Origin of the sequence: Allobosea sp. (assembly GCF_030695125.1) — a bacterium.
In the GTDB taxonomy this organism is placed as follows: domain Bacteria; phylum Pseudomonadota; class Alphaproteobacteria; order Rhizobiales; family Beijerinckiaceae; genus Allobosea.
Map to the genome: position 1 here is coordinate 55,583 of NZ_JAUYTP010000036.1, position 57,184 is coordinate 112,766.

Annotated in this window: 51 protein-coding genes (2 of these 51 cut by a window edge); 34 read left to right on the top strand and 17 right to left on the bottom strand. The window is 67.8% G+C overall.

All coding sequences use genetic code 11. From position 1 onward, the window contains the following. Positions 1–1,038, bottom strand: the 5' portion of a protein-coding gene (gene lptF / locus Q8S38_RS14865; protein WP_305681206.1) for an LPS export ABC transporter permease LptF. 156 nt of this gene lie to the left of the window's left edge; only the first 1,038 of its 1,194 coding nucleotides appear in the window; the start codon lies at positions 1,036–1,038; the stop codon falls past the left edge of the window. A 159-nt stretch (positions 1,039–1,197) separates the two neighbouring features. Between lptF and Q8S38_RS14870 the strand changes: the two genes are divergently transcribed. The 4 genes from Q8S38_RS14870 (at position 1,198) to Q8S38_RS14885 (ending at position 3,866) form a co-directional block, all read left to right on the top strand. Further along, complete coding sequence (locus Q8S38_RS14870) at positions 1,198–2,688, top strand: leucyl aminopeptidase (RefSeq protein WP_305681207.1); 1,491 nt, start codon at positions 1,198–1,200, stop codon at positions 2,686–2,688. Between the two features lie 50 nt (positions 2,689–2,738). Beyond that, complete coding sequence (locus Q8S38_RS14875; RefSeq protein WP_305681208.1) at positions 2,739–3,191, top strand: DNA polymerase III subunit chi; 453 nt, start codon at positions 2,739–2,741, stop codon at positions 3,189–3,191. Next, on the top strand, positions 3,188–3,610 hold the full coding sequence (locus tag Q8S38_RS14880; protein ID WP_305681209.1) for a hypothetical protein: 423 nt from the start codon (positions 3,188–3,190) through the stop codon (positions 3,608–3,610). The genes Q8S38_RS14875 and Q8S38_RS14880 overlap by 4 nt, the downstream gene beginning before the upstream one ends. Before the next feature lie 76 nt (positions 3,611–3,686). Continuing rightward, positions 3,687–3,866, top strand: coding sequence for a hypothetical protein (locus tag Q8S38_RS14885; RefSeq protein ID WP_066724901.1), 180 nt, complete (start codon positions 3,687–3,689; stop codon positions 3,864–3,866). Positions 3,867–3,956: 90 nt separating this feature from the next. Here the strand turns inward: Q8S38_RS14885 and Q8S38_RS14890 are convergent, their stop codons facing one another. Further along, positions 3,957–4,301 carry a DUF6968 family protein gene (locus Q8S38_RS14890; RefSeq protein ID WP_305681210.1) on the bottom strand — a complete coding sequence of 115 codons (345 nt, stop codon included), beginning with the start codon at positions 4,299–4,301 and terminating at the stop codon, positions 3,957–3,959. A gap of 488 nt (positions 4,302–4,789) precedes the next feature. Continuing rightward, positions 4,790–6,679 carry an ABC-F family ATP-binding cassette domain-containing protein gene (locus tag Q8S38_RS14895; protein ID WP_305681211.1) on the bottom strand — a complete coding sequence of 630 codons (1,890 nt, stop codon included), beginning with the start codon at positions 6,677–6,679 and terminating at the stop codon, positions 4,790–4,792. A gap of 122 nt (positions 6,680–6,801) precedes the next feature. Here Q8S38_RS14895 and Q8S38_RS14900 point away from each other — a divergent pair, with 122 nt between their 5' ends. From Q8S38_RS14900 to Q8S38_RS14935, 8 genes are all read left to right on the top strand, one after another. Continuing rightward, a complete protein-coding gene (locus Q8S38_RS14900; RefSeq protein ID WP_305681212.1) occupies positions 6,802–6,951 on the top strand; it encodes a hypothetical protein in 150 nt (49 codons plus the stop codon). Positions 6,952–7,033: 82 nt separating this feature from the next. Then, positions 7,034–9,157, top strand: coding sequence for a methyl-accepting chemotaxis protein (locus Q8S38_RS14905; RefSeq protein ID WP_305681213.1), 2,124 nt, complete (start codon positions 7,034–7,036; stop codon positions 9,155–9,157). Between the two features lie 45 nt (positions 9,158–9,202). Further along, entirely contained in the window at positions 9,203–9,715 is a 513-nt protein-coding gene (gene coaD, locus Q8S38_RS14910; RefSeq protein ID WP_305681214.1) for a pantetheine-phosphate adenylyltransferase, read from the top strand. Between the two features lie 145 nt (positions 9,716–9,860). Continuing rightward, positions 9,861–11,192, top strand: a complete 1,332-nt coding sequence (proS, locus tag Q8S38_RS14915) for a proline--tRNA ligase (RefSeq protein WP_305681215.1) — start codon at positions 9,861–9,863, stop codon at positions 11,190–11,192. Continuing rightward, positions 11,189–12,487 (top strand): lipoprotein-releasing ABC transporter permease subunit, encoded by a 1,299-nt coding sequence (locus Q8S38_RS14920; RefSeq protein WP_305681216.1) that lies wholly within the window; start codon positions 11,189–11,191, stop codon positions 12,485–12,487. Before proS ends, Q8S38_RS14920 begins: the two co-directional genes overlap by 4 nt. Positions 12,488–12,492: 5 nt before the next feature. Beyond that, positions 12,493–13,191, top strand: coding sequence for an ABC transporter ATP-binding protein (locus Q8S38_RS14925; protein ID WP_305681217.1), 699 nt, complete (start codon positions 12,493–12,495; stop codon positions 13,189–13,191). Between the two features lie 363 nt (positions 13,192–13,554). Then, positions 13,555–17,028 carry a DNA polymerase III subunit alpha gene (dnaE, locus tag Q8S38_RS14930; RefSeq protein WP_305681218.1) on the top strand — a complete coding sequence of 1,158 codons (3,474 nt, stop codon included), beginning with the start codon at positions 13,555–13,557 and terminating at the stop codon, positions 17,026–17,028. Positions 17,029–17,134: 106 nt separating this feature from the next. Beyond that, a complete protein-coding gene (locus Q8S38_RS14935) occupies positions 17,135–17,857 on the top strand; it encodes an FkbM family methyltransferase (RefSeq protein WP_305681219.1) in 723 nt (240 codons plus the stop codon). A 19-nt stretch (positions 17,858–17,876) separates the two neighbouring features. Here Q8S38_RS14935 and Q8S38_RS14940 read toward each other — a convergent pair whose 3' ends face one another. Next, positions 17,877–19,043, bottom strand: coding sequence for a GGDEF domain-containing protein (locus tag Q8S38_RS14940; RefSeq protein WP_305681220.1), 1,167 nt, complete (start codon positions 19,041–19,043; stop codon positions 17,877–17,879). 265 nt (positions 19,044–19,308) lie between these two features. Between Q8S38_RS14940 and Q8S38_RS14945 the strand changes: the two genes are divergently transcribed. The 14 genes from Q8S38_RS14945 (at position 19,309) to lpxB (ending at position 34,536) form a co-directional block, all read left to right on the top strand. Then, positions 19,309–20,319 (top strand): 30S ribosomal protein S2, encoded by a 1,011-nt coding sequence (locus tag Q8S38_RS14945; protein ID WP_305681221.1) that lies wholly within the window; start codon positions 19,309–19,311, stop codon positions 20,317–20,319. A gap of 186 nt (positions 20,320–20,505) precedes the next feature. Beyond that, positions 20,506–21,429 (top strand): translation elongation factor Ts, encoded by a 924-nt coding sequence (gene tsf, locus Q8S38_RS14950; protein WP_305681222.1) that lies wholly within the window; start codon positions 20,506–20,508, stop codon positions 21,427–21,429. Positions 21,430–21,548: 119 nt separating this feature from the next. Continuing rightward, on the top strand, positions 21,549–22,256 hold the full coding sequence (pyrH, locus tag Q8S38_RS14955; protein WP_305681223.1) for a UMP kinase: 708 nt from the start codon (positions 21,549–21,551) through the stop codon (positions 22,254–22,256). Positions 22,257–22,417: 161 nt separating this feature from the next. After that, positions 22,418–22,981: a ribosome recycling factor gene (gene frr / locus Q8S38_RS14960; protein WP_192641591.1), complete on the top strand. Its 564-nt coding sequence runs from the start codon at positions 22,418–22,420 to the stop codon at positions 22,979–22,981. Between the two features lie 76 nt (positions 22,982–23,057). Next, positions 23,058–23,816, top strand: a complete 759-nt coding sequence (locus Q8S38_RS14965) for an isoprenyl transferase (protein WP_305681224.1) — start codon at positions 23,058–23,060, stop codon at positions 23,814–23,816. A gap of 56 nt (positions 23,817–23,872) precedes the next feature. Then, on the top strand, positions 23,873–24,637 hold the full coding sequence (locus Q8S38_RS14970) for a phosphatidate cytidylyltransferase (RefSeq protein ID WP_305681225.1): 765 nt from the start codon (positions 23,873–23,875) through the stop codon (positions 24,635–24,637). Between the two features lie 13 nt (positions 24,638–24,650). After that, entirely contained in the window at positions 24,651–25,829 is a 1,179-nt protein-coding gene (gene dxr, locus Q8S38_RS14975; protein ID WP_305681226.1) for a 1-deoxy-D-xylulose-5-phosphate reductoisomerase, read from the top strand. A 51-nt stretch (positions 25,830–25,880) separates the two neighbouring features. Then, positions 25,881–27,032, top strand: coding sequence for an RIP metalloprotease RseP (gene rseP / locus Q8S38_RS14980; RefSeq protein WP_305681331.1), 1,152 nt, complete (start codon positions 25,881–25,883; stop codon positions 27,030–27,032). 479 nt (positions 27,033–27,511) lie between these two features. Further along, positions 27,512–29,950 carry an outer membrane protein assembly factor BamA gene (bamA, locus tag Q8S38_RS14985; RefSeq protein WP_305681227.1) on the top strand — a complete coding sequence of 813 codons (2,439 nt, stop codon included), beginning with the start codon at positions 27,512–27,514 and terminating at the stop codon, positions 29,948–29,950. Positions 29,951–29,991: 41 nt separating this feature from the next. After that, complete coding sequence (gene lpxD / locus Q8S38_RS14990; RefSeq protein WP_305681228.1) at positions 29,992–31,047, top strand: UDP-3-O-(3-hydroxymyristoyl)glucosamine N-acyltransferase; 1,056 nt, start codon at positions 29,992–29,994, stop codon at positions 31,045–31,047. A gap of 140 nt (positions 31,048–31,187) precedes the next feature. Next, on the top strand, positions 31,188–31,646 hold the full coding sequence (fabZ, locus tag Q8S38_RS14995) for a 3-hydroxyacyl-ACP dehydratase FabZ (RefSeq protein WP_305681229.1): 459 nt from the start codon (positions 31,188–31,190) through the stop codon (positions 31,644–31,646). A 51-nt stretch (positions 31,647–31,697) separates the two neighbouring features. Next, positions 31,698–32,507 (top strand): acyl-ACP--UDP-N-acetylglucosamine O-acyltransferase, encoded by an 810-nt coding sequence (lpxA, locus tag Q8S38_RS15000; protein ID WP_305681230.1) that lies wholly within the window; start codon positions 31,698–31,700, stop codon positions 32,505–32,507. Further along, complete coding sequence (locus tag Q8S38_RS15005) at positions 32,504–33,367, top strand: LpxI family protein (protein ID WP_305681231.1); 864 nt, start codon at positions 32,504–32,506, stop codon at positions 33,365–33,367. Before lpxA ends, Q8S38_RS15005 begins: the two co-directional genes overlap by 4 nt. Further along, positions 33,364–34,536 carry a lipid-A-disaccharide synthase gene (gene lpxB / locus Q8S38_RS15010; protein ID WP_305681232.1) on the top strand — a complete coding sequence of 391 codons (1,173 nt, stop codon included), beginning with the start codon at positions 33,364–33,366 and terminating at the stop codon, positions 34,534–34,536. Before Q8S38_RS15005 ends, lpxB begins: the two co-directional genes overlap by 4 nt. A 27-nt stretch (positions 34,537–34,563) precedes the next feature. Here the strand turns inward: lpxB and Q8S38_RS15015 are convergent, their stop codons facing one another. The 3 genes from Q8S38_RS15015 to gltX form a co-directional block, all read right to left on the bottom strand. Further along, positions 34,564–35,499, bottom strand: coding sequence for a Bug family tripartite tricarboxylate transporter substrate binding protein (locus Q8S38_RS15015; protein WP_305681332.1), 936 nt, complete (start codon positions 35,497–35,499; stop codon positions 34,564–34,566). 197 nt (positions 35,500–35,696) lie between these two features. Then, positions 35,697–36,986 carry a citrate synthase gene (gene gltA, locus Q8S38_RS15020; protein ID WP_305681233.1) on the bottom strand — a complete coding sequence of 430 codons (1,290 nt, stop codon included), beginning with the start codon at positions 36,984–36,986 and terminating at the stop codon, positions 35,697–35,699. 275 nt (positions 36,987–37,261) lie between these two features. Next, positions 37,262–38,680: a glutamate--tRNA ligase gene (gene gltX / locus Q8S38_RS15025; protein WP_305681234.1), complete on the bottom strand. Its 1,419-nt coding sequence runs from the start codon at positions 38,678–38,680 to the stop codon at positions 37,262–37,264. 195 nt (positions 38,681–38,875) lie between these two features. Here gltX and Q8S38_RS15030 point away from each other — a divergent pair, with 195 nt between their 5' ends. After that, the gene (locus tag Q8S38_RS15030) at positions 38,876–41,143 is read left to right on the top strand and encodes a ComEC/Rec2 family competence protein (RefSeq protein WP_305681235.1); all 2,268 of its coding nucleotides are present in this window, start codon (positions 38,876–38,878) and stop codon (positions 41,141–41,143) included. On the opposite strand, the gene lexA is transcribed toward Q8S38_RS15030, so the two are convergent. From lexA to Q8S38_RS15070, 8 genes are all read right to left on the bottom strand, one after another. Continuing rightward, positions 41,137–41,859, bottom strand: coding sequence for a transcriptional repressor LexA (lexA, locus tag Q8S38_RS15035; RefSeq protein ID WP_305681236.1), 723 nt, complete (start codon positions 41,857–41,859; stop codon positions 41,137–41,139). The genes Q8S38_RS15030 and lexA overlap by 7 nt on opposite strands. A 127-nt stretch (positions 41,860–41,986) precedes the next feature. Further along, entirely contained in the window at positions 41,987–43,198 is a 1,212-nt protein-coding gene (locus Q8S38_RS15040; RefSeq protein ID WP_305681237.1) for a molybdopterin molybdotransferase MoeA, read from the bottom strand. After that, on the bottom strand, positions 43,198–43,695 hold the full coding sequence (gene moaC, locus Q8S38_RS15045; RefSeq protein ID WP_305681238.1) for a cyclic pyranopterin monophosphate synthase MoaC: 498 nt from the start codon (positions 43,693–43,695) through the stop codon (positions 43,198–43,200). Before moaC ends, Q8S38_RS15040 begins: the two co-directional genes overlap by 1 nt. Then, a complete protein-coding gene (trpC, locus tag Q8S38_RS15050) occupies positions 43,692–44,504 on the bottom strand; it encodes an indole-3-glycerol phosphate synthase TrpC (protein ID WP_305681239.1) in 813 nt (270 codons plus the stop codon). Before trpC ends, moaC begins: the two co-directional genes overlap by 4 nt. Before the next feature lie 7 nt (positions 44,505–44,511). Next, complete coding sequence (gene trpD / locus Q8S38_RS15055) at positions 44,512–45,525, bottom strand: anthranilate phosphoribosyltransferase (RefSeq protein ID WP_305681240.1); 1,014 nt, start codon at positions 45,523–45,525, stop codon at positions 44,512–44,514. A gap of 54 nt (positions 45,526–45,579) precedes the next feature. Continuing rightward, positions 45,580–46,197 carry an anthranilate synthase component II gene (locus Q8S38_RS15060; RefSeq protein WP_305681241.1) on the bottom strand — a complete coding sequence of 206 codons (618 nt, stop codon included), beginning with the start codon at positions 46,195–46,197 and terminating at the stop codon, positions 45,580–45,582. A 245-nt stretch (positions 46,198–46,442) separates the two neighbouring features. Continuing rightward, positions 46,443–47,954: a helicase HerA domain-containing protein gene (locus tag Q8S38_RS15065; protein WP_371125888.1), complete on the bottom strand. Its 1,512-nt coding sequence runs from the start codon at positions 47,952–47,954 to the stop codon at positions 46,443–46,445. A gap of 135 nt (positions 47,955–48,089) precedes the next feature. Further along, positions 48,090–48,374: a YARHG domain-containing protein gene (locus Q8S38_RS15070; protein WP_305681242.1), complete on the bottom strand. Its 285-nt coding sequence runs from the start codon at positions 48,372–48,374 to the stop codon at positions 48,090–48,092. 134 nt (positions 48,375–48,508) lie between these two features. On the opposite strand from Q8S38_RS15070, the gene Q8S38_RS15075 reads away from it, so the two are divergent. The 3 genes from Q8S38_RS15075 (at position 48,509) to Q8S38_RS15085 (ending at position 51,824) form a co-directional block, all read left to right on the top strand. Continuing rightward, positions 48,509–49,219, top strand: coding sequence for a hypothetical protein (locus Q8S38_RS15075; RefSeq protein ID WP_305681243.1), 711 nt, complete (start codon positions 48,509–48,511; stop codon positions 49,217–49,219). Between the two features lie 43 nt (positions 49,220–49,262). Further along, on the top strand, positions 49,263–49,922 hold the full coding sequence (locus Q8S38_RS15080) for an aspartate/glutamate racemase family protein (protein ID WP_305681244.1): 660 nt from the start codon (positions 49,263–49,265) through the stop codon (positions 49,920–49,922). 156 nt (positions 49,923–50,078) lie between these two features. Beyond that, the gene (locus Q8S38_RS15085) at positions 50,079–51,824 is read left to right on the top strand and encodes an ABC transporter ATP-binding protein (RefSeq protein WP_305681245.1); all 1,746 of its coding nucleotides are present in this window, start codon (positions 50,079–50,081) and stop codon (positions 51,822–51,824) included. Between the two features lie 526 nt (positions 51,825–52,350). Here Q8S38_RS15085 and Q8S38_RS15090 read toward each other — a convergent pair. Next, entirely contained in the window at positions 52,351–53,622 is a 1,272-nt protein-coding gene (locus Q8S38_RS15090) for an amidohydrolase family protein (RefSeq protein ID WP_305681334.1), read from the bottom strand. A 36-nt stretch (positions 53,623–53,658) separates the two neighbouring features. Next, positions 53,659–54,450, bottom strand: coding sequence for a GntR family transcriptional regulator (locus Q8S38_RS15095; protein WP_305681246.1), 792 nt, complete (start codon positions 54,448–54,450; stop codon positions 53,659–53,661). 327 nt (positions 54,451–54,777) lie between these two features. Here Q8S38_RS15095 and Q8S38_RS15100 point away from each other — a divergent pair, with 327 nt between their 5' ends. The 4 genes from Q8S38_RS15100 to Q8S38_RS15115 all read left to right on the top strand — a co-directional run. Further along, complete coding sequence (locus tag Q8S38_RS15100; protein WP_305681247.1) at positions 54,778–55,818, top strand: ABC transporter substrate-binding protein; 1,041 nt, start codon at positions 54,778–54,780, stop codon at positions 55,816–55,818. 98 nt (positions 55,819–55,916) lie between these two features. Beyond that, positions 55,917–56,171: a type II toxin-antitoxin system ParD family antitoxin gene (locus Q8S38_RS15105; protein ID WP_267518577.1), complete on the top strand. Its 255-nt coding sequence runs from the start codon at positions 55,917–55,919 to the stop codon at positions 56,169–56,171. Beyond that, the gene (locus Q8S38_RS15110; protein ID WP_305681248.1) at positions 56,172–56,465 is read left to right on the top strand and encodes a type II toxin-antitoxin system RelE/ParE family toxin; all 294 of its coding nucleotides are present in this window, start codon (positions 56,172–56,174) and stop codon (positions 56,463–56,465) included. A 104-nt stretch (positions 56,466–56,569) separates the two neighbouring features. After that, positions 56,570–57,184: the 5' portion of an ImuA family protein gene (locus tag Q8S38_RS15115; RefSeq protein ID WP_305681249.1), read on the top strand. The gene runs 273 nt beyond the window's last position; only the first 615 of its 888 coding nucleotides appear in the window; its start codon is at positions 56,570–56,572; the stop codon falls past the right edge of the window.

Sequence of the window (57,184 nt, forward strand, 5' to 3'; positions counted from 1 at the left end):
CAGCGGCGACCGGACGCTCGCCGTCCACGCCATATAGGCGCCGATACGGGTCGCCGCGACGATCGTGATCGCCGCCTGGATCGCGAAGGCGCGGCCCTGGCGCGTGGTGCGCGCCTCGCCGATGCAGGCGAAGGCGATCAGCATGAAGGCCATCGGGTAGAGCGGCGCCGAGAGGCGGTTATGCAGCTCGGCCCTGAAACGCCCCTGCTGGAATTTGTAATAGTTTTCGTTGGGGTCCTGGTTGAGCAATTGCCAGGTCGATCGCTCGCGCGGCTTGTAGACGGCCTTGTCGCCATCCCCTTCGCCGGCGCCGCCGGTCGCATCCCCCGAGAGCGCCGATAGATTCAGCGCGTAACGCTCGAACGAGATGATCGATGTGGTGTCGGTCTTCCTGGTTTCGCGCTGGATCGTGCCTTTTTCGAGCATCAAAAAGCTCGATCCGTCGACTTCGACGGTGCGACCGCGCTCGGCGATGTAGATCGAAGGCTGCTCCGGATCGCGCCTGTCCTGCATGAAGATGCCGACCAGCGCGTCGCCAGAGCGTTCGCGGTAATGGAAGGTGACGCCCGAATCGAGCGAGACGAACTGCCCCTCCTTCACGACATTGGCGACGAAATCGGCCCGGATGAGCGTGATCAGGTCGCGCAGCATCCGAAATCCCGTCGGCATCACCGACAGCGTCATCCATCCGACCAGGAGCGAGACCGCGATCGTCAGGACGATGAAGGGCCGCGTGATCCGGCGCGGGGCCACACCGGCGGCGTTCATCACGATCAGCTCGGAATCGCTGTTGAGCCGGTTGAGCGTGTAGAGCGTCGCCATGAACAGCGCGACCGGCGCGATGCCGGCGATCAGCGCCGGCAGCGACAGCAATGTCACGGTGAAGAAGATCAGGATCGTCTGGCCCTTGCCGGTGATCAGATCGACCTCGCGCAGCGCCTGCGTCACCCAGATCACGCTTGTCAGCCCGATCAGGAGGACGATCGACGCGATCGTCGCCATCTTCAGGATGTAGCGGTCGAGACGCTGGAGCAGCACGCTTGGCTTTCCGGTGGGGCAGCGCGGGCGGGCCCTGCGCTGGCGGTTCGTTGAAAACACCCTATGGTATAGGCGCAATCAAGGCGCAAACGGGAATCGTTTGCGGCCGTTTCGTTTCGCCCCGCCTCAACGCATCCCTCGCAACATCGTGAGCCGACCATGTCGCAGCGCCTGAAGCTCGAGATCAAACCCCTCAACGCGATCGGGGGGCAGGACCTCGTGATCTTGATGTCCGACACGCTCTCGCCGCCCAAGGCCGCCGATGACTGGCTGGGCGAGGGCGCCCATGCCCTGCTCGCCCGGGCCGCCGCCGCCGAACGCTTCAAGGGCAAGGCCCTGTCGGGGCTGACGCTGCTGGCGCCCGACGGCGCCGGCTATGAGCGCCTGATCGCGGTCGGCGTCGGGCCGGAGGATGAGCGCGGCACGCTCGACTTCGCCAAGCTCGGTGGCGCCATCGCCGGGCGGCTGGGCCATGGCCGCAGCGCCGACGTGATCATGGCCCTGCCGGAAGGGCCGCTCGGCGCCGAACACGCTGCCGCGATCGCACTGGGCATGCGGCTGCGCTCCTACGTGTTCGATGAGTACAAGACCAAGAGCAAGAAGCCGGAGGAGGCGGAGCCGATCGCGGTGACGCTGCGCCTGCCCGAGCCTCTCGGCAAGAAGGCCTTCAAGGCCGTCGAGGCGATCGCCGACGGCGTCGATCTGGCGCGCACGCTCGTCAACGAGCCACCCAACGTGCTTTATCCGGAGGAGTTCGCCGACCGGGCCGCCAAGCTCGCCAAGCTCGGCGTCGAGATCGAAATTCTCGATGAGAAGCAGTTGAAGAAAATCGGCATGCGCGCGCTTCTGGCGGTCGGCCAGGGCTCGCGTCGCGACAGCCGCGTCGCGATCATGCGCTGGGACGGCGCCAAGGCCGGTGTCCAGCCGATCGCCTTCGTCGGCAAGGGAGTCACCTTCGACACCGGCGGCATTTCGCTCAAGCCGGGCGCCGGCATGGAGGACATGAAGGGCGACATGGCGGGCGCGGCCTGCGTCGTCGGGCTGATGCATGCGCTTGCCGCCCGCAAGGCCAAGGTCAACGCCATCGGCATCATCGGCCTCGTCGAGAACATGCCCGACGGCAACGCCCAGCGCCCCGGCGACATCGTCACCTCGCTCTCGGGCCAGACCATCGAGATCATCAACACCGATGCCGAAGGCCGGCTCGTCCTGGCCGACGTGCTCTGGTACACGCAGGAGCGCTTCAAGCCGCAGTTCATGATCAACCTGGCGACGCTGACCGGCGCCATCCTGGTCGCGCTGGCGCAGGAGCATGCCGGCCTGTTCTCCAACAGCGACGAACTCAGCGAACGCCTGGCGGCGGCAGGCAAGGCCACCGGCGAGACGGTCTGGCGGATGCCGCTCGGCAAGGCCTACGACAAGATGATCGATTCGAAGTTCGCCGACATGAAGAACGCGGCTGGCCGGCATGGCGGTTCGATCACCGCCGCCCAGTTCCTGCAGCGCCATGTCAACGACACCCCTTGGGTCCATCTCGACATCGCCGGCACCGGTATGGGCTCGCCCAATTCGGAGACCAACCGCTCCTGGGGCTCGGGCTGGGGCGTGCGCCTGCTCGACCGGCTCGTGGCGGACCATTACGAGGGCTGAAACGGCGTGACAGCAGAAGCCCGCAAGCCGATGCAGCGAAAACGCTTTTGATGGCTGAAATTCTGTTCTTCCACCTCCAGTCGCGCCCGCTCGAGCAGGTGTTGCCGACGATCCTCGACCGCGCCCTCGCACGTGGCCAGAAGGTCGTCGTCGAGGTCTCGAGCCAGGAGCGGCTGAGCGCGCTCGACGACCATCTCTGGACCTATTCGGACGAGAGCTTCCTGCCCCATGTCACGGCGATGGAAGCCGACGCGCCGCAAAATCCGGTGGTGCTGACGACGCAGCCGCACAACCCCAATGCGGCGCAGGTCCGGATCTGCACTGAGGGTGTCCGTATTCCCGACGCATTGGCGGGCTATGAACGCATCGTGCTGATTTTCGACGGGGATGACCCCGATGCGCTGACCGCGGCGCGCGAAGACTGGAAGAAGGCCAAGGCATTGAACCTCGCCGCCAGCTACTGGCAGCAGGACGACACCGGCCGCTGGGAGAAAAAAGCGTGAGATTGCCTGTATTGCTGCTCTGCGCCGCCGCGCTCGGCGGATGCTCCGTCGACATGGGCGGCTTTGCCTTCACCTCCGACACCCGCGAGGGCCGGACCGCCCCGGTGACGACCACGACGACGAGCAGCATCAGCGCCCGCGCCTCGACGCAGGAGGCGAGCCTGACGCCGGACGGCGAATGCAGCGCCGACCTCTCGCTCGACCCCGCGACGCGCCCGCTGCCGCCCGCGATCGCGGAGGGCATCACCGAATGCGAGCTGGTCAAGCTCAAGGGCACGAAGCCCACCGACGTGCTGATCGGCGACAGCGGCAAGGGCCAGCGCGAGGTCCAGGTGCTCTATTCCGAGCCCGGCGGCCGCGAGATCTACATGTTCACCGACAACCGGCTGAGCCGGATCGTCAAGCCCGGGCAGGGCTGAGCGGCAGGTCGGCACCAGGAAGACCTCCTGAGCCCCGCATCCCATCCGCCTTCATCCGGCACAGCAGGAGCCCATCGTGGCCGAGCGTTTCGAACGTCACCGCCAGCCCTGGACGGGCGAGGAACTCGACAAGCTGAAGACGCTCGCCAAAAAGGGCATGGCGTTGAAGGCGATCTCGAAAGCGCTGACCCGAAGCGAGGAATCGATCAAGGATCGCGCCAAGCTCGACGGCATCGGGATCGCGAAGCTGCGCTAGGCCGGGTCAGGCGCTCTCGAGCTTCAGGACGAGCGACGCGAAGCGTGTAGGGCCGAAGCCGTCGGTGCAGCCGCAACGTCGCGGGTCCGATCAACGCCGCAAACCAGCATTCGCTGCGTCGCCTCCGATCAGGAGGTGGCTGATGGTAGCTGGCACGGGAAAGCCATAGCCATCGCCGGGGACCAACCACCTCAGTCGGCCTGATCGGTGGTAGTCGCTCGTGTAGATGTCGGTGCCGATCGCCTGCAACGCCAGCAGCAGAGCCTGCGTTGTGTCGAGTCCGTAACCTGACCCCGTATAGGGTCCGTCCGGCCAGTCTATCCGATAAAGGCAGGACCAATCGCGGTCACCTTGTACGGGGAGATCTATGGAGATCTCGATCTCGATCTCGCGTTGGGCGGCAGCGTAACGAAGTATCCGCTCAAGGATTTTCATTTGGCCACTCAATAGTTAAACGGCGGAATCGGCTGGCGAGCCAGACAAGACGCGTAGCGCTGGTAAGCCTGATCATAGCACGATCGGAGCCCCACCATTCGGCATTGGAAGATGTCTCGGTCGAGCTGCGCTTCACAAACGGCACGCAGGCCACGGTTTGTCGCTGCAACGAGCGATTGCAGCGGGTTGCCGTCTGATCCAGGGCCGACAGAAGCTTCTCCCGACGTCCATTGTCCCGCATCGGGACCTCCAGCTGGAACGCGCGGCTGGTCCGGGTTGAAGCCGTGTTTGGCGATGAGTCCGCAGAGACGATCGAATGCCGCCATCATGCGGTCGCCCGCAAGTCGTGAGGCCAGTCCGAGATCGCGCCCACAACCTATCGGCCGAAGGTTCGAGGCCGCTCTTGCTTTCCGCATCGTCTGACTCCGAAAGGAACCCGACCTCGGAATACATCAGCTTGCACTACACGGGGATAAGTCGGCGACGGGCTACGCGCTCTCCAGCTCCGCGCTCAGCTCCAGCCACTCCTCCTCGGCAGCCTCCAGCGTCTTCGCCAAGACAGCGCGCTGCTTCGACAGCTCGCGCGCCTTGTCGGGGTCGCGGGCGAAGGCCGAGCCGTTGCCGAGCACGCCGTCGACCTTTTCGATCAGCCCGGTCAGCTTGGCGATCTTGGCTTCGGCGAGGTTGAGCTTCTGCCGCAGGGGCCCCTGCGCGACGCGCTTCACCGCCGCGCCCTTGCGCTCCTCGGCCTTGCCGCCGCTCGCAGCCGCCTCTGACGCCTTGTCGCTCGCCGCCTTCTCGCGCCTGGCCGCCTTGGCGCCGCCGAGCACGAGGCTGCGGTAATCCTCCATGTCGCCGTCGAAATTCTTCACCGTGCCGTCGCCGACGATCCAGAGCCGGTCGGCGCAGGATTCGATCAGGAAGCGGTCATGGCTGACCAGGATCACGGCGCCGGGATAGTCGTTGATCGCGTTGACCAGCGCGGTGCGGCTGTCGATGTCGAGATGGTTCGTCGGCTCGTCGAGGATGAGCAGATGCGGGCCGCCAAAGGCAGCCAACCCCAGCATCAGCCGGGCCTTCTCGCCGCCCGAGAGGTTCTTCACGGGCGTTTCGGCCTTGGCGGCCGGAAAGCCGATCTGCGCGGCTTTCGAGCGCACCTTCGCCTCGGGCGCATCCGGCATCAGGTCGCGTAAGTGAGCGACCGGGGTGTCCTCCAGCCGCAACTCGTCGAGCTGATGCTGGGCGAAATAGGCCGTCTCCAGCTTTGACGAACTGCGCATCGTGCCGGTCAGCGGCGCCATGCGCCCGCCGATCAGCTTGCAGAAGGTCGACTTGCCGTTGCCGTTCGAGCCGAGCAGGGCGATGCGGTCGTCCGGCAGCAGCGTCAGGTTCAGCTTGGAAAGCACCGTGCGGTCGCCATAGCCCGCGCTGGCATTGTCGAGCACGATCATCGGCGGCGCCAGCGGCCGCTCCGGGCCGGGCAGGCTGAAGGGCTGGACGTCACGATCGACGATGGTGTCGATCGTGCCCATCTTCTCCAGCCGCTTGACCCGCGACTGCGCCTGGCGCGCCTTGGAGGCCTTGGCCTTGAAGCGGTCGACGAAGGCCTGGAGATGCTTGCGCTCGGCGTCCTGCTTCTCCTTGGCCTTGGAGAGCTGCATCTGCTTCTCAGCGCGCTGCTTGGCAAACGAGGTGTAGCCGCCGCGATAGATCGTCAGCTTGCCGCCATCCAGATGCAGGATGTGGTCGACGCAGGTGTCGAGCAGTTCGCGGTCATGGCTGACGACCAGAACGGTGTGCGGATAGCGCTCGAGATAGTCGTAGAGCCAGAGCGTGCCTTCGAGATCGAGATAGTTGGTCGGCTCGTCGAGCAGCAGCAGGTCTGGCTGCGAGAACAGCACGGCGGCGAGCGCCACGCGCATGCGCCATCCGCCGGAGAAGTCGGAGCAGGGGCGCTGCTGCGCCTCCTCATTGAAGCCCAGCCCGTGCAGCACGGTGGCGGCGCGGGCCGGCGCGGAATGAGCGTCGATATCGGCCAGCCTGGTGCCGATCTCGGCGATGCGCAGCGGGTCGGTGGCGGTCTCCGACTCGGCCAGCAGCGCGGCGCGCTCGGTATCGGCGGCGAGCACGACCTCGATCAGCGTCTCGGGCCCGCCCGGCGCCTCCTGCGCGACGCCGCCGATACGGCGACCCTTCGGCAGGCTGATGTTGCCGCCCTCGGGCGAGAGATCGCCGGTGATCATCCGGAACAGGGTGGTCTTGCCGGTGCCGTTGCGCCCGACGAGCCCGACGCGCGAGCCGTCCGGCAGCGAGGCGCTGGCATGGTCGAGCAGCAATCTCTCGCCGAGACGGTAGGTAATGTCGTTGATGGTCAGCATGGCCGGGGTTTTGGCGTGAAGCCCACGCGAAGGCAATCATAAACCGCAGATTTGGCGGGCCATGCTTCCGCCATGATCTCGCCCTGCGACCGCCTGCTCGGCGCGGCACGCAAGAAGGTGAGATGTTTCTCGATTCGCGCGAGGTTTCCATGCGGTTCGATCTGAAGGACTCAAGCCGGCGGCGCAGTTCGGCGGCTGCTTCGATGCTGGTTCTGCTGTCGGCCTTCGCTGGCAGCGTCGCAGCGCTTCTGGTGATCGTTCCGGCTTCCTGATCTGATCGCTTCAACCGACGTTAACCTCGATCGTTTCTAATCCCGCGGCGACGCTCCTTTACGGAAGCCAGGGATTGGAACTGTGTCGAGCCTGAGAGTCAGACTTCCCGCCGCCATGCTCCTGCTGGTGTGTCTTGCGGTGATCGCGATTGGCCTGTCGGGCTATCGGGCGGTGGCTATCTGGGCGGAAGAGGCGGTCCATGAGCGCCTGAATGTCCTCGCGGAAGGGCGCGCCCGCGCGCTGGAGCGCCGTTGGCAGAGGCTGGCGGCCGAGCTCGCCGTGCAGGCCCGCAGTGCCGACCGGGTGGCCTCGCTCGACGAAATTCGCGGCTGGATGGAAATTCCGTCCTCGCGAGCCACCATCATCGACTATTTTCAGGGCGGTGACATGCCGGATGCGGCGCAGCGCGTGCAACGCACCGGGGCAGGGCAGGATCAAGGCTATCTGCGGCGCCACGTCGATATCCACCGCGCCTTTCGTGATGCTCTGACGCGGTTGGAATATGCCGATATCTATCTCGTCGCGCCCAACGGACGGGTGGTTTACACCGTCACCAAGGGCGGCGAGTTCGGGCGGCTGTTGAGCGAGCCTCAGCTGGCCGGGACCGGCCTGGCCAAAGCGGTCGCGGCGGCTGAGGCCACCTCCGACGGTGACGATCCGGTATCGCTCGATTTTGCGCCCTACGATCCGGCTGGCGGCGAACCCCGTGCGTTTGTGGCGCAACGCTTCTTCAATCCCATCTCGAGACAGGCCGTCGGGACGATCGTGGTCTCCGTCGGCTCGACCTTCGTGGACGCCGCCCTGACATCGATCGCCGCGACCTCGAAGGAAGTCGCGACCTATGTCGTCGGCGCGGATGGCTTCATGCGTTCGGATCCGGCCGCCCGCCTGTCCCCGCAGAGCCCGCGCGAAACGCTAGACCGCAGCCATCTCGGCGGCTCGTCCCTGCTGCGGATGACCAGCCGGGACGGTGAGGCTCTGGTGGTCGTCGGCCGTGAGGTCAAGATCGGCAACAGCGCGTGGCTGCTCTGGTTGACCAAGCCGGAAAGCCGGGCGCTGGCCGTGATCGACAAGCTCGACAATGCTCTGGTGACAGGCAGCCTGCTTGTGCTCGGCCCGATCCTGGTCATCGCGCTGCTGCTGGGTTTGTCGGTGTCGCGCCCGATCGCCGGCCTGGCCGAAGCGCTGGCCGGCATCGCGGCGGGACGAACCGACCAGCGCATCCCGGGCGAGAACCGGCGCGACGAGATCGGCGCGATCGCTGCCGCCGTCGGCCGGATTCGTCAGAACATGCTGCGCGACGAGGCGGCGCGCCTGCACGAGCGCGAGGAGCGCGAACGGGAGGCCGCGACGCAACGCTCGACCCTGCTGGCCGATCTGGCGAGCGATCTCGAGCGATCGGTCCTGAGCGTCACGGCGTCCGTTTCGGCAGCGGCCGAGCAGCTCAGCGTCACGGCGCGCGAACTGTCCGGCGGCGCCCGCGAAACCCAGGCCAATGCCGACACGGTTCATGGCTCGACATGCCGGGCCGTCACCAGCATCCGCTCGATCGAGAGCGCAGCGCAGGAACTGCGCCTTGCGATCGACCTGCTCGATGCCGACGTGCAGTCCTCGGACCGCTCGGCCAGGTCGGCCAAGGACCAGGCCGACGAGATGGGCAGCGTCGTCGAGCAGCTCGCCGCGGGCGCGGCCCGCGTCTCCGACGTCATCGGGCTGATCTCGGACATCGCGGCCCAGACCAATCTGCTGGCGCTGAACGCGACCATCGAAGCCGCCCGCGCCGGTGAGGCCGGGCGCGGCTTCGCCGTCGTCGCCTCCGAGGTGAAAGGCCTGTCGGGCCAGACGGCGCGCGCCATCGACGACATTTCGCGCCAGATCGCGTCGATGAACCAGGCCACCAGCGCGACAGTCGAGGCGATCGTCGGCATTCGCGCCATGATCGGAGGCCTCAGCGAGGCGGTCCGGCGCTCGGCCGAGACGATGCGCCACCAGCATGGCGTGACGCATGCCATCGTCGCGGATGTCGGCCTGGCGACGGGCGAGTTCAGCCGGATCGGCGAGGCGACGAGCCTGGTCTCGGCAGCCTCGCAGCAGACGTCGGACGCCGCAGCCGCGGTCTCTCGCGCCTCGACGGAGCTCACCGAGCTCGCGCAGTCGCTGAAGTCGCGCCTGGCGGGCTTCATCGTCCAGGTCAGGGCCGCCTGAGCTGACGGCTTGTCGCGCTTGGCGCCAGCCGATAACGCTGGAGCCATGACAACATCCAGGACACGCATCGCCTTCTACACCGGCTCCTTCGATCCGGTGACGAACGGGCATGCCGATATCATCGCCGGTGCTGCGCGGCTCTGCGACCGGCTCGTGCTGGCGATCGGCGTTCATCCCGGCAAGACGCCGCTCTTGAGCGCCGAGCGCCGCGCCGCCCTCCTGCGCGAGGTCGCAACGCCCTTGCTCGCTGCGACGGGCACGACGCTCGATGTCGTGACCTTCGACGATCTCGCGGTCGATGCGGCGCGCCGCGCCGGCGCCGGCCTCATCGTGCGGGGGCTGCGCGACGGCACGGACCTGGATTACGAGATGCAGATGGCGGGCATGAACGCCGTGATGGCGCCCGATATCCAGACCGTTTTCCTGCCTGCGTCCGGATCCGTGCGCCATATCACCGCCACGCTGGTGCGGCAGATCGCGGCGATGGGCGGGGATGTGGCGCCCTTCGTCCCGGCCGCGGTGCTCACCGCCTTGCAGGAGCGTTTCGCGCGCCGCTGAGCCGGGCCGGCCCATCCGCCTGCGCTTGCGCGAGCGGGCGGCGGATTATGGTTTGCATTTTGTGTAGAGCGATGGTGTCTCTGGGCACTGTGAATCGTTGCGCGGCTCCCGGCCCGCATCGCCCCCCCCCGATCGAGTGTCTCTGATGCGTCTCTCCCGCTATTTCCTGCCGATCCTGCGCGACACGCCCAAGGAGGCCGAGATCGTCTCGCACCGGCTGATGCTGCGCGCCGGCATGATCCGCCAGCAATCGGCCGGCATCTACTCCTGGCTGCCGCTGGGCTTGCGCGTGCTGAACAAGATCTGCGCCGTGATCCGGGAGGAGCAGGACCGCTCGGGCGCCGTCGAGATCCTGATGCCGACGATCCAGTCCGCGGACCTCTGGCGCGAGAGCGGACGCTATGAGGCTTATGGCAAGGAGATGCTGCGCATCAAGGACCGGCATGAGCGGGACATGCTCTACGGCCCGACCAACGAGGAGGTCGTCACCGACATCCTGCGGTCCTATGTCAAGTCCTACAAGGACTTGCCGCTGAACCTCTATCATATCCAGTGGAAGTTCCGCGACGAGGTCCGGCCGCGCTTCGGCGTGATGCGCGGCCGCGAGTTCCTGATGAAGGATGCCTATTCCTTCGACGTCGACCAGGACGCCGCGCGCCACGCCTACAACCGCATGTTCACGGCCTACCTGCGCACCTTCGCGCGGCTCGGGCTGAAGGCGATCCCGATGCGCGCCGACACCGGCCCGATCGGCGGCGATCTCAGCCATGAATTCATCGTGCTGGCCGCCACCGGCGAGAGCGAGGTCTTCTGCCACAAGGACTATCTCGACTACGAGACGCCGGCCGTCGACACCGATTTCGACAGCGTCGAGGGGCTGCAGGATATCTTCGCCAAATGGACGAGCCTCTATGCCGCGACCGAGGAGATGCACGACAAGGCGGCCTATGACGCGATCCCCGCCGACAAGCAGCTCTCGGCGCGCGGCATCGAGGTCGGTCATATCTTCTATTTCGGCACGAAATACTCCGAGCCGATGGGCGCGACGGTTCAGGGCCCCGACGGCCAGAACCTGCTTGTCCATGGCGGCTCCTACGGCATCGGGCCGAGCCGCCTCGTCGCAGCGCTGATCGAGGCCGGCCATGACGAGGCCGGCATCGTCTGGCCCGACGAGATCGCCCCCTTCGATGTCGCGGTGCTCAACCTCAAGGCCGGCGACGCTGCAACCGACGCGGCCTGCGAGCAGCTCTACGCCTCGCTTCTGGCCAAGGGCTATGATGCGCTCTACGACGACACCGATGCGCGCCCGGGCGGCAAGTTCGCCACCGCCGACCTGATCGGCGTGCCCTGGCAGATCATCGTCGGCCCGAAGGGACTGGCCGAGGGCAAGGTCGAGATCAAGCGGCGCGCCGGTGGCGATCGTGAAACGGTTTCGCTCGAGGAGGCGCTCGCCCGCTTCAAGGGCAAGGCGGCGTGAGCGTCGCAAGCGACCAGGATCGCCAAAGCGAAACCCCGACCGGCACGAGGCCCTTCGCCGGCTTCGAGTGGCTGCTGGCCGGGCGCTATCTGCGCACGCGTCGGCGCGAAGGCTTCGTTTCCGTCATCGCAGGCTTCTCGTTTCTGGGCATCCTGCTCGGGGTCGCGACGCTGATCATCGTGATGTCGGTGATGAACGGCTTCCGCAAGGAACTGCTGGAGAAAATCGTCGGCGTGAACGGCCACATCTTCGCGACGCCGATCGACCGTCCGCTCGACGATTACGACATCGTCTCGATGCGGCTGCGGGCCATTCCCGGCGTCAAGTTCGCCATCCCGCTGGTCGAGGGCCAGGCGCTCGCCTCGTCGCAGACCGGCAATGGCGGCGTGCTCGTGCGCGGCATCCGCGAGGCCGACATCAAGGCGATCCCCTTCGTCGGCGGCAATGTCAGGCGCGGCACGCTCGACGGCTTCGACACCGCCGGGGGGGTGGCCGTCGGCAAGCGGCTGGCGGATTCCCTGGGCCTGCAGGTCGGCGATTCGATCAACATCATCTCGCCCAAGGGCGCCTCGACGCCGTTTGGCACCGCGCCGCGGATCAAGGCCTATCCGATCCAGGCGATCTTCGAGATCGGCATGACCGAGTTCGACGCCTCCTTCGTCTTCATGCCGCTGAACGAGGCGCAGGCCTATTTCAACCGCGAAAGCGACGTGAACGTCATCGAGATCTTCGTCGACAATCCCGACAAGACGCAGGCCGTGCGCGACGCCATTGAGGCCGACGCGCCGCGGCCGCTCGTTTTGTCCGACTGGCGCCAGCGCAACCGCAGCTTCTTCAATGCGCTGGAGGTCGAGCGCAACGTCATGTTCATCATCCTGACCCTGATCGTGCTGGTCGCGGCGCTCAACATCGTCTCGGGCCTGATCATGCTGGTGAAGGACAAGACCGCCGACATCGCGATCATGCGGACCATGGGCGCGACGCGCGGCACCGTGCTGCGCGTCTTCCTGATCACGGGCGCGGCGATCGGCGTCTTCGGCACGCTGGCGGGGCTCGCGCTCGGCATCGTCTTCGCCAAGAACATCAAGGCGATCATGGCCGCACTGAACTGGATCACCGGCGCCAATCTCTGGGACCCGACGGTGCGCTTCCTCAGCGACATCCCCTCCGTGATCGACTGGGGCGAGGTCACGAGCGTGGTCGTGATGGCGCTGGTCCTGTCGCTCCTGGCGACCCTCTATCCGGCGTGGAAGGCGGCGCGGCTCGACCCCGTCCAGGCCTTGAGGATGGGCTGAGGCGCATGTCCGACACCACGCCCCGCGAGACACCGGCGCTCTTCCTGTCCCAGGTCGAGCGCTACTATCCCCAGTCCGATGCGCCGCTCGAGATCCTCCGCAAGGCGGATTTCGCGCTCTGGCCCGGCGAACTCGTCGCGCTGGTTGCCCCCAGCGGCACCGGCAAGTCGACCCTGTTGCATGTCGCCGGCCTGCTCGAGCGGCCCGATGGCGGCGAGGTTTTTGTCGGCGGTCTGCCGACGACGAAGCTCGACGACAAGGGGCGCACCCGCCTGCGCCGGACCGAGATCGGCTTCGTCTACCAGGCGCATCACCTGCTGCCGGAGTTCACGGCGTTGGAAAACGTCGTCCTGCCGCAGCGCATCCGCGGGCTCGCCAAGGGGCTGGCCGAGGCGCGGGCGGCCGAGCTTCTGACCTTCCTGGGGCTGGGCGAGCGGCTCGACCATCTGCCGGGGGAGCTTTCCGGCGGCGAGCAGCAGCGGGTCGCCATCGGCCGCGCGGTCGCCAACACCCCGCGGCTGCTGCTGGCCGACGAGCCGACCGGCAATCTCGATCCGCACACCTCGCTCCACGTCTTCCAGACGCTGGTGGCGCTCGCGCGGGCCTCGGGCCTGGCGGCGCTGATCGCGACCCACAATCTCGATCTCGCCCGCCGGATGGACCGCCAGGTCACGATCCGAGACGGACATGTCGTCCCGCTCTGAAGACGGGCGGCCCAGCAGGTCCCCGTCGCGCCGTTAAGCTGCGGTTAACCGCCTCCGGCATGCGCACACGGCAACTGCCGCTGCGAGATTGACGAGAACAAAACATGAATTAAATTGAACATATCGGAAACACGGAAACGACGCCATGATCCTCGCGCGCAAACTGGCTGCCGGAATTGCGGAAATCGCATCGCTCGGACTCTTCCTTGGAATGGTCTGGGTCTGGGCCGCACTCCTCTCGGGCCCGAATATCTGACCATCCACAAAGGCGACGATCGGCGGCATGGACGCACGCGACCGAGCGGCTGCATAATCGGGGGACGGGGCGGCATCCGAGTCGCCGAGGGCAGCGCAGGACGGATGATGGCACGCGAACCGGGCGATACGCGCGTTCTCTCCGAGGTCGGCTTCGTCCATCTCCATGTCCATTCGAGCTATTCGCTGCTCGAAGGCGCCCTGATGGTCGGCACTCTCGCCAAGATGGCGGCGGCCGACGGCCAGCCCGCGCTGGCGCTGACCGACACCAACAATCTGTTCGGCGCGCTGGAGTTCTCCGAAAAGCTGGTCGGCGTCGGGGTGCAGCCGATCGTCGGTGTCCAGCTCTCGGTCGATTTCGCCGACGAGGCCGAGGGCAGCCGCAAAAACATCCAGCAGGTGCCGCCGCATCTGGTCCTGCTCGCGATGAACGAGACCGGCTACGGCAATCTGATGAAGCTCGTCACCGAGGCTGCGCTGGCGAGCGGCGGCTCGGGCCAGCCGCTGTCGAACCTCGATCGCCTCGCCGCGCATCACGAAGGGCTGATCGTGCTGACCGGCGGCCATGGCGGCCCGGTCGATATCGCCCTGCGCAACGGCCAGCTCCCGCAGGCGGGTGCCCGTCTGGCGGCGTTGTCGCGGATCTTCGGCGACCGGCTCTATGTCGAGATCCAGCGCCATGGCGGCGAGGGCGACGACGCCGTCGAAGCCCATCTCTTGCGCCTGGCCTATGACGCCGATCTGCCGATCGTCGCCACCAACGAACCCTTCTTCGCCAAGCCCGCCGATTACGACGCCCATGACGCGCTGCTGGCGGTCGCGGCGGGTCGTCTGGTCTCGGACGGCGAGCGCCGCCGGGTGACCCCGGAGCATTACTTCACCAGCCGCGCCGAGATGAAGCGCCGTTTCGCCGATCTGCCCGAGGCGCTCTCGGCCACCGTCGAGATCGCGATGCGCTGCACCTGGCGCGTGGGACTGCGCAAGCCGATCCTGCCGCGCTTCGGCGCGGAGGGCCGCGACGAGGCGGAAGAGCTCGAGACCCAGGCCAAGACCGGTCTGGCGGCGCGGCTGGCCAAGCACGGCCCGGCCGAGGGCTACACCGTCGAGACTTACGAGAAGCGGCTCGAATTCGAGCTCTCGATCATCACCCGGATGAAATTCCCCGGCTACTTCCTGATCGTCGCCGACTTCATCAAATGGGCCAAGGACCATGACATTCCCGTTGGGCCGGGCCGCGGCTCGGGCGCTGGCTCGCTGGTCGCCTATGCGCTGACGATCACCGACGTCGATCCGCTGCGCTTCGGGCTGCTGTTCGAGCGCTTCCTCAACCCCGACCGCGTCTCGATGCCCGACTTCGACATCGACTTCTGCCAGAACCGGCGCGAAGAGGTGATCGACTACGTCAAGCATCGCTATGGCGAGGAGCGGGTCGCGCAGATCATCACCTTCGGCACGCTGCTGGCGCGCGGCGTCCTGCGTGACGTCGGCCGGGTGCTGGAAATGCCCTACGGCCAGGTCGACCGTCTCACCAAGCTCGTCCCGCAGAACCCGGCCAAGCCGATCTCGCTGAAGGACGCCATCGAGGGTGAGCCCAAGCTGCAGCAGGCCTCGCAGGAGGAGCCGATCGTCGCGCGACTGCTCGAGATCGGGCAGAAGCTCGAGGGCCTGCATCGCCACGCCTCGACCCACGCGGCCGGCGTCGTCATCGGTGACCGCCCGCTCGAACAGCTCGTGGCGCTCTCGGTCGATCCGCGCACGGGCATGCGGGTGACCCAGTTCAACATGAAATGGGTCGAGCAGGCCGGGCTGGTGAAGTTCGACTTCCTCGGCCTCAAGACCCTGACGACGCTGTCGACCGCCGTGAAGCTGATCGCCCAGCGCGGCATCGCCGTCGATCTGGCGAGCCTGCCCTTCGACGACCCCAAGAGCTACGCCATGCTGGCGCGTGGCGAGGTCGTCGGCGTGTTCCAGGTGGAAAGCGCCGGCATGCGCAAGGCTCTGGTCGAGATGAAGGCCGACCGGATCGAGGACCTGATCGCGCTCGTCGCGCTCTACCGGCCGGGCCCGATGGACAACATCCCCAGCTATTGCCGCCGCAAGCTCGGCCAGGAGGCGCCGACCTATCTGCATCCGAAGATGGAGCCGATCCTGGCCGAGACGCATGGCATCATCGTCTACCAGGAGCAGGTGATGCAGGTGGCCCAGGCGCTCTCGGGCTATTCGCTCGGCGAGGCGGACCTGCTGCGCCGCGCGATGGGCAAGAAGATCAAGGCCGAGATGGACGCGCAGCGCGACCGCTTCGTCAAGGGCGCGGTCGAAGGCGGCATGACCAAGGACATCGCCTCGGAGATCTTCGATCTGCTGGCGAAATTCGCCGATTACGGCTTCAACAAGAGCCATGCGGCGGCTTATGCCGTGGTCGCGTTCCAGACCGCCTTCCTGAAGGCGAATTATCCGGTCGAGTTCCTGGCGGCGTCGATGACGCTCGACATGGGCAACACCGACAAGCTCTCGGAATTCCGGCGCGATGCCGAGCGGCTGGGCATCAAGGTGCTGCCGCCGGCGATCAACCGCTCGGGCGTCGAGTTCGACGTGCATGAGGGGGCAATCCATTATGCGCTGGGCGCGATCAAGGGCGTCGGCACCGCCGCCGTGGAATCGATCGTGGCCGCGCGGCGCGCCGGCGGCGATTTCAGGGATCTCGCCGATTTCGCCCGCCGGATCGACACCAAGCTGGTCAACCGCCGCACCATCGAAGCGCTGATCGCGGCCGGCGCGATGGATGCGCTGGAGCCCGAGCGCGCCCGCGCCATGGCGGCGATCGACGGCATGCTGGCGCTGTCGAACAGAACCCGCGACGCCGCGCTCGGCGGCCAATCCGAGCTCTTTGGTGGCGGCGGCGTGCAGGAGGCCTTCCGCATTCCGCCGGTGGAGCCCTGGGCGCCGGCCGAGCGGTTGCGGCGCGAACATGACGCCGTCGGCTTCTTCCTCTCGGGCCACCCGCTCGACGATTACGAGCATGTGCTGAAGCGGCTGCGGGTGCAGCGTTTCGCCGATTTCGCGCAGATGGTCCGCGCCAACGGCACCGGCGTCGCCAAGGTCGCGGTCTCCGTCATCGACAAGTCGGAGCGGCGGACCAAGTCGGGCTCCAAGATGGGCATCGTCAACCTGTCCGATCCAAGCGGGCAGTTCGAGGCGATCCTGTTTTCCGAAGCCCTGCAGCGCTATCGCGATCTGCTGGAGCCGGGCAGGGCGCTGGTCCTGCGGCTCTCGGCCGTGCTCGACGGCGAGGATGTTCGCCCGCGAATCGAGGATGTCGAGGTGCTCGACGATCTCGCCGCGCGCCAGAAGCAGGACCTGCTGGTCTATCTGCGCGACGACAAGGCGCTGGCCTCGATCGCCGAGCGCGTCCGCCCCCGCGGCGACGGCCTCAAGGCCGACGGCAAGATCGCGCTGGTGATGATCCTCAACGACGGCGCCCAGGAGGTCGAGATCGAGCTGCCCGGCCGCTATCCGGTCAACCAGCAGATCGCCAACGCCGTCCGTGCGGCGCCGGGCGTGGTCAGCGTCGAACTGCGCTGAATCGCATCGGCTGGTCTTGTGCGAGGCAGCCGGCAATGCATTCTGGCGATCAGACGTCAAAGCCTGCCAGAACGGTGGCGCGTGGCGTCGATGCCGGGGGGCAGCCGTGAAGCACTACGTTGCGCAGATTCCGATGAGCCTCTTCGTGCCCGAGGCGATGCACTGGGCCATCAAGGACGTTCTCGAGGGCGAATACGAGACCGGCTATGACGGCGTCGGGCTCGACATTCTCGACATCGGCGCCAATGTCGGGTCCTTCGCCTTATGGGCGACGGCACGCTGGCCGGGCAGCCTGGTGACCTCCTACGAGCCGCATCCGGGCACGTTCGAACTGCTCCAGCGCAACACGCAGTTGCGTCGCGACATCGTCGCGGTCAACGCCGCCCTGTTTCCCGGAGGCGCCCGGACGGCGAGCTTCGTCAGCCGTTTTGCCGGTGACGGGGAATCGGGGCTGGCCTCCTATGCCGGCGATACCTTTGTCGATGGCGCCATGGTCGAGCGCTACGAGGTTGCGGTGGTCGATCCCGCCAGCCTGCCCTCCGCGGATATCGTGAAGATCGACATCGAAGGCGGGGAGGGCGACGTGCTCGACAGCATCGACCTGTCCAGGACCTCGCTGGTCCTGCTGGAATATCAGAACCGCAAGAACCGCGATCAGCTCGCGGCGCGGCTGAGCCCCGATTTCGACCTGATCGATACGGTCGAGCACATCTGGGACCCGCTGCTGGAGCAGCGTTGCTACCGGCAGGATCTGGCCGGTGATGTCTATGGCCGGATGTTCGCCGCCCGCAAAGGCATCACGCGGCTGACGCGCGCCGCCGGGCGGTAAACGGCGCGGACGAGGCAGCTCAGACCGCCACCATGTCCAGGCGCGGCAGAACCTTGTCGCGTCCCGACCGCTTGGAGCGATAGAGGGCCTCGTCAGCCTCCTTCACGAGCATGTCGAGCGTCTGGGAGGCGGCGTCTCCTTCCGTGACGCCGATGCTCAGCGTCGGCAGCCGCTCCAGACCCGGGCGCTCCGCAACCGCGGTCACGAAAGCCTGCCGCAGGCGCTCGGCGACCCTGAGCGCCTCGGACAGGCCGACGCCCGGCAGCACGATGGCGAATTCGTCGCCGCCCTGTCGCGCCACGATGTCGTCGCCGCGCAGCTGGGCGCGGGCGACGTTGGCGAAGACCCGAAGGATTTCATCGCCGACCGCGTGGCCATGGGTGTCGTTCAGCGCCTTGAAGTGGTCGATGTCGACCAGCAGAACCGCCACGGGGCGGGGCTTTCGCTGCCGTCCGAGCAGTCCGGCGACGGCCTGCTCCAGCCCGCTGCGGTTCATCGCGCCCGTCAGGGCATCGTGCCGGGCCAGGGCGACGAGCTGGTTGTGGCTGCGCTCGGTCGCCAGCAGCATCAGGGCGTTGCCGCGGATGATGATCATGGCCGCCCCGAAGACGGACGCCCATTGCAGCGGAATGGTTTGGGGCGGGAAGAATTCCTTTCCGATCTGATCGGCCCAGCCGAGATAGGCTCTTGCGAGAAACAGCACGGATGAGGGCAGGAAAAGGCCGACGAGGATCCAGGCCGAACGCAACCCGTCCCGGCGGGCCAGCCCCACGCCCTCGCGCACCACGGCGACGTCGCAGCAGGCCAGCAGAAACGAGACGAGCACGACCCGCTTGGTGAAATCCGCCGGGTCGATCCAGGTGATCAGCATGACGGCCGTGGCCGTGACCGAGATCACGAACAGGGCGGGCGGGGTGCGCAGGCCGGCGAAGCTGCGCACGCTGACCAGGACCAGAAGGTATCCGGCCCATGTCAGCGTGTTGGCCAGGGCCACCGAGGCGGCGTCGGGGATCATGCCGCGGAAAGCGATGAGCAGCATGCCCGTTCCGATCAGCATGCTGCTGAGACCCCACCAGAGCGGCCACAGGCCGAACCGGCGCGTCGCAAAGGCGCCGATCTGCATGAATCCGAGAATGAGCGCAGTGGTGGCCGCCACCGCGTAGATCGTGCGCAGATCGAGAAGCAAGGCCGCTATGTCCGGTTGTGATTGGTTCAATGTTAGCGGTTTAGTGGTAAACGGCGTGGAAACGCCGACCGCGGATAGCTGCTTTTAAGCCGGCAGGACACTGTCCTGCGTGAGCATCGCCTTGCATTCCCGCCGCTTCCCCTGTATGGCGCAGCCCATCCCACATGGGGAGCACCGCTTCACTCGCGAAGCGTTCCGGTGACCTTGCAGCTCATGCTCGGTTCATTCGCTCCCCAGAGGCTCAACCGGTAAGGACTGAAAAACGATGGCACTGCCAGATTTCTCCATGCGCCAGCTGCTCGAAGCGGGCGCCCATTTCGGCCACCAGTCGCATCGCTGGAACCCGAAGATGTCGCCTTACATCTTCGGCACGCGCAACAACATCCACATCCTCGACCTGTCGCAGTCGGTGCCGATGCTGTCGCGCGCCCTTCAGGCCGTCAGCGACACCGTTGCCCGCGGCGGCCGCGTCCTCTTCGTCGGCACCAAGCGCCAGGCGCAGGACGCCATCGCCGATGCCGCCAAGCGCTCGGCCCAGTATTACGTCAATTCGCGTTGGCTCGGCGGCATGCTGACCAACTGGAAGACCATTTCCGCTTCGATCCAGCGCCTTCGCAAGGTCGATGAGCTGCTCGCCGGCGGCGGCAGCGGTCTGACCAAGAAGGAGCGCCTGATGCTCGCCCGCGAGCGCGACAAGCTCGAGAAGGCGCTTGGCGGCATCAAGGACATGGGCGGCACGCCCGACATGATCTTCGTGATCGACACCAACAAGGAAGCGCTCGCGATCAAGGAGGCCCAGCGCCTCGGAATCCCGGTCGCCGCCATCATCGACTCGAACTCGGATCCGGATGGGATCACCTACCCGGTTCCGGCCAATGACGACGCCGGCCGCGCCATCCAGCTCTATTGCGACCTCGTTGCCCGTTCGGCGATCGACGGCATCTCCCGCGCCTCGGGCGACCATGGCGTCGATATCGGCGCTGCCGAGGCCCCGATGATCATCGAGGAGGCTCTCGCCGAGCCGGCTGCCGCCGATGCGGGCGTGCCCTTCGAGCTGCTGACCGCCCCGCGCGGCGCGCCCGACGACCTGATGAAGCTCTCGGGCATGGGTCCCGAGCTGGTTCAGAAGCTCAACGACGGTGGCCTGTTCCACTTCTGGCAGTTCGCCGCCATGGCGCCTGCCGACGTCACCAAGGTCGACCAGGACCTGAAGCTGGCCGGCCGCATCGAGCGCGAGGGCTGGGTCGCCCAGTCGCGCGAGCTCGCCGACGCCTGAAGGCCGAACTAACGGTTGCGGCGCGTCATCGGCGCGTCGCAATCCGCTTGCTGCATTGAACTGCGACTGACGCCGACCAGCGCCGACGACCGGAAACGGAGCGTCGGCGTTTCCCCATCGGGGCTGGCGGCCTGATTCCGCGGCCGGCCGTGACCCGGCGCCGCACGACAGACAAGGACGATAAAGATGGCTGCGATCACCGCCGGCATGGTGAAGGAACTCCGCGACAAGACGGGCGCGGGCATGATGGACTGCAAGACCGCGCTCTCGGCCGTCGATGGCGACATCGAGGCCGCGATCGACTGGCTGCGCACCAAGGGCCTCGCCAAGGCTGCCAAGAAGGCCGGCCGCGTCGCTGCCGAGGGCCTGGTCGCCGTGGCGATCTCCGGCCACAGCGGTGTCGTCGTCGAGCTCAACTCCGAGACGGACTTCGTCGCCCGCAACCTCGAATTCCAGGCGCTCGCCCATGGCATCGCCAATGTCGCGCTGGAGCGCGGCGGCGATGCGGAAGCCGTGCTCGCCCATCACTACCCGGGCGGCGGCACCGTGCAGGAGGCGATCGCCAACGCCATCGCCACGATCGGCGAGAACATGACCCTGCGCCGCGTCGCGCAGCTCAAGGTCACCGCCGGCGTGATCGGCTCCTACGTCCATGGCTCGGTTGCCGACGGCCTCGGCAAGATCGGCGTCATCGTCGCGCTCGAATCGACCGGCAAGGCCGACGAGCTGGCCGTGCTCGGCCGCCAGCTCGCCATGCATGTCGCTGCGACCAACCCGATCGCGCTCGACCTCGCTTCGGTGGACCCCGAGGTGCTGGCCCGCGAGAAGGCGATCCTGGCCGAGAAGAACGCCGGCAAGCCCGCCAACGTGCTCGAGAAGATCACCGAGAGCGGCCTGAAGAGCTACGCCAAGGAATACTGCCTGCTCGAGCAGGCCTATATCCATGACGGCTCGAAGTCGGTCGGCCAGATCCTCAAGGAGATCGAAGGCAAGGTCGGCGCTCCCGTGGCGCTCACCGGCTTCGCTCGCTATGCGCTCGGCGAGGGCATCGAGAAGGAAGAGACCGACTTCGCCGCCGAGGTTGCGGCCGCGGGCGGCACGACCGGTTGAATTGCCGGTTGATAGGGTGACGAAAAGGCCGCGCTCCGCGCGGCCTTTTTTGTAAGAAGACGTGCATCAGGCGCCGAATCGGCGCCGCACGAACCGGCGTCGAGAGCAGGAGACAAGCGATGAGACCCAGTCGCGTTCTGGTGAAGCTCTCCGGCGAAGCCCTTGCCGGACAAGCCGGTTCTGGCCTTGACGGCGCCACCCTGACGGCGCTTGCCGCCGATATCGCCCATGCCTCGCGCGAGGGCGTCGAGATCGCCATCGTCGTTGGCGGCGGCAATTTCTTCCGGGGCGTCCAGGGGCTGACCAAGGGCCTCGACCGGACCAGCGCGGATTCGATCGGCATGCTCGGCACGGTGATGAACGCGCTCGCGCTCGAGCACGCGATCGAGAGCGCAGGCGCCCCCGCACGCGCCATGTCGGCGGTGCCGATGCCTTCGCTCTGCGAGAGCTATGCCCGCAAGCGCGCCCTCGACCATCTCACCAATGGCAAGGTCGTCGTGCTCGGCGGCGGCACCGGCAACCCGTATTTCACCACCGATACGGGGGCGGCGCTGCGCGCCGCCGAACTCGGTTGCAGCCATCTGCTCAAGGCGACGCAGGTCGACGGCGTCTATTCCGCCGACCCCAAGACCGATGCCAGCGCCACGCGCTACGACACGCTGACCCATGCCGAGGCCATCACCCGTGACCTGAAGGTGATGGATACCGCCGCCTTCGCCTTGGCGCGCGATGCTGGCCTGACGATCGTCGTGTTCTCGATCGCGGAGTCCGGCATGCTCGCCGCCGTCTTGCGCGGCGAGGGCAGGGCGACCTATGTGACGCCGTAACCACCGCGCGCCACGATGTTCTTGACCCTGGCCGGCCCCCCCGCCATGGTCGCGCGGAGTTTTCGAGAAACACTCGCTCACGCAATACGATCTCGCATCGCCCTGGCGGAAAGCCTGTCTTTCGTTTCGCGACGATGCATCAATTCAAGGTCTAGACGACGATGGCTCAGACGACTTTCGATCTCGCCGACGTGAAGCGCCGCATGCAGGGCGCGCTGCAGTCCTTCAAGGGCGATCTGGCTTCGCTGCGCTCGGGCCGCGCCTCGGCCAACATGCTCGATCCGATCCAGGTCGAGGCTTATGGCGCGCGCCAGCCCCTGTCCCAGCTCGCGACGGTGAGCGTGCCCGAGGCCCGTCTGCTGAGCGTGCAGGTCTGGGACCGCAGCATGGTCGGCCCCGTCGAGAAGGCGATTCGCGAATCCGATCTCGGCCTGAACCCTCAGACGGAAGGCCAGGTCCTGCGCATCCGCATCCCCGAGCTGAACGAGCAGCGCCGCAAGGAGATGGTCAAGGTCGCGCATAAATATGCCGAGGAATCCAAGATCGCCGTGCGCCATGTCCGCCGCGACGCCATCGACATCATCAAGAAGGTCGAGAAGGAGGGCGCGTTCACCAAGGACGACGTGACGCGCCAGTCCGACCAGGTGCAGAAGGCGACTGATCAGCACATCGCCGAGATCGACCAGGCGCTGGCCACCAAGGAGAAGGAAATCCTGAGCGTCTGAGGCTGTCGGCGCGACACTGCGTCAGGTCACCCGGCGCCAAGTCACCCGGCGCAAGGCCGAACGAGGCATATTGAGAATGTCACAAGGCCAGCGCCCCGGACGATCCGCTCCGCCCGCCCATGTCGCGATCATCATGGACGGCAACGGCCGCTGGGCGCAGATGCGCGGCCTGCCGCGTCAGGAGGGGCATCGGCGCGGGCTGGAGGCATTGCGCGGCGCCGTGCGCCATGCTGGCGATCTCGGCATCAGAATTCTGACGCTCTACAGTTTCTCGACCGAGAACTGGCGCCGCCCTGCGGCCGAAGTATCCTTTTTGCTGAGCCTTCTCAGGCGTTTCGTCGAGAAGGATCTCAGCGAACTTCATGCGGCGGGCGTGCGCGTGCGGATCATCGGCAGTCGAGACGACCTCGCCGCCGATCTGCGTCGGCTGGTCGAACATGCCGAGACCGTGACGCGCGACAACACCAGGATGACCTTGGTCGTCGCTTTCAATTACGGCGCGCGCGACGAGATCGTGCGGGCGGCTCGCCGCATAGCCATGGACGTTGCCGCCGGCCTGATCGAGGCCGCCGCGGTCGACGAGGCGATGCTGGCCTCGCATCTCGACACGGCCGATCTGCCCGATCCCGAACTGGTGATCCGGACCTCCGGCGAGACGCGCATTTCCAATTTCCTGCTCTGGCAGGCGGCTTATGCCGAATTCGTCTTCAGTCCTGTGCTCTGGCCGGATTTCGACCGGGCCGCGCTGGAAGACGCTATCGCTGAATATGGACGTCGGGAGCGCCGCTTCGGGGGGCTGTCCGAGACGGCTGATCGCTCAGTGGGCGCCGCGTGACCGGGCCAGTCCCCGTTTTGCCCCGGCCCGGGCAGGGTGAGCTGCGGCTGCGGGTCGTGTCTGCGCTGGTCCTGGCGGCGACCGTTCTGCTCGCCACCGTCTGGGGCGGGTGGCCGTTTCGGGTCGTCTGGGTGCTGGTGGCCGGGCTGGTGGCTTATGAGTGGCTGTCGATGGCCAGCCGCGATCATGCCGTTGCCGCCGCGCTCGGCGTCGTCCTGACCGGCTTGCTGCTCGGGTTTTCGCCCGCGAGCCAGCCCGCGCTGGCGGGCGTCGCCGCGGTCGCGGCGCTGGTCGGCGCGGTGATGACACCGCGCGTCCAGGGACGGCTTGCGCTCGAACTCTGCGGCATCGCCTATGCGCTGGCCTTTGCCGTCATTGCCCCGGCCCTGAGGTCCTTGCCCGATATCGGGCTGGCCCTGGTGTTCTGGAGTTTTGCCGTCGTCTGGTTCACCGACATCGCGGCCTATTTTACCGGCCGCAGGCTCGGCGGTCCCAAGCTGATGCCGAGCGTCAGCCCCGGCAAGACCTGGTCCGGCGCGCTGGGCGGGACGCTGGCCGGCACGCTGTGCGGTTACGCCGTCTGGGCGCTGACGCCGGCGGCCGAACAGATCGTCGCGCCGGCGATCGTCATTGCGGGCTCGCTGGCGGCCTCCGTCTTCAGCCAGATGGGCGATCTGTTCGAATCCGCCCTGAAGCGGCGCTTCGGAGCCAAGGATTCGAGCCGGCTGATCCCTGGCCATGGCGGCTTCCTCGATCGCCTCGACGGCTATTGGGCGGTGCTGGTCTTTGCCGGGCTGGCCCTGTTCGTCGCTCACCTCTAACGCGGGCCTGCGCATGCTTCGGACCGTCACGCTGTTGGGAGCGACCGGCTCGATCGGCCGGTCGACCCGCGACGTCGTCGCCGAGAATCCGCAGCGTCTGCGCATCGGCGCCGTGGTCGCGGGGCGCGATGCCGAGGCTTTGGCGCGGATCGCCGTCGAAACCGGCGCGAGCTTCGCCGCACTGGCCGATGCGCAGGCCGGGCCGGCGCTGGTGGAGGCTCTGGCGGGGTCGGGCATCGCCTGCGGGGCCGGGCGTTCGGCTGTGCTGGAGGCGGTCGCGCGGGAGGCCGACATCGTCGTCAGCGCGATCTCGGGGGCTGCCGGGCTGGAAGCGACCTTCGCCGCGCTCATGCCGGGACGGGTTATCGCGCTTGCCAACAAGGAAAGTCTCGTCTGCGCCGGCGCAGCCGTGATGGCGCGCGCGAAAGCCGTCGGCGCGCGCATCCTGCCGCTCGATTCCGAACACAACGCGCTGTTCCAGGTGCTGGGCGCCGAGCCGATCTCGGCCATCCGCAGCATGACGCTGACCGCATCGGGCGGCCCGTTCCGGACCTGGAGCGCCGCGCAGATCGGGGCCGCCCGCCCCGAGCAGGCGCTGAACCACCCCAATTACGCGATGGGCGCCAAGATCACGATCGACTCGGCCAGCATGATGAACAAGGGGCTGGAGCTCATCGAGGCCTGCTTCCTGTTCGATCTCCAGCCCGCGCAGCTCGAGGTGCTCGTGCATCCCCAGCAGCTCGTCCACGGCCTCGTGACCTTTCGCGACGGCTCGGTCAGCGCCGGCATGGCGCTGCCGGACATGCGCGTCGCGGCGGCCCATTGTCTGGGGATCGATGGCCGGCTCGATGCGCCCGCCGCGCGCTTTCTCGATCTGGCCATGACCGCGCCATTGACGTTCGAGCGCCCCGATCTCGCCCGCTTCCCGGCGCTGGGGCTGGCCATCGCGGCGCTGGCCGCAGGCGGCGCGATGCCCGCCATTCTCAATGCCGCCAACGAGATCGCCGTGGCGGCCTATCTCGAAGGCAGGATCGCCTTCCCCGGCATCGCGGCGCTGGTCGAGACCGTCTGCGCGGCGGCCGGTCCGGGCCAGGCCGCGCCTGCAGATGTCGCGGCTGCGCTCGCAATTGACGATGAGGCGAGAAACCGCGCCCGCGCGCTCTTGTCGAAGCCGCCCTTCGCTGTCACCTAAGGGCGGCAATAGCGGGTCCGGTGCGGCACGCCGGCGGACCGGGAGATGATGATGGATTTCGTGGCGACGCTCTGGAACTCGGGCTCGTTCCTGCTGGGGTATCTCGTCCCCTTCCTCTTCGTGCTGACGATCGTCGTGTTCGTCCATGAACTCGGGCATTTCCTGGTGGCGCGCTGGTGCGGCGTCGATGTGAAGGTGTTTTCGATCGGCTTCGGCCGCGAGCTGTTCGGCTTCGACGACAAGCACGGCACGCGCTGGCGCTTCGCGCTGATTCCGCTCGGAGGCTATGTCAAGTTTTCGGGCGATACCGATGCGGCCTCGGCCGGTCCGGGTTCTCCCGAGATGGACTCGATGACGCCCCAGCAACGCGAGCGCACGTTCCCGGCGCAATCGCTGGGCGAGCGCTCGGCCATCGTCGCCGCCGGCCCGATCGCGAATTTTCTCCTGGCCATCCTGATCTTCGGCGCGACGGCCTATGTCTTCGGCAAGCCCGTGCTGGCGCCGCGTGTCGATCAGGTCGTCGCCGGCAGTGCGGCCGAGCGTGGCGGCCTCAAGCCGGGCGACCTCGTGGTCTCGATCGACGGACGCCCGATCGGCAGCTTCGCCGACATGCAGCGCGTCATTTCGACCCGACCCAACGAGATCCTGTCGGTTGTCGTCGAGCGGGCGGGGGCTCTCGTGACGCTCCCGGTCACCCCGGCGCTCGTCGAACAGGCCTCGCCGGTGGGCAAGCAGCGGATCGGCGTTCTCGGCGTGCAGGCCTCGCGCCAGGCCAGCGATTGGACGACGCGCCAGTTCGGTCTGGCCGAATCGGCCAAGCTCGGCGTGACGGAGACGTGGTTCGTCGTCGAGCGGACCTATGACTATCTCGCCAAGCTGGTGACCGGCCGGGAATCGGTCGATCAGCTCTCCGGGCCGATTCGGATCGCGCAGGTCTCGGGCCTCGTCGCGCATAATTCGGGGCTGCTTGGCCTGATCAATCTAGCGGCGATCCTCTCGGTCTCGATCGGCTTGATGAATCTGTTCCCGGTGCCGATGCTGGATGGCGGCCATCTCATGTTCTACGCGATCGAGGCGCTGCGCGGCCGGCCGCTGAGCGACCGCGCGCAGGAAATCGGTTTTCGGCTCGGCCTGGGTCTCGTGCTGATGCTGATGCTCTTCGTCACCTTCAACGACGTGCTCCACGTCCGCTCGCTGCTGTAGCGGCGGCGCCCCGGCCCGGGTCGGACCGGCGATCGCCGCATGGTCGTCGCGGTCGGATGTCGGGTGCCCTCGCCATGGGCAGGCTGCGGCCAGGGCCGGCTCGCTGCGTTAACGAATTACGGTGGTTTTGAGCGTTCGGTGCGGCACACCGGTGCCGGCGGTGGCGGGCCGGCCCGGAACGAGACGTCTGTTTCGACGCGTTTCGGCGCCGCTTTGCGGCAAAATCGCGGCGCGCGGCGTGGCCTCCCGGCCACGAGGGCTTTAAAAATATTTTGTTAACGACAATGCCCGTTTGCACCCTGCGGGAAACTTTGTAGAAGCGATTGGACTGCAATGTCCCCCTGCGGCCTCCTCTCGGTGGCCGCCCCCATCTTTGGGGTGGTGACCTGAGAAATGGAATAGGCGACCCGATGACGTCGACCCAACAGAGCCGGTCCTTCAGAATGCGGCTCTCTCGATCAGTCGGACTTTCGGCCTTCATGCTCGCCGTCAGCGGCGGCGTGGTGTTTGCACAGGCCGTGATTGTCCAGGGCAACAGGCGTGTCGATGCGGAAACGATCCGCTCCTACGCCAGCGGGCAGGGTGGCCCGCAGGAGATTCGTCAGAGCCTCCTCGCCACCGGTCTGTTCACCAATGTCCAGGTCAGCCGTCGCGGCGCCCAGACGGTGATTTCCGTCCAGGAGAACGACACGGTCAACCGCGTCGCTTTCGAGGGCAATCGCCGTCTGAAGAGCGAGGTTCTCGTTCAGCAGGTTCAGTCCAAGGCCGGCGGGCCGATGAGCCAGGCCCTGATCGACTCCGACGTGGCGCGCCTGAAGGAAGTCTATCGCCGCGCCGGCTACGGCCTGTCCTCGGTCAGCGGTCGCATCGCGCCTCTGCCGAACGGCCGCTCGGACGTCGTCTTCACGATCAACGAGAGCGGCAAGACCGGCATCAAGTCGATCAATTTCGAAGGCAATCAGGTCTATTCGGATGGCCGCCTGCGCGGCCTGATGAGTTCGACCGAGTCGAACTTCCTCAGCTGGATCAAGACCTCCGACGTTTATGATCCCGACCGGATCACGTCCGATCTCGAGCTGGTCCGCCGCTTCTACCTGAAGAACGGCTATGCCGACTTCCAGATCGTCAACAACACCGCCCGCTTCGATGACGCCGCCGGCGGCTGGGTCATCGATGTCTCCGTCGTCGAGGGGCCGCAATACAAGGTCGGCAATGTCGGCGTCGATTCGAGCCTGCGCGACCTCGATTCCGCTACGCTCCGGGGCTATGTCGTCACCTCCGCCGGCGACACCTACAACGCCGAAGCCGTCGAGAAATCGCTGGTCAACCTGACCACCGAGGTGTCTCGCCGTGGTCATCCCTTCGCTCAGGTTCGTCCCCGCGGCGACCGCGATGCGAGCGGACAGCTGATCGGCATCACCTATGTCGTCGACGAGGGCCCGCGGGTCTATGTCGAGCGCATCAATGTGCGCGGCAACACCCGCACCCGTGATTACGTCGTTCGCCGCGAACTCGATCTCGGCGAGGGCGACGCCTACAACAAGGTGATGGTCGATCGCGCCGAGCGCCGGTTGAACAATCTCGGCTTCTTCAACAAGATCCGCATCACCAACGAGCCGGGCTCCGCGCCCGATCGCGTCATCGTCAACATCGACGTCGAGGACAAGGCCACCGGTTCGTTCTCGATCTCGGGCGGTTACTCGACCTCGGATGGCGTCATCGGCGAAGTCGCGCTGGCGGAGTCGAACTTCCTGGGCCGCGGCCAGTTCGTCCGCATCGCCGGCACGCTCGGCCAGCGCACGCAGGGCGTCGACTTCTCCTTCACCGAGCCCTATTTCCTCGGCCGCCGCATCGCGGCCGGTTTCGACCTGTTCTCGAAGTTCAGCGACAACTACAACACCGGCCGCTTCGAGAGCCGCGTCACCGGCGGCACCGTGCGGATGACCTTCCCGATCACGGAAGAGTTCTCGATCACGCCGCGCTACTCGATCTACAGCACGGAAATCGAGATTCCGAACACCACCGATCGCCCGTACAACGATTGTACGTTTCCGCTGACCGGCGTGACGCCGGGCACCGTCGGTGCGCTGGGCGCGAGCTCGACCATCAACTGCCTGACCAACGGCGAGGCGACGATCGCGGTCAAGGAAGCGGCTGGAACGACGCTGACCTCGCTGGTCGGTCTCGGCTTCAACTACAACTCGCTCGACAGCAACCAGAACCCGCGTAACGGCTTCATCGGCGAGATCAAGCCGGAATTCGCCGGCGTCGGCGGCGACTCGAAGTTCCTGCGCGTGTCGGCGGATGCGCGCTACTACAAGGAAATCTTCGACGACGTCGTTGGCTTCGCGCGTGTTCAGGGTGGCCACGTCCAGGCCACCAGCGGCGATCTGCGCATGATCGATCACTATTTCCTCGGACCGACCCTGGTGCGCGGTTTTGCGCCCTCGGGTATCGGCCCGCGCGACGTGCTGAACGATCCGACCGCGAACGCGCTCGGCGGCACCACCTATTTTGGCGGTTCGCTCGAGGTGCAGTTCCCGATCTGGGGCCTGCCGCGCGATCTCGGCCTGCGCGGCGCGATCTTTGCCGACGCCGGCACGCTGTTCAACTACGACGGCGGCAAGGCTGTCGTCAGCGCGTGCCCGGCGGGCTCTTCGGGTCGCCAGTTCAACGTCGTCACCACCTCGGCCTTCCAGAACAACGTGGCCTGCGTTCGCGACAAGAACGTGATCCGCTCCTCGGTCGGCGTCAGCCTGCTCTGGCAGTCGCCGCTCGGCCCGATCCGCTTCGACTATGCCTACGCCTTGTCCAAGGATGACGGGCAGTGGGGTACCAACGCGGCGACGGGCGTTTCCGGCAAGTACGGCGGCGATCGCCTGCAGGCCTTCCGCTTCTCCGGCGGCACGCGCTTCTGACGAGACGGGGCGCTCATGGCGCCCCGTTCCGGATCTCATCAATGTCAGAACCTCAATTCTTTCCGGTCGCGACCTCGCTGGACTTCGGCGAGGTCGCTGTCATTTCGGGCGTAGCGTTGCCCGAAGGCGTCGATCCGGCGCGCCAGGTCACGGGCGCAGCCGCGCTCGAGCATGCCGGCCCCGCCGACATCGCCTATATGGACAACCCCAAATATACGGACGCGCTGGCTGCCACCGGTGCGGGCTTGTGCCTGGTTTCGCCGCGCTTCGCCGACCGCGTGCCCGCGGGCACGACGGCGCTGGTGTCGCCGGCCCCCTATCACGCCTTCGCCAGGGTGCTGGCGCGCTTCTTTCCCTCGGCGCTGAAACCGGGCTCCGTCTTCGCCTCGCAGGGTGTTGCTCCCGGCGCCTTCGTCCACGCCACGGCGGTTCTTGAAGCCGGCGTCACGGTCGATCCGGGGGCGGTCGTCGGGCCGGGCGCCGAGATCGGCGCGGGGACCGTCATTGCATCCCACGCCGTGATCGGACCGCAGGTCCGCATCGGCCGGAACTGTTCGATCGGTGCCGGCTGCACCCTGCAGGCGGCCCTGATCGGCAACCGCGTCATCATTCATCCCGGGGTTCGCATCGGGCAGGACGGTTTCGGCTTCGCGATGAGCCCGCGCGGCCACATGAAGGTGCCGCAGATCGGCCGGGTCATCATCCAGGACGATGTCGAAATCGGCGCCAACACCTGCATCGACCGGGGCGCCAGCCGCGACACGGTGATCGGCGAAGGCACCAAGATCGATAACCTCGTCCAGATCGGCCACAACGTCGTGGTCGGGCGCCATTGCGTCATCGTTTCGCAGGTCGGCATCGCCGGCTCGACGACGCTGGAGGATTTCGTCGTGCTGGGCGGACAGGTCGGCCTTGCCGGTCACCTGACCGTCGGCATGGGCGCGCAGGTGGCCGCGCAGAGCGGCGTCGCCGGCGATATCCCGCGCGGCGCGCGCTATGGCGGCTATCCGGCCCAGCCGGCCCTCAGCTGGGCGCGCGAGAGCGCGCTGCTGAAGTCCCTGGTCGCCAACCGGGGCAAGACGCGGCCCCAGGGCTGAGAGATGGCGCCGCAATTGGGTTTCCGGCCAGCCGTGATGGGCTGCGGCGGGTAATGCGCCGGTTGGCCTGCCGGGATCGCGCAGGTAGAACGACTGAATCACGCGGACGCGAGGGCGGGCCGCCCGGGAGAGACGAAACGATGACCGAGGCGACGAGGACGCTGGGTGTGGCCGACATCCAGAAGATCATGGCCTGCATTCCGCACCGCTATCCGTTCCTGCTCGTCGACCGCGTCGTCGAGATGAATGGGGACGAGTCGGGAATCGGCATCAAGAACGTCACGATCAACGAGCCGCAGTTCACCGGGCACTTCCCCGACCGGCCGGTCTTCCCGGGTGTCCTGATGATCGAGGCCATGGCGCAGACGGCCGGGGTTCTCGTCGTCAGCTCGCGTGGCGAGGCCGATCCGGCCGTCAGCAGCGTGCTGTTCACGACCATCGACAAGGCCAAGTTCCGCAAGCCCGTCGGTCCTGGCGACACCTTGCGCTTCCACCTGACCAAGGTGGCCCGCAAGCGCAACATCTGGTTCTACCGGGGCGAGGCGCGCGTCGACGGCACGCTCGTCGCCGAGGCCGACCTTTCCGCCATGGTCATCTGACGCGATGACGTTTCGCCAGAGCAGGACGGCCTTCGCCGCGCGTGTCCGGTCATGAGCCCCAGCATTCATCCGATGTCGGTCGTCGATCCGGCCGCGCAGATCGGCGACAATGTCACGATCGGTCCGTTCTGCACGGTCGGGCCCGATGTGGTCTTGGCCGATGGCGTCGAGCTGATCAGCCATGTCGCGATCGCGGGCCGGACCACGGTGGGCGCGCGCACCAAGATCTACCCCTTCGCCTCGATCGGCCATCCGCCGCAGGATGTGAAGTACCAGGGCGAGCCCTCGACCCTGACGATCGGCGTCGACTGCCTGATCCGCGAGGGCGTGACGATGAACCCCGGCACCGCGGGCGGCGGCATGAAGACCACGGTCGGTGACCGCTGCTTCTTCCTCGCCAACTCCCATGTCGCGCATGACACCTCGATCGGCGACAACGTCATCTTCTCCAACAACGTGATGTGCGCCGGTCATGTGAAGGTCGGCAATTTCGTCATCGTTGGTGGCGGCACCGGGCTGCACCAGTTCATCCGCGTCGGCGACCACGCCTTCATCGGCGGCGGTGCCGGCGTGATGCACGACGTCATCCCCTTCGGCATGGTGCGCGACAATCCCGCCCATCTCGCCGGCCTCAATCTGGTGGGCTTGCGGCGGCGCGGCTTCACGCGCGAGCAGATTCACGAACTGCGCCGCGCCTACCGCCTGCTGTTTGCCGATGAGGGCACCTTGTCTGAGCGCGTCGAGGATGTTGCCAGCGAGTTCGCAGCCCATCCGCTGATCCACGAGATCCTGGACTTCATCCGGGTCGGCGGCGAGCGCGCGATCTGCGTGCCCCATGACGTCAACGCGCCTGATCGGTGAGCGCTGAACCGGCAGGAGCGCCACCGGCGCGCGGCCCCCTTGCGATCATCGCCGGCGCGGGGGAGTTTCCGCCCCGGCTGGCAGCTGTCGCGGCCCGGCGCGGCCGGTCGGTGTTCGTGGCCGCACTGGAAGGCGCCGCCGACCCGGCGGCTTTCGGCCCCGCTGATGTACAGAGCTACCGGTTGGGGCAGTTGGGCCGATTGCTGGCGGAGTTCAGGCGGCGGGAGGTGACCGAACTGGTCCTGATCGGCAGCTTGCCGCGGCCGAGCTTCTCCGCCTTGCGTCCCGAGGCCTCGACGCTGAAATACCTGCCGCACTTCGCCCGCGCCTTTCGCGGAGGCGACGACCATTTGCTGCGGGGCGTGGTCTCCTTCTTCGAGGGGCAGGGCTTCACGGTCCATGGCCCTGCCGAGATCGCCCCCGAAATGACCGCCCCGATCGGGCCGCTCGGCCGCAAGACCGCCTCGCCGGACCAGCAGGCGCTCATCGCACGGGGTTTCGAGCTGCTCGCCGCGCTGTCGCCCTTCGATGTCGGGCAGGCCGCGATCCTCGCCGACCACCGCATCATCGCGATCGAGGCGGCCGAGGGCACGGATGGCATGATCCGCCGCGTCGGAGAGATGATCGCCTCGGGCCGTCTGCGCATCGCCAAGGGTGACGGCCTGCTGGTCAAGGCGCCCAAGGACGGCCAGGATCTGCGGGTCGATATGCCGGCGATCGGGCCTGAAACCCTGCGCAACCTCGCCGCCGCGGGCCTGTCGGGGATCGCGCTCCGAGCGGGTCGGGTCCTTGTCGGCGACGCTGCGGCGCTGGGCCAACTCGCCGATCAGGCGGGTCTGTTCGTCGAAGGCGTCGCATGAGCGCGCCGTTCCGCCTCGCGCTCATCACCGGCGAGGCCTCGGGCGATGCGCTGGCGCTGCGCTTCCTGGAGAGCCTGCGCAGCCGCCTGGGGGAGCGCGCCCTTGAGATCTCGGGCGTTGGCGGGCCGGATCTGGTGGTGGCGGGGCTGGCGCCCTTGTTTCCGCAGGCCGATATCGCCGTCATGGGCTTCGGCCCGGTGGTCGCGCGCTTGCCGCTGCTGCTGCGCCGCATGGAGGATGCGGCGCGCGGCGTCACGGCTTTCGAGCCCGATCTGCTGCTGACCATCGATGCGCCCGATTTCTGTCTGCGGGTGGCCCGGAAAGTCCGCGCCCGCAAGCCCGCGATTCCGATCGTCCATTGGGTCTGCCCGAGCGTCTGGGCCTGGCGCTCCGGCCGCGCCCGCCGCATGGTGCCCCATATCGACCGTATCCTGGCCCTGCTGCCCTTCGAGCCTGCGGCGCTCGAACGGCTGAAGGGGCCGCAGACGATCTATGTCGGCCACCCGCTGATCGAGCGGCTGGCCGAACTCAGACCCGACACGGCCGAGGCGAAGGTCCGGGCGGACGAGGATGCGCCGCTGGTGCTGATCCTTCCCGGCAGCCGCCGCTCGGAGATCCGCCATCTGATGCCGGTCTTCGGCGAGGCCGTCGCACGGATCGCGGCGGCAAGGCCTAGCGCGCGCTTCGTGCTGCCAGCGGTCGCGCATCTGCGGGAGGAGATCGCGCAGGCCGTGTCCGTCTGGTCGATCCGGCCCGAGATCGTCGTCGGCGAAGAGGGAAAGCTCGCCGCGTTCCGCACCGCGCGGGCGGCGCTGGCGGCGTCCGGGACCGTCACGCTCGAACTCGCTTTGGCGCAGGTGCCGACGGTGGCGGCCTATCGCGGCGCCGGCTGGGAAGCCGCCCTGGCGCGACGGCTGATCAAGCTGCCGAGCGTCATCCTGCCCAATCTCATCCTCGGGCGTAGCGTCGTGCCGGAGTTCCTCCAGGACGACGTGACGGCGCAGGCCCTCGGCAGCCAAGTTCTGGCGGTGCTGAGCGAGGGGGGCGACCGGGACGCACAGCTCGAAGGCTTCGCCGAGCTCGAGACGATCATGAAATCGGCCGGGGCGAGCCCGGCGGCCAACGCGGTCGAGGCCGCATTGGCCATGGTCGGGCGACGGCCGGCCTAGCCGGCCGCGTTGACCGGGATCACCGGCTCACTCCAGCGCGGCGCCGGAGGCTTTTGCAATCGGGAACCACTTCGCCACCTCGACCTTGACGTGCTCGCCCAGCGCCTCCGGCGTCGACCCGACGATGACGGCGCTGACGTCTTCGAGGCGCTTCTTGACGTTGTCGTCCTTCAAGGCGTCGTTGGCGGCCTTGTTCAGCCTGGCGACGATCTCGGCGGGCATCTTGGCCGGGCCAAACAGCGCGTTCCAGGTGTAGGTCTCGTAGCCGGCGAGCCCGCCTTCCGCGATCGTCGGCAGGTCCGGGAAGGAGGATACCCGCTCCTTGGTGGTCACGCCGATCGCGCGCAGCTGGCCGCCGCGGATGAACTGCGCGGAGGAGGGCAGGTTGTCGAACATGATCGGTACGGCGCCGGAGACGACATCGTTGAGCGCCGGGCCCGCACCGCGATAGGGCACATGGTTCATCTCGACGCCGCCCAGTGACTTGAACAGCTCGCCCGAGAGATGCAGCGGCGTGCCGACGCCCGACGAGGCGTAGGAGTACTTGCCCGGTGCCGCCTTCAGCACGGCGATGACCTCCTGCACCGTCTTGGCCGGGAAACTCGGATGCACGACCATGACATTGGGCACCACCGCCAGCAGCGAGATCGGCGTGAAATCCTTGATCGGGTCGAAGGTCACGGTCTTGAGGATCGCGGGGTTCAGCGCGTGGGTCGAGATCGTGCCCATCAGGATGGTGTAGCCATCGGGCGTCGCGCGGGCGACGGCCGTCGAGCCGACATTGCCGCCGGCGCCGGCGCGGTTTTCGATCACGACCGACTGGCCGAGCAGCTCCGTCATCTTCTGGCCGACGAGGCGGGCGACGATGTCGGTCGAGCCACCGGCGGCAAAGGGCACGACCAGCGTGACCGGCCGGGCCGGGAAGGCCGCCTGGGCCAGGGCCTGGCCGCCCGTCAGGGTCAGCGCCGAAGCACCGACGAGGAAATGGCGGCGATTGAAATCATGGGTCTGCGACAAGCGTTGAGCCTCCTGGGGTTCGACAAAGTGTAGCGTCAACGGTCGCACCGTCATTGCGCTCGGGTGCATCAATCATCCGAAACAACAAGGGCGCGACGGCAAGCCGTCGCGCCCTTGTCGCAAGCGAGATCCGAAAAGCCGTATCAGCGGCGGCCGATCGGCGCGTATTCGCGCGGCGGCGAGCCGGTATAGAGCTGGCGCGGCCGGCCGATGCGCTGGGACGGATCCTCGATCATTTCCTTCCACTGCGCGATCCAGCCGACGGTGCGCGCCAGCGCAAACAGCGCCGTGAACATCGAGGTCGGGAAGCCCATCGCCTTCAGGGTGATGCCCGAATAGAAGTCGATGTTCGGATAGAGCTTCTTCTCGATGAAGTAGCTGTCCGACAGCGCGATCCGCTCGAGCTCGATGGCCACGTCGAGCAGCGGGTCGTCCTTGATGCCGAGCTCGTTGAGCACCTCATGCGTGGTCTTCTGCATGATCTTGGCGCGCGGATCGTAGTTCTTGTAGACGCGGTGGCCAAAGCCCATCAGGCGGAAGGGATCGTTCTTGTCCTTCGCCTTCGCGATGAATTTCGGGATGTTCTCGACCGAGCCGATCTCCTCGAGCATCTTCAGCGCTGCCTCGTTGGCGCCGCCATGGGCGGGGCCCCAGAGGCAGGCCGTGCCGGCCGCGATGCAGGCGAAGGGGTTGGCGCCCGACGAGCCGGCGAGACGAACGGTCGAGGTCGAGGCGTTCTGCTCGTGGTCGGCGTGCAGGATGAAGATCCGGTCAAGCGCGCGCGACAGCACCGGGTTGACCTTGTACTCCTCCGCCGGCACGGCAAAGCACATGCGCAGGAAGTTCGAGGAGTAGTCGAGCGAGTTCAGCGGATACACGAAGGGCTGGCCGACCGTGTACTTGTAGGCCATCGCCGCCAGCGTCGGCATCTTCGCGATCATGCGCATCGAGGCGACCATGCGCTGATGCGGGTCCGAGATGTCGGTCGAGTCGTGATAGAAGGCCGACATCGCGCCGATCGAGCCGACCATGACCGCCATCGGATGCGCGTCGCGGCGGAAGCCCTGGAAGAAGCGGGCCATCTGCTCGTGCACCATGGTGTGGCGCGTCACGCGATAGTCGAAATCGGCCTTCTGGGCGGCCGTCGGAAGTTCGCCTTCGAGCAGCAGAAAACACGTCTCGAGGAAGTCGCCATGCTCGGCGAGCTGCTCGATCGGGTAGCCGCGATAGAGCAGCACGCCCTCGTCGCCATCGATATAGGTGATCTGCGACTCGCAGCTCGCCGTCGAGGTGAAGCCGGGATCATAGGTGAACATGCCGGTCTGGGCATAGAGCTTGCCGATGTCGATGACGGACGGGCCGATCGAGCCCGTTTTGATCGCCATATCGACGGTCTTGCCGTCGACCTGAAGCTGGCTGGTGGTTGCGCTCATCGATACCGATCCTTTCAGGCTCGCTGCTGGTCAGTCGTCGTCACGCTCGGTCCGTCCACGGTTGTCCGTGAGGCTTACCCGTCGTCAGAGCGAACCCACATGACAAAGACGTGTCGGTTCCAGAGCGGCCAGGGTGGAAGAGCGGGTCATCCGACTGATTTTCAAGCAATATTCGTGCCCGACCCGGCAGACGCCGGGGTGGCACATGACGCGTCACTAGACCATTTGCACAGCCTGTTCAACCGAGCCAAAAGACGGTCGGTGCTGCGTTCTGTTCACCTCTGGTCGGAGAGCCGAGCAAGCGTCTCCTCGCGGCCGAGAACCGCCATCACGTCGAACAACCCCGGCGACATGGCCCGCCCGGTCAGGGCGGCGCGCAGGGGCTGCGCCGCTTGCCCGAGCTTCAGACCGTTCTCTTCGGCAAAGGCCCGAACCGCCGCCTCGAGAGCCTCGACGGACCAGTCGTTCACGGCCGAAAGCTTGTCCGCCAGACCCGGCAGGCGCTGCTTGCCGGCTTCGTCGAGCAGGGCAGCCGCCTTGGCGTCGAGCTGCAGCGGGCGCGCCGCGTAAAGGTAATAGGCGCTGTCGAGCAGCTCGACGAGCGTCTTGGCCCGCTCCTTCAGGCCGGGCATCGCCGCCAGGAACCGCGCCTCGAGCTCGGGCGACAGCGTGGCCGGCACGCCTCGCGCGGGACCGATCTCGGGTAGGATCACCTTCAGCGCCGCGAGCAGGTCGGAATCATCAGACTGGCGCATATAGAGCCCGTTGAGGCTCTCGAGCTTGGCATAGTCGAAGCGCGAGGGCGAACGGCCGATCGAGGCGAGGTCGAACAGCGCGATCATCTCGTCGGTCGAGAAGATCTCTTGGTCGCCATGGCTCCAGCCGAGCCGCAGCAGATAATTGCGCAGCGCCACCGGCAGATAGCCCATGGCCCGGTAGGCCTCGACGCCGAGTGCGCCATGGCGCTTCGACAGCTTGGCCCCGTCGGGTCCATGGATCAGCGGAATGTGCGACATGCTCGGCACGGTCCAGCCCATCGCCTGGTAGATCTGGGTCTGGCGCGCGGCATTGGTCAGATGGTCGTCGCCGCGGATGACATGGGTGACGCCCATGTCGTGGTCGTCGACCACCACGGCCAGCATATAGGTCGGGTTGCCGTCGGAGCGCAGCAGCACGAGATCGTCGAGATTCTCGTTTTGCCAGACGACGCGGCCCTGGACCTGGTCCTCGACGACGGTCTCGCCGGTCTGCTGGGCGCGCAGGCGGATGACCGGCTTGACGCCCTCGGGAGCCGTCGCCGGGTCGCGATCGCGCCAGCGGCCGTCATACTTCATCGGCTTGCCCGCGGCCTTGGCCTGCTCGCGCATCTCGTCGAGCTCGGCGGGCGTCGCATAGCAGCGATAGGCATGGCCGCTTTCGAGCATCTGATGGGCGACCTCGCGGTGCCGCTCGGCGCGGGCGAACTGGTAGACCGTCTCGCCGTCCCAATCGAGGCCGAGCCAGGCGAGCCCGTCCAGGATCGCGGCGATGGCGGGCTCGGTCGAGCGCTCGCGGTCGGTGTCTTCGATGCGCAGCAGCATCTTGCCACCGTGACGGCGGGCATAGAGCCAGTTGAACAGCGCCGTGCGGGCGCCGCCGATATGCAGGAAGCCGGTGGGCGAGGGCGCAAAGCGCGTGACGACGGCATCGCTCATGAAAGGCTGAGACTCCGGCTGGGCGATTGATGACGGCCCAGATTGAGGCGGGAAGGAAGGTGCTGCGTGCCCAGAATCCGGCTCGCACCGAAGCTGACATGACATCCGGCGCCGCCCCTGTAACATGGCCTTGCCGCCGGCGTTAAGCGCAAGATGCGCAGCGCAGGTCATGCCGACACGGGACGGGAGCGGCCGATGCAGCCGGCGCCGCCAGGGCAGGGGAGGTCGCCGGAGCCGCGCGGCGCGCCGGCTGCCGCCCTGCCATGGCGGTGGCCGGCCCGGCTGGGGGGAACGGCGGGCATCGGCCTGACGCTGTCCACCGGGCGCGAGCGCCTTCTCCAGGCCCTGGCGCGCGAGGCCGAGCGCCGCCGGCTGTTCCTCTGGCTGCCGGTGCTGATGGGGGCCGGCATCCTTCTGTATTTCGCGGCCGACCATGAACCCTCGCTCTGGGCGCCGGTGGCGGGGTTCGTGCTGGCGGTCGGGACTGCCTTCGCCCTGCGCCAGCGGCAGCGAGCGGCCCTGCTTGGCATCGGGCTCGCCGCGATCTTCGCCGGCTTCACGGCGGCTGCCTGGCGCACCGCCACGGTCGCAGCGCCGATGCTCGACCGCCCTCGCATCGGCCAGCTCACCGGCTTCGTCGAATCGGTCGAGGCGCGCGATGCCGGGGCGCGTCTCGTCATCCTGGTGACAGGCCTCGCCGGGCTGGAGCCCGAGCGCTGGCCGAAGCGCGTGCGCGTCAACATCCGCAGCGGCACCGTTTCGCCGGGCGATCACATCGCGGCGGTGGCGCGTCTGTTGCCGCCGCCGGGGCCGGCGCGGCCCGGCGGCTATGATTTCGGCCGCGACGCCTTCTTCCGCGGTCTCGGCGCGGTCGGCAGCATTCCCGGCAAGATCGCGCTGACGGCGCCGCCGCGGCCTGCGCCGGCGGAACTGGCGCTGGCGGCGACCATCGACAGCGCCCGCAACGCCCTGACCCGCCGGATCGCCGAGATCGGCGGCGGCCAGGCCGGCGCGATGGCGGCCGCGCTCGTCACCGGCAAGCGCGGCCTGATCACCGAGACGACCAATGCCGATCTGCGCGCCGCCGGCATCTACCACATCGTCTCGATCTCGGGTCTCCACATGGTGCTGGCGGCCGGCACGATCTTCTGGCTGGTGCGGGCGCTGCTGGCGCTGTCGCAGACGTTGGCCCTGCGTTTCCAGGTCAAGAAGATCGCCGCGCTCGCCGCCATGCTGGGAGCGATCGCCTATTGCGTCTTCTCGGGCGCCGAGGTCGCGACGGTCCGCTCCCTGATCATGACACTGGTCATGCTGGGCGCGATCCTGGTCGACCGTCCGGCGCTGAGCATGCGCAATCTCGCGCTCGCCGCGATCATCGTGCTCCTGCGCGAGCCTGAGGCGCTCCTCGGCCCGAGCTTCCAGATGTCCTTCGGCGCGGTGGCCGCGCTGATCGCCTTCGCCGAGCGCTGGGAGGAGCGCAGCCGGGCGAAGCCGCCCTCGGCGCTGCCCTGGCCGCTGCGCCCGCTCTGGATCGCGGCGAGCGGGATCATCGTCACCACGCTTCTCGCCACCGCCGCGACCGCGCCCTTCGGCGCCTATCATTTCCAGACCTTCAACCCCTTCGGCCTGCTCGGCAACGCGCTGGCGCTGCCCTTCGTCTCGCTCTTCGTCATGCCGGCAGCGGTGTTCGGGGTTCTGGCCTATCCGTTCGGGCTCGATGCCCCGGCCTGGTGGCTGATGGGGCTGGCCTCGGAGGTTGTGCTCAAACTCGCGCATTGGGTCGCAGGAATCGACCATTCGACGCTCGTCATCGCGGCCTTCGGATCCGCCGCGCTGGCCTGGTTTGCTGCCTGCCTGCTCTGGGCGACGCTGTGGACGACGCGGCTGCGCCTTCTCGCCGTCGTGCCGCTGGCGCTGGGCGTCGCGGTCGCGGCCAAGCCGGAACGTCCGGAGATCCTGATCGAGCGCGACGGCTCGGGCATCGCCGTGCGCGGCAAGGACGGGCTCCTGGTGGTGGCGGGCAAGCCGAGCCGCTTCGTCCTGCAGCAATGGCTGAACGCCGATGGCGACGCCCGAAAACCCGACGATGCCGCGCTGCGCCAGGGCGCGGCCTGCGATGCGCGTGGCTGCGTCCTCAGAACGACGGACGGCCGCAGCGTCTCCTATGCGCAGGACCGGCTCGCGATCATCGAGGATTGCCGGCGTGCCGATGTCGTCGTGACGCCGATCCCCTGGACCGCCGCCTGCCGGGCGACCCTGATCGACCGCACGGCGCTGGGGCGCGATGGCGCCACCGCGCTGGTGCGCAGGCTCGGGGGCTGGCGCAGCCTTGCCTCGGAGCAGGCCGGGAGCGACCGGCCCTGGACCCGCCGGAGCGAAGCGTTGTCAGCGGCCCCAACGCGGCCGGCGGCTGTCGCATCACCGCCGCCCGAGGATGGGACCGATCCCGAGCGGCTTCAGTAGCGCCGCATCAGATTGACCAGGCGACCCTGGATCTTGACCCGGTCGGGGCCGAGCACGCGCGTCTCATAGGCGGGGTTGGCCGCCTCCAGTGCGATCGAGGAGCCGCGCTTGCGCAGGCGCTTCAGCGTCGCCTCCTCGTCGTCGATCAGGGCGACGATGATGTCGCCGGTGTTGGCGCTGTCCTGGCGCCGGATCACCACCGTATCGCCGTCGAGAATGCCGGCATCGACCATCGAATCGCCGCGCACTTCGAGCGCGAAATGCTCGCCAGCGCCCAGCATGTCGGCCGGCAGCGCGACGCTGTGGCTACGGCTCTGGATCGCCGAGATCGGCGTTCCCGCCGCAATGCGGCCCATCACCGGGATCGAAATGCTGCCACGCGTGTCGTCAGGCGCGCTTTCCACCGCTCTCGGCCTGGCCGCGGCTGCGTCCTTGCCAAGTCCGCCCTGAACGATCGACGGGTTGAAGCGGCGCGCCGCAGACTGCCCGCCCGCGCCGACGCCGTCAGGCAGCTTGATCACCTCCAGGGCACGGGCGCGGTTGGGCAGGCGGCGGATGAAGCCGCGCTCCTCCAGCGCCATGATCAGCCGGTGGATGCCCGATTTTGACTTCAGATCGAGCGCATCCTTCATCTCGTCGAAGGAAGGGGGGACGCCGCTTTCGCGCAGGCGCTCCTGGATGAAACGAAGCAGTTCGAACTGTTTGCGTGTCAGCATGGTCCCCGCCGGCGCTGTGGAATCTGCCGTAGCCAGCAGATTCGAAACAAATCACGAACACCATACCTGTTCGTGTTGTGTTCTGCAAGCCGACGGCGATGTCGCCGCGGCCTGCATGCGGCGGATTCTAGCGCAACCTTATGAACCGGCACGGATCGCCCTTGCGGGCCGCGGGCGCGAAGACGGGGCGGATCGCGAGCGCCTGCGCGCGCGCCAGCAGGCCGAGCATCGAGGAATCCTGCCGCTCGAACGGCGTTGCCTGCCAGCCTTCTTCGGTCAGGACGAGGTCCGAGCGCAGATAGTCCTCGCGCTCGTCATTATCAGGCATGTCGCGCCCTAGAAATCCAGGTTCGCTGCGGTCGCGCTGCGGCGAGGGGATGCCGAGCAGGGCTTCGATCAGCGGCACGACGAAGAGATGGCCGCAGACGATCGAGGACACCGGGTTGCCCGGCAGCCCGACGGCGACCATCGCGCCCAGCCGCCCCGTCATCATCGGCTTGCCCGGCCGCATCGCGATCTTCCAGAAGCCGAGCGCCATCCCGGCCCGTGTCAGCGCCTCCTGGACGAGGTCGTGCGCGCCGACAGACGCCCCTCCGAGCGTCACCAGCACATCGGCGCCTGCGGCCTGCGCCCGCGCGATCCGCGCGGCGAGATCGGGATGGTTGTCGCGCGCGATGCCTAGATCGAGCGCGGTCGCGCCAGCCTGCTCCACGAGCGCCGCGAGCGAGAAGCTGTTGGAGGCGACGATCTGGTCGGGCCCGACAGTCTCGCCCGGCGAAACCAGTTCGTCGCCCGTGGCAAGGATCGCCACCAGCGGCTTGCGCCGCACCGGCAGCACCGGATGCCCCGCGGCCGCGGCAAGCCCGAGCGCGGCGCTGTCGAGCGTCCGCCCGGCGGGCAGCAGCACGTCGCCCATGCTGAAGTCGAGCCCGGCCTTGCGGATGAATTTGCCCTTCGCCACGCCTTCGCGCACGCGGATTTCAGCCTGGCCGACGCCGTCGGCATTCTCCTGGATCAGGATCGTGTCGGCACCATCGGGGATCGGCGCGCCGGTGAAGATCCGCACTGCCTCGCCGACAGACAGCGCGCCGCCGAAGGAACGCCCCGCCGCCGATTCGCCGATGACCCGCAGCGCCGTGCCGGGCGCCAGGTCGTCGGCCCGCACGGCGTAGCCGTCCATTGCCGAATTGGCGAAGGGCGGTTGCGTCCGCAGCGCCGCGACATCGCGAGCCAGCACGCGCCAGGCGCATTGCGCCAATGGCAGCATCTCGATGGGGGTGGGACCCGGCACGCTGTCGAGCAGCGCCTCGAGCGCGACCGGAACCGGGGTGAGCGCCATCAGACGGGCCCGTCTGTTAGTGTGTCAGCCTCGAACGTGCCGGATTTCCCGCCCGATTTATGGACGAGCCGGATGCCCTCGATCCGCATGCCGCGATCGGCCGCCTTGACCATGTCGTAGACGGTCAGGCAGGCGACGCTGACGGCGGTGAGCGCCTCCATCTCGACGCCGGTCTGGCCCTTAACCTTGACTTCGGCGCGCACCCGGATGCCCGGCAGCGCCTCGTCGATCTCCAGATCGACCGCGATCTTGGTGATCAGCAGCGGGTGGCAGAGCGGGATCAGCTCATGGCTGCGTTTGGCGGCCATGATGCCGGCAAGCCGCGCCGTGCCGAGCACATCGCCCTTCCTGGCATCGCCGGCGCGCACGATCGCCAGCGTCTGCGGCTGCATCACCACGCAGCCCTCGGCGATAGCCATGCGCGAGGTCTCGGCCTTGTCGCCGACATCGACCATATGCGCCTGCCCCTGCGCGTCGAGATGGCTGAGCGCGCTCATGCCGCGACGCCTTCGCCGGACCCGTCGAGCAGATCGCGCGTCGCCTGCGCCACATCGTCCTGGCGCATCAGGCTTTCCCCGACCAGGAAGGTCTCGACGCCGCAGCGCTTCAGCCGCAGCGTGTCGGCATGGCTGAAGATGCCGCTTTCGCCGACGATGATCCGGTCGGCGGGGATGCGCGGCGCCAGCCTCTCCGTCACGGCGAGATCGACATGAAAGCTGCGCAGGTCGCGGTTGTTGATGCCGAGCATCCGGCTCCCCAGCGCCAGCCCGCGCTCCAGTTCGGCCTCGTTGTGGACCTCGACCAGGACGTCCATGCCCAGCTCCTGCGCCGTGGCGTTCAGGCTCGCGGCCGTGGCGTCGTCGACGCCGGCCATGATGATCAGGATGCAGTCGGCGCCCCAGGCCCGGGCTTCGAAGACCTGATAGGGCTCGTAGAGGAAATCCTTGCGCAGCACGGGCAGGCCCGAGGCCTCGCGTGCCTGCATCAGATAGGCCGGCTCGCCCTGGAAGGAGGGGCCGTCGGTGAGGACCGAGAGGCAGGCGGCGCCGCCCTGCGCATAGGACCGGGCCAGGGCCGGCGGATCGAAATCGGCGCGGATCAACCCCTTGGAGGGACTGGCCTTCTTGATCTCCGCGATCAGCGCCGGCTGGCCCTGCGCATGCTTGGCCGCGAGCGCTGCCGCGAAGCCACGCACCGGAACGGCGGCGGCGGCGCGACGCTCGATCTCGGCTTGCGGAACGGCGGCCTTGGCGGCCGCGATCTCCTGGCGCTTATAGGCCTCGATCTTCGCGAGAATGTCGCTCATGGACGCCTCACGCATTCGAGCTGGCGACAAGGGCGGCCAGCGTCGCCCTGGCCTTGCCCGAATCGAGCGCGGCATTCGCTTGGGCGAAGCCATCGCGCAGATCGCCCGCGCGCCCGGCGACGACGAGGGCGGCGGCCGCGTTGAAGGCGGCGATGTCGCGGAAGGCGGTCTTCTCCCCGTCGAGCACCGCGCGCAGCGCCTCGGCATTCTGCGCCGGCTCGCCGCCGCGCAGATCCTCGGGCTTCGCCCGGGCAAGGCCGACATCCTCGGGCGAGATCGTGAAGCTCTCGATCGTGCCGTTGTCGAGCGAAACGACGCGCGTCGGCCCGGTGGTGGTGATCTCGTCAAGCCCGTCGGAGCCATGCACGGCCCAGACGCGCGTCGAGCCGAGGCTCGCCAGCACCTTCACCATCGGCTCCAGCCAGGTCTCGGAGAAGGCGCCGATGAGCTGCTTCTTGACGCCGGCCGGGTTGGAGAGCGGGCCGAGGAGGTTGAAGATGGTGCGCGTGCCGAGTTCGACGCGCACCGGCGCGACATGGCGCATCGAGGCATGGTGCGTCGGCGCGAACATGAAGCCGACGCCGGCCTGCGCGATGCAGCGCTCGGTCGCGGCCGGGTCGAGGCCGACCTTGACGCCGAGCGCCATCAGCACGTCGGCCGTGCCGGTCTTGGAGGAGGCGGCGCGGTTGCCATGCTTGGCGACCGGCACGCCGCAGGCCGCCGTGATGATCGAGGCCAGCGTCGAGACATTGTAGGAGCCCGAGGAATCCCCGCCGGTGCCGACGATGTCGATGGCGTCGGCCGGCGCCTTCACCGTCAGCATTTTGCCGCGCATCGCGCCGACCGCGCCGCTGATCTCCTCAGTGGTCTCGCCGCGCACGCGCAGCGCCATCAGGAAGGCGGCCGCCTGCGCATTGGTGACGCCGCCGGACAGGATGGTGTCGAAGGCGTCGCGGGCTTCGTCGCGCGAGAGCGAGGCACCGGTCGCGACCTTGGCAATGAAGGGCTTGAAATCGTCCATGGGAACTCTGCGGAAAAACGGGCGATCGGGAAGGCGGCTCTGACAGGCCGGCGCTCAGTCGGCCTCGGCCAGGGCGGCGGTGGCGGGCTCGCGCTGCCATCGCTCCGCCAGGTCGAGGAAGTTCCGCAGGATCGTCGCGCCATGCTCCGACGCGATGCTCTCGGGATGAAACTGCACGCCATGGACCGGCAGGCTGCGATGCGACAGCGCCATGATCAGCCCGTCGGCTGTCTCCGCCTCGATCGTCAGCTCGGCCGGGCAGGTCTCGCGGGCGACGACCAGCGAGTGGTAGCGCGTCGCCTGCAGCGGCCCATTGATGCCGCGGAACAGGCCCCGCGCCTTGTGCTCGATCGGGGAAACCTTGCCGTGCATCGGCACGGGCGCCCGCACCACATCGCCGCCGAAGACCTGGCCGATCGTCTGCAGGCCAAGACAGACGCCGAAGATCGGCTTCCTGTCCGCGCCCTCGCGCACGAGATCGAGGCAGATGCCGGCCTCGTTGGGGGTGCAGGGGCCGGGCGAGAGCACGATCGCGTCATGGTCGCCGCCCAGCGCATCCTCGACGCTGAGCGCATCGTTGCGGCGGACATCGACCTGCGCGCCCAGCCCGCCGATCAGATGGACCAGGTTCCAGGTGAAGCTGTCGTAATTGTCGATCAGCAGGATGCGCATCGGCGTGAGACCATGGATTTTGGGCCCCGGTCATGCACGGTCGAAGGCCGGGAGGTCAAGTTTGCGGGGCGCAGCGAATGCAGAACAGGTCTGCGGCATTCTTCTCCCTCCCCCCGCTTGCGGTGGGGAGGGCCGGGGTGGGGGGCAGTGCCGCTCGGCGAGGCGAGCAAGGACAGAGCTTTGGTTTTGCGGCCCCCCATCCCTAACCCTTCCCCACCGCAAGCGGGGGGAAGGGGATGAAGGCCTCAGCCTCTTGCGCCCCGCGGCACGCCAGCGGTGCGCACCGTGCCCTGGCCCGGCGCGGTCTCGATGCCCAGCGTCGGCAAAGCGAGCGTGCGCTGCCCGCGGAAGTCGACATGGCAGACGAGCAGCCCGCGCTCCTCGATATAGGCGATCAATCGTCGCGCCCGGCTCGGCGAATGGCTGCCATAGACCCGCGCGAGTTCGGCGTCGCTGGGGCATGGCGCGCCTTCGAGCGCGGCGCGCGCGATGAACAGGAAGAGCCCGTGCAGATCGTCGGGCAAGGTCAGCGAGGCCTCGACCGCCGCCTGCCAGGCGTCCGAGCCGACGATCTCGTCGCTCGCGCCGGCCTTGGCCACGGCGAGCCGGCGGCGGAATTCGTCCAGGCTCAATTGGGTGCGGCCGAGCCGTCGCATCCGGCAGCGCACGGTGAAATCCTGGTAGAGCACGGCGACCTGGCGCGAGCGCGCCTCGGGGTCGGCCATCAGCTCGCGCAGGATCTCGGCCATGATCGCCTCGCGCTCAGCGGGCTCCATCGGGATTTCGGGCTCGGGCTCCGGGGCCGGAGTCGGGCGGTAGGCTTCGATCTGCCGCATCGTCTCATGCACCGCGGGGCGGGGGCGCGGCGCCGGGCGCGGGATCCGGGCGAGCGGGATCACCTCGTCGGCACCGGCGGTGAAGATCAGCTTGCCGGCCTCCTCGGGCGCCTGCTCGGGCAGCGGCATCAGCCCCGGCGCGCCGCCGCGGTCGACCGAGGTGACGGAGCCGATCCGCAGCGGCAGCGGCCGCTTCGACAGGGCAGGGCCGAGCGCCACGAACTGCCCGCGTTCGAGATCGCGGAACATCTCGGCCTGCTTGCGGTCCATGCCGAGCAGATCGGCGGCGCGCGCCATGTCGATGTCGAGGAAGGTGCGCCCCATCAGGAAGTTGGAAGCCTCCGCCGCGACGTTCTTGGCGAGCTTGGCCAGGCGCTGCGTCGCGATGACGCCGGCCAGCCCGCGCTTGCGGCCGCGGCACATCAGATTGGTCATCGCGCCGAGTGAAAGCCGGCGCGCCTCGTCGGAGGCTTCGCCCGCCATCACCGGGGCGAAGAGCTGAGCCTCGTCGACGACGATCAGCATCGGGAACCAGAGCGAGCGGTCGACGTCGAACAGCCCGCCGAGGAAGGCTGCGACCGCGCGCAGCTGCTCGTCGGCTTCGAGATTTTCGAGATTGAGCACGACCGAGACGCGGTGCTGGCGCACCCGCAGCGCAACGCGCTGCAGCTCCGCCTCGCCGCATTGCGCATCGACGACGACATGACCGAACTGGTCGGCCAGCGAGACGAAGTCGCCCTCCGGGTCGATCACCGCCTGCTGCACCAGCGGCGCGCTCTGTTCGAGCAGGCGGCGCAGCAGATGCGACTTGCCCGAGCCGGAATTGCCTTGGACCAGAAGCCGCGTCGCCAGCAATTCGGCGAGGTCGAGAAGGGCGGGTTGGCCGCCCTGTGCCAGCCCCATGTCGATAGCCGTGGTCACGCGGTCCAACCTGCTCCATGCCTGAACGCTGCCGGCCCGAGACGGGCGCAGGGTTCGCAGCCGGCGCTTCTAGCACGCGTCGCGGCCGCCGCGCGCGCCGGCAGCCCGGCGTCCACAGCAAAGCAGGGCGGCGTTTCAGCGCGGGCAGCGCCGCGCCCGCTCCTCGCGCTGGATGTCGGCGATGGTGCGGCGCTGCGCGGCCGAGAGCGGCACCTCTTCGGCATTGTCATACTGGCAGCCGGCATTGCCGAAGGCGTCGATGCCCCGCCGCGTCCGGAAGCAGTACCCTTGAGCCTTGTAGATCTCGTTGCGCGCATACCAGAGATCGTCGCAGCTCTCGGCAAGGGCCGGGGCGGGTGTCGCGGCGATGCCGATGAACGTTCCCAGCGCCGCCAAGCCCCCCATCAGCGCGTACCGCATGATCCGTCCCTTGCCGTTTCCGATCCGATGCGGCGCAATCTGCGCGAGCCGGGGCTGCCCCGCAAGCCGCCGTCGCGCCGCCGCCGCGGGGCACACGGCGTCGCGCGACGGTCGTCGGGCGGCGATAGCGTCGCATGCGGGAGGACGAGGCGATGCGTGCCTATGGCTATTGCGAACGGATCGGCGACCATCTCTGGGACGAGCCCTGGAACGCCGTCACCAACGGGGCCTTCCTGCTCGCCGCCTTCGCTGCATACCGCCTCTGGCGGCGGGCCGGCGGACACGATCGTCCGGCGCTCATTCTGATCCTGCTCGTCGGCGCGATCGGGATCGGCTCCTTCCTGTTCCACACCAGGCCGCAGCCTTGGACGCTGGCCGCAGACGTGATCCCGATCCAGCTCTTCGCCTTCTCCTATTTCGCCCTGGCGCTGGTCCGCTTCGTCGGTCTCGGGCCGGCCGCGACCGCGCTCGGAACCGCGGCCTTCTTTGTTTTCGCCCTCTCCCTGGGCTGGGGCGCAGCCTCGTTCCTTCCGCCGGGGCTGCGCGGCTCCGCCGGCTATGCGGCCTTCCTGCTCGGGCTGTGGGGTATGGCCGGTGTGCTGTGGCGCCGCGAGGGCAGCCGGGAGACGGCCCGGATCGTCGCACTGGCGGGTCTGGTCTTCGCCCTCTCCCTGACCTTCCGGACGCTCGACGGCCCGCTTTGCGAAAGCTTCCCGCTCGGAACGCACTGGCTCTGGCACCTCCTGAACGCGACCGTACTCCATCTTCTGCTCAGGGCCGCGATTTTGCAGGGGCCGGTCCAGCCTGACGCTGGTAGTCGGCGCGGATCGCCGACGATACGGTGACGGACCCGCCAGCCGCCGCCCACCCCGAAACGGACCAGTCCCCATGACCCGCCGCGCCCGCATCCTCGTGATCAACCCCAACTCGAACGAGGCCGTGACGGAGGGGCTCCGCCAGGCGGTGCTGCCGCTCTCTTATGCCGAAGGGCCCGAGATCGTCTGCGAGACGCTGACCGAGGGGCCCTTCGGCGTCGAGACGCAGGAGCATGTCGATGGCGTCGCGATTCCCCTGCGCCGCAAGATCGAGGCGGCCAACGATGTCGATGCGTTCGTCATCGCCTGCTATTCCGATCCCGGCCTGCATGTCGCCCGCGAGGGCACGACGAGCCCGGTCTTCGGCATCGCCGAGAGCGGCGTCCTGACCGCGCTCGCCCGGGCCGACCGCTTCGGCGTGATCGCGATCAAGTCGCGCTCGATCCCGCGCCATATCCGCTATCTCCGCCAGATGGGGCTGATGGACCGCCTCGCCGGCGAGCGCCCGCTGGAGATGTCGGTCGCCGAGACCGCCTCGGGCGACCGCACGCTGGAGCGCATGATCGCGATTGGTCGCGAATTGAAGGAGATCGACGGCGCCGGCGCCATCGTCATGGGCTGCGCCGGAATGGCCCGCCACCGTCGCCCGCTGGAGCAGGAACTCGGCATCCCCGTCATCGACCCGACCCAGGCGGCGGTGACGATGGCGCTTGGGACGCTGGCGGTGCGGTAGAGCGCGCTCTGCCGCCCACCACCTCATCCCGGCTTGCCCCGGGATCCATCGTCAAGCTCCGGGGCCCTGCGAGATCCCGGGTCAGCGCCGCATGCTCGGATTGTCCGGGATGACGCGGTGGTTCCGTGCCGTCCATGCCTGCTCTAGAAAGTCGCCATGCTGAAGGAGTTCTTCGCCTATTACCGGCCGCACCGGGCGCTGTTCCTGGTCGATTTCGGCTGCGCGGTGCTGTCGGGACTGCTGGAACTCGGCTTCCCCATGGCGGTGAAGGCCTTCGTCGACCTGCTGCTGCCGCGCGGCGACTGGCCGCTGATCATGCTGGCGGGCTTAGCCCTGCTGGTCGTCTACGCCGTCAATTCCGGGCTGATGGCGATCGTCACCTATTGGGGCCACAAGCTCGGCATCAACATCGAGACGGAGATGCGCCGGCGCGCCTTCGACCATCTCCAGAAGCTCTCCTTCCGCTTCTATGACGAGCAGAAGACCGGCCATCTCGTCGCCCGCGTCACCAAGGATCTCGAGGAGATCGGCGAGGTCGCCCATCACGGGCCGGAAGACCTGTTCATCGCGATCATGACCTTCATCGGCGCCTTCCTGCTGATGCTCTATGTGCATCCGCAACTCGCCCTGATCACGGCCCTGATTGTCCCGCTCGCCGGCTTCATCGTGGCGCGCTACGGCGCGCTGATGGCCCAGAACTGGCGCATCCAGTTCGGCCGGGTCGGCGCCTTTAATGCGCGGCTGGAGGAGAACATTGGCGGCATGCGCGTCGTCCAGGCCTTCGCCAACGAGGCCCATGAGCGCGCGCTCTTCGCCGGCGACAACCAGCGCTACCGCACCACCAAGCTCGAAGCCTACCGGATCATGGCCGCCAGCCAGGCCGTCAATTATCTGGGCATGCGCATGGTCCAGCTCGCGGTGATGCTGGCCGGGACCTATTACGTCGTGCAGGGCAGTCTCAGCGTAGGCGGCTTCGTCGGCTTCCTGCTGCTGGTCGGCGTGTTCTATCGCCCCCTCGACAAGATCGCGAGCGTGATTGAGACCTATCCGAAGGGCATCGCCGGCTTCCAGCGCTATCAGGAGCTGCTCGCGACCGAGCCCGACATCGCCGATGCGCCCGACGCGATCGAGGCGCCGTCGCTCAAGGGCGACATCCGCTTCGAGGACGTCGGCTTCGGCTATGCGAAGGAGCGGCCGGTTCTCTCGGGAATCGAACTCTTGGTCGCGGCCGGCGAGACGGTCGCCTTCGTCGGCCCCTCCGGCGCCGGCAAGACGACGCTGCTCTCGCTGCTGCCGCGCTTCTACGAGGTCGATTCCGGTCGCATCACCGTCGACGGCCACGACATCCGCAAGCTGACGCTCGCCTCGCTGCGCCGCCAGATCGGCATCGTCCAGCAGGACGTCTTCCTCTTCGCCGGCACCATCCGCGAGAACATCGCCTATGGCCGCCTCGATGCCAGTGAGGCGGAGATCACCGAGGCCGCCCGCCGCGCGCGGCTCGAGACGATGATCGCCGACCTGCCGGCGGGGCTCGATACGGTGATCGGCGAGCGCGGCGTCAAGCTCTCCGGTGGACAGAAGCAGCGCCTCGCCATCGCCCGCATCTTCCTGAAGAACCCGCCGATCCTGATCCTCGACGAGGCGACCTCGGCGCTCGACACCGAGACGGAAGCCGCGATCCAGCAGTCCCTGACCGAGCTCTCCGAGGGGCGCACCACGCTGGTCATCGCCCATCGCCTCGCCACCATCCGCCATGCCGACCGCATCGTCGTCGTGACGCAGGCTGGCATCGCCGAGCAGGGCCGCCATGACGAGCTGCTGCGGGCCAATGGGCCCTACCGGGCGCTGCACGAGGCGCAGGTCGCGCCGCTGCGGCAGGCGATGGGAACGGCGGCCGAGTGAGGCAGCGGCCATCGTCACGATGGCCGTCATCGAAGCTGACGCACGGAACCTGTCTGGCAAGGTGGGGTTGAGCCAGGACGGAGCGGCCGAGATGGCCAGCCAGGCTCGGGAGACCATCGACATGCTGCGTGCCGGAACTGCCGCCCTGGCGATGTTTGCCCTTCTGATCGGTCCGACCCTCGGTCTGGCGCAGGGCGTCGGAACGCCCGGCACCGGGCCGCTCGTGCCGGGCGGTCCGCGCCAGGGGCTGGGGCCACCCTCGCTCTCGGATTCGGTGCCGGATCTCCGCCTCCGGTCGAGTGGCGGCGGAATCCCGGGCGCCGGCCCGCCGATCGATTATGGAAGGCCTCCATCCTCAGGCGCGAGTGGCTATGGTCTTGAGAGCCGCCCGCGCGTTCAAGCCGTCGGGCGGTTCTGCGAAACCCCGCGCACCACCTGCCGGCTCGGTCGTACGGCCCTGCTCGGCCAGCCCTGCTCCTGCCGCGGCCGCGGACGGGGCGTCGTCGTTCGCTAGCCGAGCGCCGCCTCAGCCTGCGACGGCTCGCAACGCGGCGCGCGGCTGGCTTGGGGCGTGCAGCTGCGCCGCCGGCCGCGAAAAGCTCTGCCGCCCGTTCTTGAAGCCCATGATCGGCTCGGCCAGGCCCGCCAGCGCCTCGGCCTGCGTCGGGGCGTCGAGCACGATCAGGTCGGCCGGGTTGCCGATGGCGATGCCGTAATCCCTGAGGTTCATCAACCGCGCCGGCAGCGCCGTCACGAGGTCGATGCAGGCATCGAAGCCCTCCGGGCCGACCTGCGCGACATTGGCGTAGAAATTCGCCATTCGCAGCAGCGAGGCATCGCCGAAGGGGGTGAACGGGTTGAGGACATTGTTGGTCGCCACCGAGCAGGTCACGCCTTGCGCCAACAGCCGGTGCGCCGGCGTCAGCCCGCGCGGCACGTCATGGGTCGCCTCCCGGCCGAGCAGATAGACGTCGGTCGCGGGCAGGACCGTCACCGCGACGCCCGCTTTCGCCAGCCGCTCGGCGGCTCGCATAAAAGCTTCGGGCGGCAGCGAGGACAGCTTGGTGACATGCCCGATCGCGACGCGCCCGCCATAGCCATGGACGGTCGTCTGGCGGCAGACCTCGTCGAGATGCATCCAGCTCGCATCGAGATCGAAATCCAAATGGAAGTCGAGATCGACATCGAAGCGCGTCGCCAGCGCAAACAGCCGGGCGATCTGCGCGTGCGGGTCGGTGTCGGTATAGGGGCAGCCGCCGAGCGCGTCCGCCCCGTCCTGCAGGGCCCGGACCAGCAGTTCCTCGGTGCCGGGGTCGTTGGTCAGCCCCTCCTGTGGAAAGACGCACAGCGACAGGTCGATCGCCCAGGCATAATCGCGCTTCAGCGCCTTCAGCGCCTCGAAGCTGCGCAGGCCCACGCGCGGATCGACCTCGACATGGCTGCGCATGCGTGTCGTGCCCTTGGCGATCGCCCGCTCCAGAACCTGCGCGCCGCGCTCATAGACATCAGCCGTCGTGAAATCGCGCTTCATCGCCGAGACGGCGGCGATTGCAGCCTTCAGCCCGCCCTGCAGATGCCCGCAGCGCCCGAGCAGGCAGGCCTTGTCGAGATGGACATGGCTGTCGACGAAGCCCGGCAGCACGGCGCGGCCGCCCACCACAACCTCGGGTGCATCCGCCGCGATGACCGGCGCGATGGCGGCGAAGCGCCCCCGCCGGACGCCGATGTCGACGGGCCTCGTCCCGCCGGGAAGAGTCGCCTGCCGGAAGATGAGGTCGAAGGCGCTGTCGTCGGGCATCGGCACGGAGCTGTTGGGTCGGAGATTCAACGGAGACTAAACTGTATGCACTTTACATGCCGGTTGCCGCCTGTGAAGGCGGCGATCGCGCGCAGTAGCCCGGGCGGGGAGGCTGTCAGCCGGCGGCTCGGCATAGGGCGCCAGGATGTCCATGATGTCGCGCCCGCGCGGCCGTGTCTGGGCGACCAATGCGCGGCTCGCCACCGAATCGAGATGGTGGTGCATCAGCGACATCACGGCGTCGGCATCGCCCTTGGCGAGCGCGTCGATCAGCAGCCGGTGCTCGTTGATGGCGCATTCGGAGGAATGCGGGCGGCTGAACAGCGACAGCGTCAGACAGCAGCGATAGGCGATCTCGCTGACATAGCGGATCAGGATCGGGCTCTCCGTCATGCTGGCGAGCAGGATGTGGAACTCGGTCGCGAGGCGGATCGAGATCGCGTCGGGGCCGTTGCGCGCCTCGTCCTCGGCATCGACATGGGCATGGAGCTCGGCGATCTGCGTCTTGGTCAGTCGTCCCGCCAGTTGCCGCACGACCAGCCGCTCGAGCTCGATGCGGATGTCAAAGGCGTCCCGCGCCTCCTGCCAGCTCGGCGTTGCCACCACGGCGATGCGGTTGCGGCGCAGCTCGACCAGCCCCTCGGCGGCGAGCTGACCCAGCGCATGACGCGCGATCGTGCGGCTGACGCCGAAGCGCTCGCCGAGCGCGTCCTCCGGCAGCTTGGCCCCGGGCTCCAGCGCCTGCTCGATGATGGCGCGGCGCAATGCGCGGCAGATCGTCCCGACCCGGTCCGTCGCAGGGCGGCTGCGGTTGTCCTCGCGCGTCATCACCGAAATCCGAATGCGTGAGACCCCGTCTTAGCCCCGAGGCCGGGGTGGCCGCAATCCGCGGCTGCAATCGCCGGGAGGCGAGGGAGGGGCCGTGCCGGGGCGAGGTGGTATGGCATCACTATTGCATGCACTTTGATGATGATGGGCATGCAGTCGAAGGGCCGCTCCCTTGGTTGCGACGCTTATGGCCGCCCGGGCTCCGCCAGTGCCCGCGATCGAGCGGTCGCAGGTCGCAGGTCGCAGGTCGCCGCTATCGTCGGCGAGGGAGCCCATGCGAGACGGTGCCGGAATGCTTGAATCAACGTCTCAGAAAAGGGGAACAAGATGCTGAAAAGACTCTGCCTCGGTGCCGCTGCCGGCCTCGCGTTGGCCGGGCTGGCCTTCACCGGCGCCGTCCAGGCGCAGGAGACCGCGATCCGCTTCACCCTCGGCTGGAAGACGCAAGGCTCGGACGCCGCCTTCTTCGTCGCCCGCGACAAGGGCTACTACAAGGCCGAGGGGCTGAACGTCATCATCGACCAGGGCGAGGGCTCGGGCGCGACCGTCACCCGCATCATGGGCGGCGCCTATGATGCCGGCTTCGGCGACGTCAATGCCATCATCCAGAACGCCGCGACCAAGCCGGGCGAGAACCCGGTCATGGTCTACATGATCTGGAACCGCCCGCCCTTCGCGATCTCCAGCAAGAAGGCGACCGGCATCACCAAACCGAAGGATCTCGAAGGCAGGACGCTGGGCGGCGCCCCCGGCACTCCGACGACCCGCCTGCTCGAGGTCTTCGCCCGCAAGAACGGGCTCGACATGGGCAAGATCAAGCTCACCAGCATGGCGCCCAACCTGCAGGAGCCGCTGCTGATCAAGGGCGACATCGACGGCGCGCTGGTCTTCAACATCACCAGCTATTTCAACCTGCTGCTGAACCGCCAGGACCCGGAGAAGGACTTCAACTGGCTCACCTTCGGCGATTTCGGGCTCGATCTCTATTCCAACGGGCTGATGGTCTCGCAGAAGCTGATCAAGGAGAACCCCAAGGCCGTCGCCGGCCTCGTGCGCGCCACCAACAAGGCGATGCTGGAGATCGCCAAGGACCAGGCCGTCGGCATGAAGGCGGTGATGGCCTATGACGCCCTCGTCAACGAGGCGATCGAGAAGAAGCGCCTGCAATACTCCTTCAGCGAGCTCATCGTCTCGCCGGAGATGAAGGAGATCGGCGTCGGCGACACCAAGGACGCCCGCATGGCCAGCGCCATCGGCATCATCGCCGAAGGCTACCAGCTCGCCCGCACGCCCAAGCCCGAGGAGATCTTCTCCCGCGCCTTCCTGCCGCCCAAGGCCGAGCGCGAGCTGGTCTATACGGCGAATTGATCGCACGGACAGGACACCGGATGGCCCTGCCGATCCGGTGTCCTCTTTGATGATGGCAGTTGATGCCATTTGATGCCATTCTCTTCCGCGGAGGACAGATGATGGCATCGATGAATATCTCTCTGCCCGACCCGATGCGGGACTGGGTCCAGCGTCGCATCGACGACGGTCACTACGCCAGCGCGAGCGATTACGTGCGCGACCTCATCCGCCATGACCAGGAGCAGGCGCGCCAGCTTTCAGTCGAGGATATTCGTCGGTCCATTGCCGAAAGCCGGGAGAGCGCAGCGACCAGTTCCGCCGATGCGGTGTTCGACCGGCTCGAAGCCCGGCTGAAGGCGATGGTCGAGTAGGTGTCCCGGACCTGCCGCTTCGCGCTGTCCGCGGAGAAGGATCTCGAAGAGATCGCGCTGTTCATCGCCTCGGACAGCCCCCGGCGCGCCCTGTCCTTCGTCGCGGAACTGCGGGCCCATTGCACCAGGATCGCCGATCAGCCGGAAGCCTATCCGCTGCGCGAGGAGTACGGCGTGGGCGTCCGGATCACCGTCCATGGCCGCTATCTGATTTTCCATGCGATCCGTGACGACGCTCTCGTCATCGAGCGCATCCTGCATGGCGCACGACATCTGGACTGGGTGCGACTTTAGGCACGGGGTACAGCCGGCTGCCTGGCTTCCCTTTGAGTCAACTCCGACTCGCCTTTCCGCCAGGGCTCGTTCTATAAAAGAACAAATATAGAACATGAGCCCGCATGCAGCCTCGCCCGGACCCCGCTTCCCTGACCGATCTGCGCCGCCATCTCGCCGAGATGGCGCTGCGCGGCGCGCCTGCGGCGGTGGGGCAGGTGAGTTTCGGCGCGCCCGCCCTCGATGCGGCGCTGGGCGGCGGCATCGCCCGCGCGGCCCTGCACGAGGTCTATGCGCCCGCCACGGCCGATCTCGCGGCGGCAACGGGATTCGCCGTCGGCCTCGCCATCCGGGCCGCGGCCGGGCGCCCGATCCTCTGGGTGCGGCAGGATGTCGTCGATGCCGAGACCGGCCGGCTGCATCCGCCGGGGCTGACCGAACTCGGGCTCGATCCCGCCCGCGTCCTGCTGGTGCGGGCGCGCGATGCCGAGGGCGTGCTCCGCGCCGGCGCCGAGGCCGCCCGCTGCCCGGCGCTGGGGGCGGTGCTGATCGAGCCCTGGGGCGCGCCGCGGCGCCTCGATCTGACCGCGAGCCGGCGCCTGGCCCTGGCGGCGGAAGGCTCGGGCGCGACCACGCTTTTGCTGCGCGCCGCCGTGGCGCCGCAGCCGAGCGCGGCCTCGACCCGCTGGCAGGTCGCGTCCCTGCCGTCGCGGGCGCTGGAGGCGAATGCACCGGGAGCG

Bases quoted from the DNA above. Each gene is read 5' to 3' on its own strand.
- Q8S38_RS14925 (WP_305681217.1), top strand. From the start codon at position 12,493: ATGTCCGACACCACGCCCCGCGAGACACCGGCGCTCTTCCTGTCCCAG.
- Q8S38_RS15070 (WP_305681242.1), bottom strand. From the start codon at position 48,374: ATGCGGTACGCGCTGATGGGGGGCTTGGCGGCGCTGGGAACGTTCATC.
- dxr (WP_305681226.1), top strand. From the start codon at position 24,651: ATGCTTCGGACCGTCACGCTGTTGGGAGCGACCGGCTCGATCGGCCGG.
- pyrH (WP_305681223.1), top strand. From the start codon at position 21,549: ATGAGACCCAGTCGCGTTCTGGTGAAGCTCTCCGGCGAAGCCCTTGCC.
- gltX (WP_305681234.1), bottom strand. From the start codon at position 38,680: ATGAGCGATGCCGTCGTCACGCGCTTTGCGCCCTCGCCCACCGGCTTC.
- Q8S38_RS14890 (WP_305681210.1), bottom strand. From the start codon at position 4,301: ATGAAAATCCTTGAGCGGATACTTCGTTACGCTGCCGCCCAACGCGAG.
- Q8S38_RS15095 (WP_305681246.1), bottom strand. From the start codon at position 54,450: ATGACGCGCGAGGACAACCGCAGCCGCCCTGCGACGGACCGGGTCGGG.
- gltA (WP_305681233.1), bottom strand. From the start codon at position 36,986: ATGAGCGCAACCACCAGCCAGCTTCAGGTCGACGGCAAGACCGTCGAT.
- Q8S38_RS15080 (WP_305681244.1), top strand. From the start codon at position 49,263: ATGACCCGCCGCGCCCGCATCCTCGTGATCAACCCCAACTCGAACGAG.
- Q8S38_RS15105 (WP_267518577.1), top strand. From the start codon at position 55,917: ATGATGGCATCGATGAATATCTCTCTGCCCGACCCGATGCGGGACTGG.
- Q8S38_RS14945 (WP_305681221.1), top strand. From the start codon at position 19,309: ATGGCACTGCCAGATTTCTCCATGCGCCAGCTGCTCGAAGCGGGCGCC.
- trpC (WP_305681239.1), bottom strand. From the start codon at position 44,504: ATGAGCGACATTCTCGCGAAGATCGAGGCCTATAAGCGCCAGGAGATC.
- coaD (WP_305681214.1), top strand. From the start codon at position 9,203: ATGACAACATCCAGGACACGCATCGCCTTCTACACCGGCTCCTTCGAT.
- Q8S38_RS15040 (WP_305681237.1), bottom strand. From the start codon at position 43,198: ATGGCGCTCACCCCGGTTCCGGTCGCGCTCGAGGCGCTGCTCGACAGC.
- Q8S38_RS15100 (WP_305681247.1), top strand. From the start codon at position 54,778: ATGCTGAAAAGACTCTGCCTCGGTGCCGCTGCCGGCCTCGCGTTGGCC.
- Q8S38_RS14870 (WP_305681207.1), top strand. From the start codon at position 1,198: ATGTCGCAGCGCCTGAAGCTCGAGATCAAACCCCTCAACGCGATCGGG.
- lpxB (WP_305681232.1), top strand. From the start codon at position 33,364: ATGAGCGCGCCGTTCCGCCTCGCGCTCATCACCGGCGAGGCCTCGGGC.
- frr (WP_192641591.1), top strand. From the start codon at position 22,418: ATGGCTCAGACGACTTTCGATCTCGCCGACGTGAAGCGCCGCATGCAG.
- Q8S38_RS15030 (WP_305681235.1), top strand. From the start codon at position 38,876: ATGCAGCCGGCGCCGCCAGGGCAGGGGAGGTCGCCGGAGCCGCGCGGC.
- dnaE (WP_305681218.1), top strand. From the start codon at position 13,555: ATGGCACGCGAACCGGGCGATACGCGCGTTCTCTCCGAGGTCGGCTTC.
- proS (WP_305681215.1), top strand. From the start codon at position 9,861: ATGCGTCTCTCCCGCTATTTCCTGCCGATCCTGCGCGACACGCCCAAG.
- tsf (WP_305681222.1), top strand. From the start codon at position 20,506: ATGGCTGCGATCACCGCCGGCATGGTGAAGGAACTCCGCGACAAGACG.
- trpD (WP_305681240.1), bottom strand. From the start codon at position 45,525: ATGGACGATTTCAAGCCCTTCATTGCCAAGGTCGCGACCGGTGCCTCG.
- Q8S38_RS15085 (WP_305681245.1), top strand. From the start codon at position 50,079: ATGCTGAAGGAGTTCTTCGCCTATTACCGGCCGCACCGGGCGCTGTTC.
- lpxD (WP_305681228.1), top strand. From the start codon at position 29,992: ATGTCAGAACCTCAATTCTTTCCGGTCGCGACCTCGCTGGACTTCGGC.
- Q8S38_RS14965 (WP_305681224.1), top strand. From the start codon at position 23,058: ATGTCACAAGGCCAGCGCCCCGGACGATCCGCTCCGCCCGCCCATGTC.
- Q8S38_RS15090 (WP_305681334.1), bottom strand. From the start codon at position 53,622: ATGCCCGACGACAGCGCCTTCGACCTCATCTTCCGGCAGGCGACTCTT.
- Q8S38_RS14875 (WP_305681208.1), top strand. From the start codon at position 2,739: ATGGCTGAAATTCTGTTCTTCCACCTCCAGTCGCGCCCGCTCGAGCAG.
- lexA (WP_305681236.1), bottom strand. From the start codon at position 41,859: ATGCTGACACGCAAACAGTTCGAACTGCTTCGTTTCATCCAGGAGCGC.
- Q8S38_RS15075 (WP_305681243.1), top strand. From the start codon at position 48,509: ATGCGGGAGGACGAGGCGATGCGTGCCTATGGCTATTGCGAACGGATC.
- Q8S38_RS14895 (WP_305681211.1), bottom strand. From the start codon at position 6,679: ATGCTGACCATCAACGACATTACCTACCGTCTCGGCGAGAGATTGCTG.
- rseP (WP_305681331.1), top strand. From the start codon at position 25,881: ATGGATTTCGTGGCGACGCTCTGGAACTCGGGCTCGTTCCTGCTGGGG.
- bamA (WP_305681227.1), top strand. From the start codon at position 27,512: ATGCTCGCCGTCAGCGGCGGCGTGGTGTTTGCACAGGCCGTGATTGTC.
- lpxA (WP_305681230.1), top strand. From the start codon at position 31,698: ATGAGCCCCAGCATTCATCCGATGTCGGTCGTCGATCCGGCCGCGCAG.
- moaC (WP_305681238.1), bottom strand. From the start codon at position 43,695: ATGAGCGCGCTCAGCCATCTCGACGCGCAGGGGCAGGCGCATATGGTC.
- fabZ (WP_305681229.1), top strand. From the start codon at position 31,188: ATGACCGAGGCGACGAGGACGCTGGGTGTGGCCGACATCCAGAAGATC.
- Q8S38_RS15060 (WP_305681241.1), bottom strand. From the start codon at position 46,197: ATGCGCATCCTGCTGATCGACAATTACGACAGCTTCACCTGGAACCTG.
- Q8S38_RS14900 (WP_305681212.1), top strand. From the start codon at position 6,802: ATGTTTCTCGATTCGCGCGAGGTTTCCATGCGGTTCGATCTGAAGGAC.